Source organism: Leucobacter japonicus (assembly GCF_001273855.1).
GTDB lineage: Bacteria > Actinomycetota > Actinomycetes > Actinomycetales > Microbacteriaceae > Leucobacter > Leucobacter japonicus.
In genome coordinates, this window is the sequence record NZ_JHBX01000076.1 from 114,983 (window position 1) to 172,653 (window position 57,671).

Annotated in this window: 50 protein-coding genes and 1 tRNA gene (2 of these 51 running past the window's edge); 17 read left to right on the top strand and 34 right to left on the bottom strand. The window is 68.6% G+C overall.

Going from position 1 to position 57,671, the window contains the following annotated elements; translation table 11 throughout:
- The 12 genes from AMS67_RS00755 to AMS67_RS00810 all read right to left on the bottom strand — a co-directional run.
- Nucleotides 1-164 carry the 5' portion of a FecCD family ABC transporter permease gene (locus AMS67_RS00755; RefSeq protein WP_206541722.1) on the bottom strand. 979 nt of this gene lie to the left of the window's left edge, so only the first 164 of its 1,143 coding nucleotides appear in the window; the start codon lies at nt 162-164; the stop codon falls past the left edge of the window.
- Nucleotides 161-1,156 (bottom strand): Fe2+-enterobactin ABC transporter substrate-binding protein, encoded by a 996-nt coding sequence (fepB, locus tag AMS67_RS00760; RefSeq protein WP_053385664.1) that lies wholly within the window; start codon nt 1,154-1,156, stop codon nt 161-163. The genes AMS67_RS00755 and fepB overlap by 4 nt, the downstream gene beginning before the upstream one ends.
- Before the next feature lie 36 nt (nt 1,157-1,192).
- Nucleotides 1,193-2,008, bottom strand: coding sequence for a siderophore-interacting protein (locus tag AMS67_RS00765; RefSeq protein ID WP_053385665.1), 816 nt, complete (start codon nt 2,006-2,008; stop codon nt 1,193-1,195).
- A gap of 245 nt (nt 2,009-2,253) precedes the next feature.
- Nucleotides 2,254-3,024 (bottom strand): 4'-phosphopantetheinyl transferase family protein, encoded by a 771-nt coding sequence (locus AMS67_RS00770; RefSeq protein ID WP_053385666.1) that lies wholly within the window; start codon nt 3,022-3,024, stop codon nt 2,254-2,256.
- The gene (locus AMS67_RS00775) at nt 3,021-3,821 is read right to left on the bottom strand and encodes an ABC transporter permease (RefSeq protein ID WP_053385667.1); all 801 of its coding nucleotides are present in this window, start codon (nt 3,819-3,821) and stop codon (nt 3,021-3,023) included. The genes AMS67_RS00770 and AMS67_RS00775 overlap by 4 nt, the downstream gene beginning before the upstream one ends.
- Nucleotides 3,818-4,783 carry an ATP-binding cassette domain-containing protein gene (locus AMS67_RS00780; RefSeq protein WP_241487949.1) on the bottom strand — a complete coding sequence of 322 codons (966 nt, stop codon included), beginning with the start codon at nt 4,781-4,783 and terminating at the stop codon, nt 3,818-3,820. The genes AMS67_RS00775 and AMS67_RS00780 overlap by 4 nt, the downstream gene beginning before the upstream one ends.
- Nucleotides 4,784-4,797: 14 nt before the next feature.
- Nucleotides 4,798-5,007, bottom strand: coding sequence for an MbtH family protein (locus tag AMS67_RS00785; RefSeq protein WP_053351680.1), 210 nt, complete (start codon nt 5,005-5,007; stop codon nt 4,798-4,800).
- A 63-nt stretch (nt 5,008-5,070) separates the two neighbouring features.
- Nucleotides 5,071-15,540 carry a non-ribosomal peptide synthetase gene (locus AMS67_RS00790; protein ID WP_241487950.1) on the bottom strand — a complete coding sequence of 3,490 codons (10,470 nt, stop codon included), beginning with the start codon at nt 15,538-15,540 and terminating at the stop codon, nt 5,071-5,073.
- 87 nt (nt 15,541-15,627) lie between these two features.
- Nucleotides 15,628-15,873, bottom strand: a complete 246-nt coding sequence (locus AMS67_RS00795; RefSeq protein ID WP_053385669.1) for a hypothetical protein — start codon at nt 15,871-15,873, stop codon at nt 15,628-15,630.
- 316 nt (nt 15,874-16,189) lie between these two features.
- Nucleotides 16,190-16,624 (bottom strand): hypothetical protein, encoded by a 435-nt coding sequence (locus AMS67_RS00800; protein ID WP_156316476.1) that lies wholly within the window; start codon nt 16,622-16,624, stop codon nt 16,190-16,192.
- A gap of 49 nt (nt 16,625-16,673) precedes the next feature.
- Nucleotides 16,674-17,879, bottom strand: a complete 1,206-nt coding sequence (locus AMS67_RS00805) for a variant leucine-rich repeat-containing protein (protein WP_156316477.1) — start codon at nt 17,877-17,879, stop codon at nt 16,674-16,676.
- A 100-nt stretch (nt 17,880-17,979) separates the two neighbouring features.
- Nucleotides 17,980-19,536, bottom strand: a complete 1,557-nt coding sequence (locus AMS67_RS00810; protein ID WP_162230799.1) for a helix-turn-helix transcriptional regulator — start codon at nt 19,534-19,536, stop codon at nt 17,980-17,982.
- A gap of 165 nt (nt 19,537-19,701) precedes the next feature.
- Here AMS67_RS00810 and AMS67_RS00815 point away from each other — a divergent pair, with 165 nt between their 5' ends.
- The 8 genes from AMS67_RS00815 to AMS67_RS00850 all read left to right on the top strand — a co-directional run bounded on the left by AMS67_RS00815 (nt 19,702) and on the right by AMS67_RS00850 (nt 28,289).
- On the top strand, nt 19,702-20,772 hold the full coding sequence (locus AMS67_RS00815; RefSeq protein WP_053385673.1) for an ABC transporter substrate-binding protein: 1,071 nt from the start codon (nt 19,702-19,704) through the stop codon (nt 20,770-20,772).
- A gap of 76 nt (nt 20,773-20,848) precedes the next feature.
- Entirely contained in the window at nt 20,849-21,928 is a 1,080-nt protein-coding gene (locus tag AMS67_RS00820; RefSeq protein ID WP_241487951.1) for a FecCD family ABC transporter permease, read from the top strand.
- Nucleotides 21,925-23,022 carry a FecCD family ABC transporter permease gene (locus AMS67_RS00825; RefSeq protein WP_053385674.1) on the top strand — a complete coding sequence of 366 codons (1,098 nt, stop codon included), beginning with the start codon at nt 21,925-21,927 and terminating at the stop codon, nt 23,020-23,022. Before AMS67_RS00820 ends, AMS67_RS00825 begins: the two co-directional genes overlap by 4 nt.
- Nucleotides 23,019-23,879: an ABC transporter ATP-binding protein gene (locus AMS67_RS00830; RefSeq protein WP_053385675.1), complete on the top strand. Its 861-nt coding sequence runs from the start codon at nt 23,019-23,021 to the stop codon at nt 23,877-23,879. Before AMS67_RS00825 ends, AMS67_RS00830 begins: the two co-directional genes overlap by 4 nt.
- Entirely contained in the window at nt 23,866-25,485 is a 1,620-nt protein-coding gene (locus tag AMS67_RS00835; RefSeq protein WP_075201157.1) for an ATP-binding cassette domain-containing protein, read from the top strand. The genes AMS67_RS00830 and AMS67_RS00835 overlap by 14 nt, the downstream gene beginning before the upstream one ends.
- Nucleotides 25,482-27,065, top strand: a complete 1,584-nt coding sequence (locus AMS67_RS00840; RefSeq protein WP_053385676.1) for an ATP-binding cassette domain-containing protein — start codon at nt 25,482-25,484, stop codon at nt 27,063-27,065. The genes AMS67_RS00835 and AMS67_RS00840 overlap by 4 nt, the downstream gene beginning before the upstream one ends.
- An 81-nt stretch (nt 27,066-27,146) precedes the next feature.
- Entirely contained in the window at nt 27,147-27,797 is a 651-nt protein-coding gene (locus AMS67_RS00845) for a hypothetical protein (protein WP_156316478.1), read from the top strand.
- A 33-nt stretch (nt 27,798-27,830) separates the two neighbouring features.
- Nucleotides 27,831-28,289 (top strand): GNAT family N-acetyltransferase, encoded by a 459-nt coding sequence (locus AMS67_RS00850; protein ID WP_053385678.1) that lies wholly within the window; start codon nt 27,831-27,833, stop codon nt 28,287-28,289.
- 19 nt (nt 28,290-28,308) lie between these two features.
- On the opposite strand, the gene AMS67_RS00855 is transcribed toward AMS67_RS00850, so the two are convergent.
- A complete protein-coding gene (locus tag AMS67_RS00855; RefSeq protein ID WP_053385679.1) occupies nt 28,309-28,770 on the bottom strand; it encodes a GNAT family N-acetyltransferase in 462 nt (153 codons plus the stop codon).
- 92 nt (nt 28,771-28,862) lie between these two features.
- Here AMS67_RS00855 and AMS67_RS00860 point away from each other — a divergent pair, with 92 nt between their 5' ends.
- On the top strand, nt 28,863-29,213 hold the full coding sequence (locus AMS67_RS00860; RefSeq protein WP_053385680.1) for an iron chaperone: 351 nt from the start codon (nt 28,863-28,865) through the stop codon (nt 29,211-29,213).
- 15 nt (nt 29,214-29,228) lie between these two features.
- On the opposite strand, the gene AMS67_RS00865 is transcribed toward AMS67_RS00860, so the two are convergent.
- Nucleotides 29,229-29,780, bottom strand: a complete 552-nt coding sequence (locus tag AMS67_RS00865; RefSeq protein ID WP_053385681.1) for a Dps family protein — start codon at nt 29,778-29,780, stop codon at nt 29,229-29,231.
- Between the two features lie 221 nt (nt 29,781-30,001).
- Between AMS67_RS00865 and AMS67_RS00870 the strand changes: the two genes are divergently transcribed.
- Genes AMS67_RS00870 through AMS67_RS00880 form a run of 3 tightly spaced genes read left to right on the top strand, consistent with a single transcriptional unit; the run spans nt 30,002 to nt 32,957 of the window.
- A complete protein-coding gene (locus AMS67_RS00870) occupies nt 30,002-30,952 on the top strand; it encodes an acyl-CoA dehydrogenase family protein (protein ID WP_053385682.1) in 951 nt (316 codons plus the stop codon).
- A complete protein-coding gene (locus AMS67_RS00875) occupies nt 30,949-32,256 on the top strand; it encodes a PIG-L family deacetylase (RefSeq protein WP_156316479.1) in 1,308 nt (435 codons plus the stop codon). Before AMS67_RS00870 ends, AMS67_RS00875 begins: the two co-directional genes overlap by 4 nt.
- Nucleotides 32,253-32,957: a glycosyltransferase family 2 protein gene (locus AMS67_RS00880; RefSeq protein WP_053385684.1), complete on the top strand. Its 705-nt coding sequence runs from the start codon at nt 32,253-32,255 to the stop codon at nt 32,955-32,957. Before AMS67_RS00875 ends, AMS67_RS00880 begins: the two co-directional genes overlap by 4 nt.
- A 40-nt stretch (nt 32,958-32,997) precedes the next feature.
- Here the strand turns inward: AMS67_RS00880 and AMS67_RS17925 are convergent, their stop codons facing one another.
- From AMS67_RS17925 to AMS67_RS00900, 4 genes are read right to left on the bottom strand one after another with little or no spacing between them, the layout of a single operon-like run.
- The gene (locus AMS67_RS17925; protein WP_241487952.1) at nt 32,998-34,173 is read right to left on the bottom strand and encodes an MFS transporter; all 1,176 of its coding nucleotides are present in this window, start codon (nt 34,171-34,173) and stop codon (nt 32,998-33,000) included.
- 20 nt (nt 34,174-34,193) lie between these two features.
- Entirely contained in the window at nt 34,194-35,090 is an 897-nt protein-coding gene (locus AMS67_RS00890) for a dihydrodipicolinate synthase family protein (RefSeq protein WP_053385685.1), read from the bottom strand.
- On the bottom strand, nt 35,087-35,491 hold the full coding sequence (locus AMS67_RS00895; protein WP_075201158.1) for an antibiotic biosynthesis monooxygenase family protein: 405 nt from the start codon (nt 35,489-35,491) through the stop codon (nt 35,087-35,089). The genes AMS67_RS00890 and AMS67_RS00895 overlap by 4 nt, the downstream gene beginning before the upstream one ends.
- Nucleotides 35,488-36,081, bottom strand: coding sequence for a helix-turn-helix domain-containing protein (locus AMS67_RS00900; protein ID WP_053385686.1), 594 nt, complete (start codon nt 36,079-36,081; stop codon nt 35,488-35,490). The genes AMS67_RS00895 and AMS67_RS00900 overlap by 4 nt, the downstream gene beginning before the upstream one ends.
- A 175-nt stretch (nt 36,082-36,256) precedes the next feature.
- Between AMS67_RS00900 and AMS67_RS00905 the strand changes: the two genes are divergently transcribed.
- Nucleotides 36,257-36,994: a GNAT family N-acetyltransferase gene (locus tag AMS67_RS00905; RefSeq protein ID WP_370726575.1), complete on the top strand. Its 738-nt coding sequence runs from the start codon at nt 36,257-36,259 to the stop codon at nt 36,992-36,994.
- A 157-nt stretch (nt 36,995-37,151) separates the two neighbouring features.
- Here the strand turns inward: AMS67_RS00905 and AMS67_RS00910 are convergent, their stop codons facing one another.
- Nucleotides 37,152-38,066: a CPBP family intramembrane glutamic endopeptidase gene (locus AMS67_RS00910; protein WP_156316480.1), complete on the bottom strand. Its 915-nt coding sequence runs from the start codon at nt 38,064-38,066 to the stop codon at nt 37,152-37,154.
- 158 nt (nt 38,067-38,224) lie between these two features.
- Between AMS67_RS00910 and AMS67_RS17790 the strand changes: the two genes are divergently transcribed.
- Nucleotides 38,225-38,449 (top strand): hypothetical protein, encoded by a 225-nt coding sequence (locus tag AMS67_RS17790; protein ID WP_053385688.1) that lies wholly within the window; start codon nt 38,225-38,227, stop codon nt 38,447-38,449.
- Here AMS67_RS17790 and AMS67_RS00920 read toward each other — a convergent pair.
- Nucleotides 38,386-39,213, bottom strand: a complete 828-nt coding sequence (locus AMS67_RS00920) for an isocitrate lyase/PEP mutase family protein (RefSeq protein ID WP_053385689.1) — start codon at nt 39,211-39,213, stop codon at nt 38,386-38,388. The genes AMS67_RS17790 and AMS67_RS00920 overlap by 64 nt on opposite strands.
- A 113-nt stretch (nt 39,214-39,326) precedes the next feature.
- Nucleotides 39,327-40,349 (bottom strand): alpha/beta hydrolase family protein, encoded by a 1,023-nt coding sequence (locus tag AMS67_RS00925; RefSeq protein ID WP_082305197.1) that lies wholly within the window; start codon nt 40,347-40,349, stop codon nt 39,327-39,329.
- 30 nt (nt 40,350-40,379) lie between these two features.
- Here AMS67_RS00925 and AMS67_RS17930 point away from each other — a divergent pair, with 30 nt between their 5' ends.
- Both AMS67_RS17930 and AMS67_RS00935 read left to right on the top strand, forming a co-directional pair.
- Nucleotides 40,380-40,976 carry a GNAT family N-acetyltransferase gene (locus AMS67_RS17930; protein ID WP_053385690.1) on the top strand — a complete coding sequence of 199 codons (597 nt, stop codon included), beginning with the start codon at nt 40,380-40,382 and terminating at the stop codon, nt 40,974-40,976.
- Entirely contained in the window at nt 40,973-41,782 is an 810-nt protein-coding gene (locus AMS67_RS00935) for a PaaX family transcriptional regulator C-terminal domain-containing protein (RefSeq protein WP_206541725.1), read from the top strand. The genes AMS67_RS17930 and AMS67_RS00935 overlap by 4 nt, the downstream gene beginning before the upstream one ends.
- 30 nt (nt 41,783-41,812) lie before the next feature.
- On the opposite strand, the gene AMS67_RS00940 is transcribed toward AMS67_RS00935, so the two are convergent.
- From AMS67_RS00940 to AMS67_RS00960, 5 genes are all read right to left on the bottom strand, one after another.
- The gene (locus tag AMS67_RS00940; RefSeq protein WP_053385691.1) at nt 41,813-43,708 is read right to left on the bottom strand and encodes a hypothetical protein; all 1,896 of its coding nucleotides are present in this window, start codon (nt 43,706-43,708) and stop codon (nt 41,813-41,815) included.
- 220 nt (nt 43,709-43,928) lie between these two features.
- Nucleotides 43,929-45,446: a collagen-like domain-containing protein gene (locus AMS67_RS00945; RefSeq protein ID WP_082305199.1), complete on the bottom strand. Its 1,518-nt coding sequence runs from the start codon at nt 45,444-45,446 to the stop codon at nt 43,929-43,931.
- Between the two features lie 372 nt (nt 45,447-45,818).
- Nucleotides 45,819-45,892, bottom strand: a tRNA-Met gene (locus AMS67_RS00950).
- A gap of 13 nt (nt 45,893-45,905) precedes the next feature.
- Complete coding sequence (locus AMS67_RS00955; RefSeq protein ID WP_075201159.1) at nt 45,906-46,775, bottom strand: CPBP family intramembrane glutamic endopeptidase; 870 nt, start codon at nt 46,773-46,775, stop codon at nt 45,906-45,908.
- 312 nt (nt 46,776-47,087) lie between these two features.
- A complete protein-coding gene (locus AMS67_RS00960) occupies nt 47,088-50,717 on the bottom strand; it encodes an SdrD B-like domain-containing protein (RefSeq protein ID WP_082305200.1) in 3,630 nt (1,209 codons plus the stop codon).
- Nucleotides 50,718-51,027: 310 nt separating this feature from the next.
- Between AMS67_RS00960 and AMS67_RS00965 the strand changes: the two genes are divergently transcribed.
- Complete coding sequence (locus AMS67_RS00965; protein ID WP_053385745.1) at nt 51,028-51,450, top strand: organic hydroperoxide resistance protein; 423 nt, start codon at nt 51,028-51,030, stop codon at nt 51,448-51,450.
- Between the two features lie 39 nt (nt 51,451-51,489).
- Here the strand turns inward: AMS67_RS00965 and AMS67_RS00970 are convergent, their stop codons facing one another.
- From AMS67_RS00970 to AMS67_RS01005, 8 genes are all read right to left on the bottom strand, one after another.
- Nucleotides 51,490-52,248, bottom strand: coding sequence for a PH domain-containing protein (locus AMS67_RS00970; RefSeq protein ID WP_053385694.1), 759 nt, complete (start codon nt 52,246-52,248; stop codon nt 51,490-51,492).
- A 3-nt stretch (nt 52,249-52,251) separates the two neighbouring features.
- Nucleotides 52,252-53,361, bottom strand: a complete 1,110-nt coding sequence (locus tag AMS67_RS00975; RefSeq protein ID WP_053385695.1) for a hypothetical protein — start codon at nt 53,359-53,361, stop codon at nt 52,252-52,254.
- A complete protein-coding gene (locus AMS67_RS00980) occupies nt 53,361-53,654 on the bottom strand; it encodes a hypothetical protein (RefSeq protein WP_053385696.1) in 294 nt (97 codons plus the stop codon). Before AMS67_RS00980 ends, AMS67_RS00975 begins: the two co-directional genes overlap by 1 nt.
- Nucleotides 53,651-53,935, bottom strand: coding sequence for an SAV_915 family protein (locus AMS67_RS00985; protein ID WP_053385697.1), 285 nt, complete (start codon nt 53,933-53,935; stop codon nt 53,651-53,653). Before AMS67_RS00985 ends, AMS67_RS00980 begins: the two co-directional genes overlap by 4 nt.
- Nucleotides 53,936-54,157: 222 nt before the next feature.
- A complete protein-coding gene (locus tag AMS67_RS00990) occupies nt 54,158-55,318 on the bottom strand; it encodes a hydroxymethylglutaryl-CoA synthase (RefSeq protein ID WP_053385698.1) in 1,161 nt (386 codons plus the stop codon).
- Nucleotides 55,315-56,379, bottom strand: a complete 1,065-nt coding sequence (locus AMS67_RS00995; protein WP_053385699.1) for a hydroxymethylglutaryl-coenzyme A reductase family protein — start codon at nt 56,377-56,379, stop codon at nt 55,315-55,317. The genes AMS67_RS00990 and AMS67_RS00995 overlap by 4 nt, the downstream gene beginning before the upstream one ends.
- 58 nt (nt 56,380-56,437) lie before the next feature.
- Complete coding sequence (gene fni, locus AMS67_RS01000; protein ID WP_053385700.1) at nt 56,438-57,622, bottom strand: type 2 isopentenyl-diphosphate Delta-isomerase; 1,185 nt, start codon at nt 57,620-57,622, stop codon at nt 56,438-56,440.
- Nucleotides 57,612-57,671 carry the end of a phosphomevalonate kinase gene (locus AMS67_RS01005; RefSeq protein WP_053385701.1) on the bottom strand. The gene runs 1,035 nt beyond the window's last position, so the window shows 60 of its 1,095 coding nt (coding positions 1,036-1,095); the start codon falls outside the window, past its right edge — the gene reads right to left on this strand; it ends in the stop codon at nt 57,612-57,614. The genes fni and AMS67_RS01005 overlap by 11 nt, the downstream gene beginning before the upstream one ends.

A 57,671-nucleotide genomic window follows, 5' to 3' on the forward strand; every position in this document is an offset into this window, starting at 1 on the left:
GCGAGAATCAACTTGCGGCGTCGAGATCGTCGCGTTGAGGCGGAGGCGGACGGGCCACCCGCGCGGCCTTTGGCCGGCGCGACGGATCCCGCGCCGGAATCAGCCGATTCGCCCGGGGCGCCCCGCCGGCGCAGGGCCGACGGGGCGGTGGTGCTGCTGGTCACGCGAAGTCGGCGGCGACCAGGTCGACGATCTCGGACGCGCTGTAGTAGTCGATGCGGAACGAATCCGGGCCGAGGGGGTAGACCTGCTTGGCGGCGATTGCCGGAGCGGTCGCAAGCACCGGCGTGCTCAGGAGGTCGGCCTCGCTCGAATCGCCTCCCGAGATCAGGAACACGACCTCGCCAGTCAGTGCGCTCGTGACGTTCTCGACTGCCAGGAACGCGAAATCGTCGCGCGCCTGCTCGCTGGTGTCGAGGTCGTCAGACGCCCCCTCGATCGAGAAGCCGAGCGACTCGAGCAGGTCTGCGTGCGAGCTGCCGGGCTTGGCGAATGCCGTGGGGTTCTCGGTGCCGTTCCAGACGATGGCGTTCGCGGTGCCCTCGGGTACGGTGATTTCGTCGGCGACCTCGGCGACGCGATCGTCGAAGCCCTGCACCACGGCAGTCGCGTCGTCTTCGTGGCCGGTGGCCTCGCCGAGTTCGGCCGCGAGGTCTTGCCACGTCTTGTCGCCGTAGTTCAGCACGATCGTCGGCGCGATCGCCGAGAGCGCGTCGTACTGATCGACCGTGGAGTCTGCCCCGCTCGCCGAGACGATGATCAGATCGGGGTCGGCCGCCAACACGGCCTCCTCGTCGAACTCGAGGTTGGGGTAGAGCGATTCGACGCCGCGCTCAGATGCGACATCCGACCACTGGCTGAAGAAGCCATCGGCATCGGTGATCTCGCTCGGCGTCGTGGTGGCGGTCGCCGTGACCGGCGCGTCAATGGCGAGCAGGCTGCCCGTCAGTGTGATCGATGTCGACACGATGTTCTCGGGCATCTCAGGGATGACCGTGCTGCCGGCCTCGTGCTCGATGGTGCGCGGCCATTCGCCCTCTGACGCAGCGGCGGGAGCGTCGGTGTCGGCGTTCGAAGACGCCGAGGTCGAGCAGCCGGTGAGCGTGAGCGCTGCGGCGGTCAGCAGGGCGGCTATGGACAGGGGTGTTCGCTTCATTCGTCGACTTTCTCTGGGGTGTACTGCGGGTGGTGCTCAGTCGTCGTCGTCGACGATGTGGTGGTCGAGATTCGCGGTGCCCTGCCGCCAATAGCCGTCGACCTCGTACTGGTCGCGGTGCAAGCCGCGCGCCTTGAGGGCGCGACGGAGGGGCTTCAGACTGTCGGCCTCACCGGCCGCCCAGACGAACGTGTCGTCGGTGAGTTCGAGGTCGTGGGCGAGTTGCTCGAGCACGGTCGCGCGGGTGCGACCCAGCGGATGCACGTGGTGCGTGACGGTGGTGTGGGCGCGGGGCGGCAGCGGGTATTCGTCGGCGCTCTGCACCAGGGCATGCACGTCGACTCGCGCGGCCCAACCCGGCTCATCGAGCCATCGGGCGACGGCGGGCAGCGCGGTTTCGTCGGCGATCAGCACGTAGTGCGCATAGCCGTCGGGGTAGATGTGCGAACCGCGCGGGCCGAGGATGCCGAGCGGCGATCCCACCGCTGCTTCTGCGGCCCAGCTGCCCGCGGGGCCGTGCTCGTGCAGCACGAAATCGATGACGAGTCCGGCTGGGCTCACGGCGCGCACGGTGTAATCCCGCACGGGCGTCGGGATCTCCTGCAGCCGCACGAGCCGGCCGTCATAGGAGAGGCCGGGCACCGGCACCTCGCCGCTCTGCGGGTCGGGCAGCACGATCTTCACGTGATCGGCGGCGGCGAACGCGGGTGCCGGAAAGCCGGGCTCCAGCTGTTCGCCGTTCAGCGTGATGCGCTGCATCCGCGGCCCGAGGCGCTCGGTCTTCGTGACGAACAGGGTGCGCACGCGGAGTTCGTGCATCTCGACGCGAACGGCACGGGGTGTGGCGGGCATAACAACTCCATCAGAACACTCGGAGTGTTCCTCCGATGAAGGTAAGCCTAGCCTGGCTTAGTCGGGGCGCGTCAAGTCACCCGCCCAGCGCCGTGCCCCGCATGCCGCTACCCGAGCGCACCAGTTTCGTTCGAGTGCACGCCCGAAGTGTGGGTGCACTCGACAGAAAATGGTGCTTTCGAGGTCGAGGTCGAGGTCGAGGTGGAGGTGGAGGTGGAGGTGGAGGTGGAGGTGGAGGTGGGGGTCTAGGTGGAGGTGGAAGAGAAGGAGGGGGTGGGAGGTGCGAGCTGCTCGAGCGTCCAGAGTCTGCAGTGCTGAAAGCCCGAGGTGGCGACGGCGGCGCGCGTGTCATCTCCGAGCATCAGCGTGCGCACGGAGATCGACCGAATGTCCGCAGCTGAGCTTCCCTCGCCCACACCCTGCGCGCGACGCCAGGGGGTGGTCGGTCTCGCGCCGACACGGCTCGCCGCACCGCAGTGCACCGTGGCCGGTGAGACGCGCAGCCCGTCACCAGTCGCTTTCAGCACCGCTTCCTTCTGCGTCCACAGGCGGACACGCGCCGCAATCCCGGCCAGCGAATCGAAGCCGGGCACCCGATCTCGCTCGCTCGGGTGCAGCGCATACTCATCGAACCCTGGCCAGAGCTGGTGCGGGATCACTTCGACATCGACGCCCAAATCGACCGGGTGAGCGGACGCCTCGTCGTCCGCAGCGACCGCAACAAGCACGTGATCGCCGCTCGTCGACGAGCTGAGCGCCAGCCCGCTCATGGTCGGTCGCCCGTGCGGTTCATCGCAGTCGAGGCAGGTGCGGTCGATCGGCAATTCGCCTGCGTTGTCTGTCGAGACGCCCAGGCACCGAGCTGCCAGCAGTCGCAGTGCCGCGCGCCCGGCGAGCGTGCGACGCTGGAGCTCGGGCGTGCGGCGGCGTGCGGCGGCTCGGTGATCCTGCGCGCTTGCGCACGCCTCAGCACCCGCGAGCACGTCGTCGACCCGCGCGCTCAGCAGCTCGATCATCGGCGACTGATGCGCCGATACTGGCCGACGGCGATCGGTGCAAAGATCGCGATGATCGCGATGCTGCACAGAAAGGCGTAGAGCACGGCGTGACCGGCGGGCCATCCCCCGGCGACCGCGAAGCCCTCGGGGGCGCCGTTGCCGAAGAGCTCGCGAATGGCCGTGGCGACGGCGGTGACCGGGTTCCATTCGGCAAAGGCGCGCAGCGGCCCGGGAAGCATGTCGGCTGAGACGAACGCCCCAGAGATGAAGCACACGGGAAACAGCCAGAGCAGCCCGAGACTCTGCGCGACCTCGACGCTGCGGGCGGTGAGGGCAATGGTGGCGCCGATCCATGAAGTGGCGAACGCGAACAGCAGCAGCAGCACGACCCCGGTGAGCACCTGCAGCGCCCCGGTTTCGACACGCCACCCGATCGCCACACCGCACACCAGAATGACGGCGATCGAGATGATGCTCGTGACGAGATCGGAGGTGGTGCGGCCGAGGATCACCCCGACTCGCGACATCGGCAGCGTGCGGAGTCGGTCGATGAGCCCCGATTGGAGGTCTTTCGCGAGGTACACGGCGGTGAACGACGAGTTGAACGTGAGCGTCTGCGCGAGAATGCCGCCGATGAGAAACTGCCGGTAGTCTGCGCCGCCGAGAGCCCCGCCGAAGACGAAGGCGAGAATCAGCACGAAGATGATCGGCTGGGCGATGCCGGTGACGAGGGCGCCGGGAGTGCGTCGCACGTTGACGACGTTGCGGCGCGCGACGATGCCTCCGTCGCGGAAAGCTGCGGTGATGGCGTTCATCGGCTGACCTCCTCGATCTGTCGGTCGGTGTCTGGCACGGATGCGGCCTCCGCCGGCGTGGTGCCGGTGAGCTGCAGGAAGACCTCGTCGAGCGTCGGCTGCCGCAGCGCGGCCTCGACAACTTCGATGTCGGCGCTCGCCAGCGCCTCGAGCACGGCGGCCAGGTCGGTGCTGCCCCGGGGCGCAGACGCGGTCACGCGTGTGCCGCGCTCATCGATTCCGACGCGCAGACCGGCGCGGCTCGCGAGCTCCACCGCGCGTGCACCATCGGTGGCCGAGGCGAGCACGAGATCGATCGCGGCGCCGCCGGCACGCAGCTTGAGTTCGTGGGCGGTGCCCTCGGCGACGATGCGCCCGGCATCGATCACGGAGATGCGATCGGCGAGCTGATCGGCCTCTTCGAGGTACTGCGTGGTGAGCAGCACGGTGGTGCCGGCCTGCGTCAGCGACTGCACCGCATCCCACGTATCGCGTCGTCCGCGCGGGTCGAGGCCGGTGGTGGGCTCATCCAAGATCACCACGGGGGGCCGCGCAACGATGGCGCCCGCGAGGTCGAGCCGACGGCGCATGCCGCCCGAGTACTCGCCCGCTCGTTTCTGGCGCGGCAGATCGTCGAGCCTGAAATCTCGCAGCAGCTCGGCTGCCCGCGCCTGTGCATCGCGTCGGCGCATGCCGTAGAGCTCGCCCACCAGCGTGAGGTTTTCGGCGCCGGTGAGTTTTTCGTCGACCGCGGCGTATTGCCCGGAGACGCCGAGGCTTGACCGCACTCCGTGTGCGTCGCGCCGCACGGAGTGCCCGGCAACCTCCACTTCGCCGGCATCCGGTTCGAGCAGGGTTGTCACGACGCGCACGGTCGTCGTCTTTCCGGCACCGTTCGGCCCGAGCAGCGCGTGCACCGTGCCTGCGGGGACTTCCAGATTGACGTCGTCGAGCGCCGTGAACGCCCCGAACCGCTTGCTCAAGCCGCGAACAGAAATCACGAGACCGCCAAGTCGCGATCGCGAACCGGAGTGATGTCCTCCCAGTTCTCGGTCACGTAATCGAGGCAGGCGGGTTTCGGGGCGGGGCCGAAGACGGACACCCATCCAGCGGGCACATCGGCGAACTCGGGCCAGAGCGAGTGCTGCTGCAGCTCGTTCACGAGCACTCGGAAGTCGGCTGACGTGTCATCGAACGGGTTGGTCATGATGAACTCTTCTCTCTCCGTCGGGTGTGATGCGATGCCGGGCGGGCCGGTACCAAGCGTGAATCAGAGGCTCTCTGGTGCTTCGGAACCCTCCACGGATCGGTTTGTGCGACGCGCCTGAGCATCCGCGATGAGTCGTTCGAGCTGCGGCGCGAATGCGCGCACGGCGTCGTCAGACAGCAGTGCGGAGTGACGGGCAGGCACGTCGCTCGCCGTCACGGAACCGCGGGTGAAGGGTTCCCAGGCTTCCGGGCCCGGCCGGTCGCTGGGCACGTCGACGGTTGCCTCGAACACGTGCAGATCACCGGCGAACATGGGCACTGCCGTCTCATCAAGCAGAGCCCCAAGACGCAGGAATCCATGCACCAGGCGTTCGATCGACTCGTCAGGGATGTCGGCAGCGGGGTTGCCCGCCTCGGCGAGCACTCGCCGCGTCGATGCCGCATCGAGCTCGAACTCGGGCGCGGCCACGTCGTTCGCGTCGAGAAAAGCGCGCCACATGGCGTCACCTCCGTCGACTCCGGCAATCGCCGAATGCTCGGTGGGGTACGCATCGAGGATCGCCAGAAGCTCAACCTCAGCACCCTGCGATTGCAGGTGCGCGGCGAGATGCTGCGCCAGCCGGCCGCCGAATGAGAACCCGATCAGGCGGTAGGGGCCTTCGGGCTGCACGGAGCGCATCGCCGCGACGTACTCGTCGAGCAGTTCAGGCAACGCGTCAAACGACAGCGCCTCAACGTCGGGAGTGATCGCTGGCAACTGCAGCCCGTACAGCGGCTGTGAGGCGTCGAGATGCGCGAGCAGACCCGCGAATTTCCAGGAGACGCCCGATGCCGGGTGCACAGCAAATAGCGGGGTGCGCGATGCGCCGGGTTCGCTCACGGGGCGCAAGGGCAGGATCGGCAGCAGGCTGGCAGCGATATCGCCCTCGCCGCGTTCCGCGAGCGCAGCAAGACCGGCCACAGTCGGGGCCTGGAACACGGCCTGCACCGGAAGCGTCGACCCGAGCGCCGCATTGACCGCACGAATCACGGGCTGCGCGATGAACGAGTGCCCGCCGAGGGCAAAGAACGCGTCGTCGGCACGCACATCTTCGACGCCGAGCGCCTCGGCGAACGCGGCGGCCACGGCGACCTCTGCGGGTGTCTCGGGCGCGCGACCGGCGCCGCCAGAGGCGTGCAGATCGGGGAGGGCCTGGCGATCCAGCTTTCCATTCTGTGTCAGCGGTACGCGGTCGATGAAGGAGAGTGCCGAGGGCACCATGTACTCAGGGACGCGACCCTGCACGGCCTCGCGCAGGGCGCTCTCGAGTGCGGTCAGATCGTCAGAGTGATCAGTCACGACCCATGCGCCGAGCACCGTCTGCTCACCCTGCGGCACCGGCAGCACCACTGCGTGTTCCACTCCCGGCTGCGCCTCAAGCACGAGACGCAGTTCGTCAGGTTCGACGCGGTGGCCACGAATCTTCACCTGCGCATCACTGCGGCCGAGCGAGACCACACGCCCGGTCTCGTCACCCTGCGGGTCGCGCACAGCAACGAGATCGCCCGTGCGGTACATGCGGGAGCCATCACGCGCGAAGGGGTCGGCCACGAACCGATCGGCGGTTGCGGCCGCGCGGCCGAGATACCCGTGGGCGAGCTGCGGGCCTGCGAGCCACAGCTCGCCAATGGTTCCGACTGGCACCGGGCGCAACCCGCGGTCGAGCACGTAGCCCACCGTGTCCGTGGTGGTCGCCCCCAGCGTCGGCTGCGAAGCCGCTGCAACATCGGCGAGCATCGAATCGACGCCCACCTCGGTCGGTCCGTAGAGGTTCCACGCCTGCAGCGCGCGGCGTTCGCGCGCCCACTGCCACATCCCGTCGGTGACAGCCTCGCCGCCGAGCAGCAGCGTGAACGGCTCGTCAGCCTCGCAGGCGTCGAGCCACTCGGCAAGCCTCGTCTGTCGGCTCACCGCCTCGACGTAACTCGGCGTCGTCTCCCACGCTGTGATGCGCTGCGCGGCGAAGTACTGCAACAGCGCCTCAGGGTCACGGCGCGTCTCATCGCCGATCAGGTGAACCTCGTGGCCCTCGGCCAACCAGAGCACCGGATCCATCGCCGCGTCGAAGCCGACACCCGTCGTGTGCGCGAACCGCGCTCGCCGCAGTGCCGAATCGGGGAGCAGGGTCGCCCGATGGCTGCGCAGCAGGCTCGCGAGCGCGCGGTGCGGCACCTGCACGCCCTTGGGCTTGCCAGTCGTACCCGAGGTGAAAATGAGGTATGCCGGGTCGTCGAGAGACACGTCCCGCGGGTGCGCCGGGTCGGTGTGCTCGAGCGCGGTCCGATCCCGCTCGGCAGTGCGCAGTGCCGCGTCGACATCTCCATCGATCACGAGTGCCGGATCGGCCGCGGCGAGCATGGCTTCGACGCGCTCGGGCGGATACTCGGGGTCGATCGGCATCGCGACAGCCCCCGCGCGCCAGATACCGAGGAGCACAGCAATGGTGTCGAACGACCGCGGCAGACGGGTGGCGACCACGGAGCCCGAGCCGACGCCTGCCGCACGAAGCCCTGCGGTGATTTCGGTGGTGCGGTGCGCGAGCTCTGCGAACGTCAGGCTGCCCTCGGCAGTGACCATCGCGGTGTGCGAGCCATCGCGTGTGACGGTGGCGTCGAATGCGTCGAGCACGCTGACCGGTGCGCTGTTCGCGTCAGCGTCGGCCAATGCGGCGCTCCCCAACTCCGCGCGGTTGCTCGACCACGCCGGCAGGCGCGCCGGGGTCCCCGCGATGTCGGTCGCCGCGATCGGTGCGTCGGGTGCATCGAGGGCACTCTCAAGGAAGGCGACGAAGCGCCGCACGAGCCCGTGCGCAGCTGCCTCGCTGAAGAGCGCAGAGTTGAATTCGAGAGTGCCGAGCACTTCTGCCCCGGGCGCGGAGGGGCGCAGTGTGAAGGACAGGTCCGCTTTTGCGGCGCCGGTGCTCGCCGAGACCTCGGGGGTCACCGTGACGCCGGGCAGCTCAAGGGCGAACTCGTGCGGCTGCTCCACCGTCAGCAGCGTCTGAAACAGCGGGTGCCGACCGAGCGCCCGCTCGGGCCCCGCTGCTTCGACGATGCGCTCGAACGGCACGTGCTCGTGGTCGATACCGAACAGGGCTGCGGATCGCGCGGTTGCGACGGCGTCGGCGAGCGACGCCTCGTCTCCGAGCTGCAGGCGCACGGGCAAGGTGTTGACGAAGAACCCGACGAGCGGCGCGAGGTCGGGATCCGACCGCCCGGCTGACGGCGTGCCGATCACGAGATCTGACCCGGCACCGGTGCGCATCAGGAACGCGCTCAGCGCGCCCAACCACCCGTGAAAGTCGGTTGCGCGAATGCCCGCGGCGAACGACGAGAGCGCAGCGGCCGTGCGAGCCGGTACAGCGAAGGTGACCTGCGCCGCCGGCTGCGTCGCGTGATGCTCGCGAGCGCCGTCGGCGGGAAGCACGAGCTCGCCGGGTGCGCCCGACAGGTGCTCGACCCAGGCGTGCAGATCGGCATCTTCGCGGTCGGCATTTCGGGTCGCTGCCAGCTGGCGGGCGTAATCACTGAACTGACCCGGGAGTGGAGCGAGGTCAGCCGACGCGCGATCCGTGCGCGCAGCGTAGACCGCGGCGAGGTCGCGCAGCATCGGATCGAGCGAAGCACCGTCGGTCGCAATGTGGTGCACGACAAGCTGCAGACGCCAGCGCTGCGCCCCGAGGGATTCGATACCGGCGCGCAAGGGAAGCTCGCGCGTCAGTTCGAAACCGGCCGTGGCGTCGATGCGGCCGTGCTGCAAGACTCCGGAGGTCGCCGCATGCACGCGCTGCACGGGCGCACCATCGACCTCGGGGTAGGTGGTGCGCAGGATCTCGTGGCGTGCGACCAGATCGTCCACTGCCCCGGAAAGCGCATCGACATCGAGGTCACCTGCGAGATCGGCGCCCAGCACGACGTTGTAGTCACCCGAAGTCGAGTCGAGACGATTCACGAACCAGAGTCGTGCCTGGCCCGGCGAGACTGGAGCATCGCTGTCGTCGCCGCGCGGGTGGGCCGCGACCCACGCAGACAACGGTTCAACTTGCGGCTTGGGAGCGCTCGCCGCGACAGCGGCCGCGCGATCATCGTTCGACTGCAGCGTGTGGGCGAGCAGGCCCGCGGGAGTGGGGGCGTCGAACACGGCGCGCACCGCGGGGGCCGTGCCGAATCGCTCACGGATCTCTCCGATGAGCGCGACGGCGAGCAGCGAGTGGCCTCCCAGTGCGAAGAAATCATCGTCCATGCCCACGGAATCCGCGCCGGTGATCGTCGCGAACGCGGTGCACATCAGCTGCTCCGCATCGCTCTCAGGGGTGCGGGATTGCGCATGAGATGCAGGGGCGGGGAGTGCCGCGACATCGACCTTGCCGTTCGGCGTCAGCGGAATGCGATCGACCGTGAGCACCGTCGTCGGCACCATGTAGGCGGGCAGCTGCTCGCGCGCGGTCGCGAGGATGCGGTCGCCCGACCCGGTGTTATCGGGTGCGCCAGGACTTGCCACCCAGGCGACGATGCGTGCGCTGTCGGGGCCGGCCGGAGTATCCACGCGCGCCACGGCACCCGTGACCCCATCGGCGCGTTCGAGTGCGCGCTCGACATCCGCGAGTTCGATGCGGTACCCGCGCAGCTTGACCTGATCGTCGTCGCGCCGCAGGTACTCGAGGGAGCCGTCGCGGTGGCGCCGCACGAGGTCTCCGGTGCGATACATCCGCGACCCGGTGCCGCTCGGGTCGGCGATGAACGCGCTCGCCGTCTCGGCAGCGCGACCACGATACCCGTGGGCTTCGGACGCACCGGAGAGGTACAACTCACCGGTGACGCCATCGGGCACCTCGCGGAGGTACTCGTCGAGCACCCGTGCGCGCACATTGGTGATCGGATGGCCGATGCGCACACCCGCGTCGCTCTGCACGCGTGCGACGACGGAGTCGACGGTGAACTCGCTCGGTCCGTACAGGTTCCACGCCTCGATGGCGTCGTCCGCGGCGAGCGATTGCCACAGCTCTGGCGAGATGGCCTCGCCACCGACCGCGATGAGCAGCGGGGTGGCACGCCCCTGCGCCCGGTCGAGCAGGCCGCTGCTCACGAGCTGTCGCACGTACGACGGCGTCGTCTCGAGCACATCGATCGCGTAGGTGTCGAGCGCATCGACGAGGGCCGCGGCGTCGCGTCGGGTGTCGTCGTTCGCCATGACGAGTGTCGACCCGGCAGCCAGCCACAGGATCGGATCCCACGCCGCGTCGAAGCCGAGGCCGGCAACGTGCAGCACACGCGGGGAGCGACCGTCGATCTGTGCGCGGAACGGCTCGATCATTGTGTCGAGGTGCTGCGCGAACACGTTCATCAGCGCCGAGTGCGGCACTTGCACGCCCTTGGGGGTGCCGGTCGTGCCCGAGGTGAAAACAAGGTAAGCGGCGTTTTCGGCCTGCACCTGCGGCAGCTCAGGCCCGGTCTCGCTTCGACCGTCGCGCTCCGACAGCGTCGCGGGATCGATGACGACGGTGCCGGCGGCCTCGGCGAGCGGACCGAAACGGAGCGTGTCGGTCGCTATGAGCAGCTCGGGTGCCGCGGCCTCCAAGATCTGCGTGACGCGCGCATCCGGGTAGTCGATATCGACCGGAACCGCGACCGCACCAGCGCGCTGCGCCGCAAGTACGGTGATGATGGCATCGGCCGAGCGAGGCAGCGCCACGGCAATACGGTCACCCTGGTGCACGCCCGACAGCAGCAGCGCTCGCGCGACGGCATCGATGCGGGCCCGGGCATCGGCAAAGGTCAGCGATCCGGCATCGTCGATGAGGGCGGTCTCATCGGGGTGCGCGCCGACCTGCGCGTCGAGCGCGTCGAGCACGGTGCCCGACACATCTCGGGTCGGGCCGCTCGACTGCCGCGTGATGCGTTCGCGATCGGAAGCGTCGATCGCCTCAATATCGGAGAGCCGACGCTCGGACCGCTCGACCAGCGCTGCAAGCAGGCGATCGACGGAATCGCGCATGCTCGCGATGGTGGGCGCATCGAAGAGGGCGCGGTCGTAGGCCAGCGCAGCATGCAGCGCGCCATCATCGCCGCCGGGCGTCGCGAAGTCGAGCATCAGGTCTGTCTTCACGCCAGCGCTCGTCACCTGGCCGGGCACCGTGATCTCGACCCCGTCGAGATCGAGGCGTGCGGGCGCGGTGTTCTGCAGGGTGAGCAGCACCTGGAACACGGGGTGCCGATCGGCCACTCGCGACGGGCGCAGCGCATCGACGATCGCATCGAACGGCACGTCTTGGTGAGCGTAGGCCTCGGTATTGCTCGTGCGTACGCGCTCAACGAGTTCGTCGAGGGTCGGGTTGCCACTGAGGGAGGTGCGCAGCGGCACCGTGTTCACGAAGAAGCCGATGAGTTCGTTCAGCTGCGGGTCGCTGCGCCCGGCGACCGGGGTGCCGATCACGATGTCGGTGCCGGCGCCGTGCTGGCCGAGGGCGGCCGCGACCGCTGCGTGCAACAGGATGAACAGGCTCGTGCGGTGCTCCTGAGCTGCGGCGCGCAGCTGGGCATGACGCTCGGCGTCGATTTCGAACGCGAGATGCCCGATGTCGCTCAGCGCATGACCGCGCGGGCGATCCCGCGGCAACTCGATCTCTTCAGGAGCTTCGGCGAGGGCGCGACGCCAGTAGTCGAGCTGCGCACTGATCGCGCTCTCCGAGTCTTCGGGTGAGCCGAGCGACGCGCGCTGCCACAGCGTGTAATCGGCGTAACTGACCGGGAGGTCGGGGAGCGCGTCACCGCCGGCCGCGCGCGCCTGGTACGCCTGCGACAGGTCGGCGGCGAACGGCGCGAGCGACCAGCCATCGGCGGCGATGTGGTGCAGGGTGACGACGAGCGTGCGGCGCGTCGGCGACGTGCGCAGCAGCACGGCGCGCAGCGGCACCTCGGTGGTGACGTCGAACGGGCGCAACGTCTCTTCGCGCAGGATCGCATCGAGTCGCTCGGCCGGAACGTCAATGGCGATCAGCGTCGACCCTCCGGCCTCCGTGTCGAGGATGTGCTGCTGCGGTTCGCCATCGACGTACGGAAACACCGTGCGCAGCGGTTCATGACGCGCGACAACGTCGCGGAGTGCAGCGCGGAGGGCACCCTCATCGAGATCGCCCTCAAGGTGCAGCACGATCGGAATGTTGTAGGCGCTCGAGGTCGGATCGAGGGAGTTCAGGAACCAGAGGCGTCGCTGCGTCGGCGACACCGGAAGAAGCGCGCCGTGCGGCATGGGCTGCAACGGGAGCGCGGTCGCCGTCGCTGCGGAAGTCGCGGCGAGATCGGCAAGCTCGGCGGGGGTCGGGCGCTCGAAAACGTCGCGTACCGTGACCTGGCGCTCGAGGCGCTCGGTCAGCAGCGACGCCAGCTGCGTGGCGAGCAGTGAGTGGCCTCCGGCGGCGAAGAAATCTTCACCGATACCGATTGACGGCACCCCGAGAACGTCGGCGAATGCTTTGACGACGATGCGTGCTTCGGGAGTTCGCAGCTGCTGCACTCGATCCGCGGCGACCGCGGACGGCTCGGGCAAGGCGCGTCGATCGAGCTTGCCGTTGGGAGTCATCGGGAGCTCGGCGAGAGCCAGCACGTTTCCCGGCACCATGTAGGCCGGAAGTTCCGCGGTGAGCGCTGTCTTGACGCGCGCCCCCAGACCGCTCAGATCGGCATCGCCGGTGACGTACCCGATGATTCGAGCCGATGCGCCAGAGCCCTGCACCACCGCGGCGGCGCCCGTCACCCCATCGCACCGGCGCAGGGCCGCCTCGACCTCCGAGAGTTCGACGCGGTACCCGCGGATCTTGACTTGCTCATCGATGCGTCCGAGGAAGCGGAGGGAGCCATTGCGGCGGCGTCGCACCACATCACCCGTGCGATACATACGTGTGCCGTCTGCGGTGAACGGATCGGCGAGAAATCGCTCCGCACTCAGCCCCGGCTGCCCGATGTAGCCTGCGGCGACGTTCGCGCCTGCGAGGTAGAGTTCGCCAACGGCGCCGTCGGGAACGGGCGACAGCGCAGCGTCCAGCAGATAGTGGCGCGTGTTGCGCACCGACGTGCCGAGGTGCGGATCGCGACCCTCGGTGATCGGGGCGATCAGGCTGTCGACCGTCGTCTCGGTCGGGCCGTACAGATTGACGGCGTACACGTCGTTGCGCGCGGCGAGCGCGTTCCACAATTCGGGGCCGACGGCCTCGCCGCCGAGTGCGATCTCTGTCGGATACCGGCTCTGGGTGAAGAGGCCCGCCGCGATGAGGGCTTCCGCGAACGACGGGGTGGTCTCGATCGAATCGATCTCGTGCTCCGCCAGGAAGATCGCGAGGCGCTGCGGATCACGACGCACCTCGTCGTCGACGAGGTGCAGTTCGTGGCCGGCGAAGAGCCACAGCAGCGGATCCCACGCCGCATCGAACGACAGCCCGGCGGTGTGCGCGACGCGAGCGGGGCGCCCGAGCCGTGCCTGCGCAGGATCGAACATCTCTGCGCGGTGGTGCTCGAAGAGGTTGCGCAGCGCCAACCGTTCCACGCCGACGCCCTTCGGTCGGCCGGTGCTGCCCGAGGTGAAGACCACGTAGGCGAGATCGGTGGCGGGGGGAATGGGCAGGTGCCCCGCGCCCGCAGGTGCCGATGGCCACTCGGCGGAGGCCGTCTCATCGATGACGAGTGTTGGCACCGTCCAGCTCGCGCCAGAGGCGTGATCGCGTTCGGCCTGGCCGGGGCTGGTGAGCAACAGTTCTGGGGACGCGTCTTCGATCATGTTGCTGACGCGGTCGATCGGGTATTCGGGATCGAGCGGCACGTACACGCCCCCCGACTTCAGAGCGGCGAGCACCAGCACAGGCAGGTACTTGCTGCGCTCGATGCGCACGGCGACGGAGCTGCCCGCGCCGACCCCTCGGGTGACGAGGATGTGCGCGAGACGTGAAGAGAGATCCTGAACCTCGGCGAATGACAGCGAACCGTCGGCGGCGAACACCGCAGGAGCTGCCCCGCGTACCTCGGCGATGTCGGCGAACGCGGTCAGCACAGACTCTTGCCCGATCGGGATCTCGGCACCGGCCCCGCGCGCGAGCAAGCGCGTTGCCTCTGCCTCGCCGACCACGGTGGCGTCGGTGACGGCCGTGGAAGCAGGCGCATCGAGCACCTGGGTGAGGAGCTCAAGCAAGCGGGTGGCGTGCTCGGCGAGCGTGCGCGCGGAGTAGAGCTCCGCATCGCCCTCGAGCTGCAGAGTCGGCTCTGCGGCGTCGCTCGTCAGGCCCGAGATCACCACGGACAGATCACGTACGGGGCCGGTCGACAGGATCGTCACGGTGCCTCGGGCGCGGCCAAACGTCAGATCGTCGATGACCGGGAGCAAGTTGACGGAGGGGCCGGTGGCGCCGTGCCCGGGCGCAAGCTCCCCGATGGGAAACTGCTGGTGGGCGACCGCCCCGCGCACGGCGTCGCCCGCGCTCACGATGACCTCGGCAAGGCTCTGGCTCGCCGAGACATCGACGCGCAGCGGCAGAATACTCGAGAGCATCGACGGCGTCTGCTTCGCGATCGGCCCCCGCCGTGCCGTCACCGGGAGGCCGAGCGAGACTTCCGACTGCCCCGTCATCTTCGAGAGGTAGAGCGCGACGAGCCCCACTGCGGTCTTCGGCATATCGCGTCCGAGTGCGCGCAGGCGCACGGCGTCGGCATCGGGGATCGGAACCGAGGCCCGCTCCACACGACGAGCCACGCGGCTCGCGGTCCCCTCGAGGCCGGTCACCTCCGTGTCGGCAGCGAACTGACCGCGCCAGTACTCCGCATCCGTCGTGAACTGCGCGGAGTTGCGGTACTCCTCAAGGTGGGTCTGGAGCTCGGCGAGGCTCGGCAGCGGAGAAGCGGTGCGCGCCGCGAGATACGAAATCGGGGCCGACAGCACCGCCCCGAGGATGCCGCCCGGCGCGCTCTTGACGAGCCGTGAGTACGCGCCCGCGAGATACCGCAGACCGATGACCGCCGAATAGCCGTCCAAGAGCACGTGGTGCACGCGCTGGAAGAGGAGCCAACGCTCGTCGGCGATCCGGAACAGGACCGTGGCGAAGAGGTCGCCCTCGACAATGTCGCGAGCCGTCGCGAGTTCCGAGTCCATGCGGTCGAGCGCCGCAGCCCGAGCATCGCCCTCGCCGCGGTCACGCAGATCGACGGTCTCGAGTAGATTCGCAGTGGGCGACGGCCGATCGATGACGCCGAACGGGCCCGCACCATCGTCGCGGATGCGGAGACTCATCGCGTCGAGATCAGCGACCGTCTTCGTGAGCGCGATGCGCAGCAGTCGCTCGTCGATTGGTCCCCGCAGATCGAGGTACTGCCCGATCTGGTAGCTGGGGTTCTCGGGATCGAGCTGCTGGGCGTACCAGATGCCGCGCTGAGCGGCGGTGAGCTCGATACTCGAGGATCCGTGCGCGCGAGCGCGAGCATCCGGGGCGAAGGGCGGGCGGTTTTCAGTCACTGGGCGCTCCTGTACTGGCGCCGATATCGAGTTCGGCGCCTCGTCTGCATCTCGGCTTACGGCGTGACGCCGTTCGTCGGTGCAGCGTTACTGGAACTGGCCGATCTGCAGGAAGTTGAGGATGCCGCCGATGTCGATGAGCGGGCCATTGATGAGCGGGCCGTCGATCAGTGCACCTTGGGCGCTCGCCGACGTGGCGGGTGCCACCACGGGGGTTTGCGCGGACTGCGCTGGCTCAACCGCGCTCGCGGGAACGGCTGTGACGGCGAGTGCGCCGATCGAAATCGCTGCTGCGGTGGCGGCGCTGGCAAAGGTGCGGGTCGACTGCTTCATTGTGCTGCTCCTCGTTTCACGGTGATGTGCCGGGTTGGTCACATGCGGGGTTCGGAGCACTGCCGAGATCGGTTTGGAGACATTCCGAGGTCTGCGGGAACGGTCAGGTTCGCCGAGGTTTCGGCGCGCAGACACTGAATTGAGCCTGATGGCTCATCAGCGTTGTGCGTCGCATTCACTCGCATGGCGCGCACCGAGCGCACCGGTTTCGCTCGAGTGCATGCTCGAAGCGCTGGTGCACTCGAAATAGAAGGGTGCGTTCGATGCGCTGCACGAGGTGCGAGGGGCGGGGCGCGAGGGGCGCTGCGAGCTGCGCTCAGCCGGCGCCGCCGCCCACCGCGCTGCGGAGTGACGCTGCGAGCGGCGTGAGGTTGAGCTTCTGCACGCTTCGGGGCCGGTGAGCGTCGTCGAACCCCGCAGAGATCCATTCAGCGAGTGCGGCCGCTTCGCCGCCATCCGCGATGTGCTCGACGGTGGAACGCCCGACCACGATGTTCACCGCCAGACGCGAGTCACGCGAGAAGTACTTCATCGATGAGTGTGTCGGGCTCGATGAGGTGCCGGTGTCAGCAGCCCCCGACGCGTAGTCGGTCAGGCTTCCGCTGATCCAGACCGCGATTTCGCAGGTTTCAACCCCCGACACCTCAAGCGACGCGAGCGCCTCCTTGCCGTGTTGTCGCAACTGCACCAGCGACGCGTGGAACCGACCTGCTTCGGGGCCGCCCATTCGGCCACTGAGTGACATCTCCATGCAACTCAGGCTAGTCCGCGATGTCGTCGCAGCGTCGCAGCACGAAAGCTCAGAGCGGCACGTTCAGGTTGACCGCCCAGTCGCGTATCGCCTGTCGCTCGGCGGCGTCGCAGACGTATCCGTACCCCTGGCTCTCCGACCCGTTGCTCAGCGACCACTGGTCGGAATAGGTCAGCGCGTAGCAGTCGGCCATGACTTCTTTGCTGCCCTGGAACATGCCCTGCGCGAGCAGATCGTTGTAGGCGCCCGAGTAGTCTTCGGCGCCCTGGTCGTCAGCCCGTTGATACACATGCGCGAGTTCGTGGGTGACGAGCATCAGATTCATCCACTCGCTGCCGACCTCGGCCTCGGGCAACAGATGCACCGTGAGCGGTTGGGCCGCGAGCACGCAGCCGATGTTCTCCTTGCCCGGCCTCGGCTCGCTTACGCAGGCCGTTGCGGCGTCGTACTGCACGTCGATGAAGCCGTTGCCCGCTGCATCGACGATGCCCTCCGTCAGTGATCCCGACGCATTTGAGCGGCGTGCCTCGGCAGCGGCCACGCTCTGTTCGAGTTCTGCACGAAACGCAGCGGCCCGCTCCGCGATGGGCTTGGCTTCGTAGATGCCGATCGTCGGGTCGGCGGCGCGCTTCTCGTCGAGTCTGAAGGTGCGCAGGTCGGCGACGAGCGGTGCGACCGGGTTGCCCTCCAGCTGGGCGGCGAGTTCGATGATTCGCGGCCGGTCTGCCTCGAATCGGGAGATCTGCGCGTCGACTTCCGGGTCAGAGGCCGGAGGCGGAGCCTGCGGGGTGTCGGGAGCAGCACTCTGAGACGGGAGGGGCTGCGAAACGTCGCGAGTATCGGGCGCCGATACGGCGGTACCCAAGCCGAGCGCGGCAACGAGCATGATGATCGCGATCACGGCGACGACCAGGCACCCGCAGCCGGCGAACCACCATCCGGCGCCGCTGCGTCGCCGAGGTGCGGGAGGCGACTGAGGCCACGATGGCGCACGCACCGGGATGGGCGCGCCCACCGAATCCACCGCGCCCGCCGCACCTAGCGCACCCACCGGCGAAGCCGGCGGCATCGGCGCGTACGCGAATGCTGCCGGGTTCACGGCGCGCATCCACTGGATCAGTTCGGGGTAGGCGTTGGTGTTCGCGGCGATCTCGGCGTGCAGATCCCAGCGGCGGGCGGCGATATCGGCCAGCACGCGCGGGGGTACGCCGCGTGCGTTCGCCGCATACCGGTCAGCGTCTTGCGGCGAATTCACGATTCGGGTCTCCTGCACATCTCGTCTGCACTCAGTGTCTCAGGTGGCGGCGACGCTGCTCTTGAGCGACGCATCGTATCCATAGGCTTGACGTACCCCACTACCGCACCAGCAGCTCCGTCACCGCTTCGGTCGCCTTCGCCCGGTAGCGCTTCGGAGTGATGTCGTGGTGCGCGGTGAATGCCCGCGAGAACGCGGGTGCGTGCGCGTAGCCGACGCGCTGGCCGGCTTCGCGCACCGTCATCCCCTCTTCGAGATACTGGCGGGCAAGCGTCATGCGCAGCTGCGCGCGCCAGCGCGCAAACGGTTGCCCGTACGCCGCCCGAAACTCGCGCGAGAGCTGGGCGCTCGGCACCGACAGCGCGGTTGCCCACTCGTCCATACTCGTGCCGGCGTCGGGGTGCGTGCGCGTCTCGGCGGCGACGGTCGCGGCGGCGGCTGACGGGCGACCGGCGACTGGCTCGGATTCAGTGGCGATCGCGCTCAAAAACCAGCGGGTCACTCGAAACGCGTCGTGCCCCTGCGGGCGAATCCAGCTGTAGTTGGCGACGGCGTTGTGCAGCAGGAAATCGTCGGCTTCGGCGGGCAGGCGCAGGGCGCGGGGTGATGGCGGCACGGTGCCGGTGCGGCCGGGCACGGACCCGAGGGGCAGCAGGATCGCCCCGGCATCGAGATCCACTCGATTGCGCACGCCCGCCGGAAGCCACAGCGCGTCTCCGCGCTGCAGGTGAATGAGCCGGTCGCCGACGGTCGCGCGGGCGCGCCCGCGATGCACCCAGATCAGCACATGGAAGTCGTTGATGCGCTCCCAGCTCGTGGCGCTCGGGATCGCCGGCGGACTGGCAGGCAGCCCGGTATCGGGCAGCCCAGCTTCGGGCGCTGCGGCGCCGGGGAATGCGGCGCCGGGGCGGGCGTCGTGTAGAGCCTGAGCCGGTGGCTGCGGCAATACCCTCGACCGCGCCCCGAGGCTCTGACGAGCGAACTCGCTCGGCGTGCGGCCGGTGCGCGCGCGAAACGCCCGGGTGAACCCCGAAGCTGTGCGAAAGCCGCTGTGCTCCGCGGCCCAGCCGACGTCGTGGCCCTGTGCCAGCAGCTGCGCAGCCGAAGCGATGCGCACCGCCGTGCGCCAGCGGCCGAAGGGCATGCCGGTCTCCTGCGAGAAGGCGTGCTCGACGCTCCGCACCGACACGGCGTGCGCCGCCGCGATGGCGGGGAGCGCATCGTGGGTTCGCGGATCCCGCAGCACACCGCGCGCAATCTGCAGCGCGATGCTTGATCGCGGCATCGGCGGATGCGATGCGCCCGGAGCGGCCTCGCGCGAGCCGTCGCGCGAGACGCCCACGACGAGGTCGAGGGTGGGGCCTGAGTTGACAGGGGGTGCTAGGAAGCCGAGGCTCTGCGCGAAGCGCCAGAGCAACCAGTCGCCCAGTGCGGCGTCGACGTCGAGCGGCGTGATCGACGCGATCGGCGTTGCGGGGTTGCCGATGACGGGAACGACGACTGATTCGGCTTCGGTGCGCAACTGGTACGAGAGGCCGGCGGGTACCCACGCCGCGGTGCCGGCCACGATTCTGGCGTCGCCCCGCACCGTCTCCAGGTGCGCGACGCCCGAGCGCACCCAGAGCAGTGCGGGCGCGCGCTCGGAGCGGCCGTGCATGAGCGCCGGGGCTACCTGCGGCGCGGGCGCGGGCGCCCGTGAATGCGGCGAGTCGTGACCCATGGCGCCTTTCGCAATTGGGTATGAAATCTGCACTTCAGGACAAATCATCCGTTCTGAGCAAGGCTAACCTAACTTCTCGTTCGCCCAATTTCGAAGGACATCATGCCCGCTTCCTCCGTGCGCGCCGCGCGCCGCACCACCGCGCTCATCGCGCTCTCCATCTCCGCTCTGCTGCTGGTCGGCTGCGCCAATTCCTCCTCGGCGACGAGCGACGCTGGCGCCGAGTCTTCCGACTCGATGCCCGCAGCAGAGGGGCACGCCACATATCCCCTCACGCTCGAAAGCCCCTACGGCGAAACGGTGCTGCAGGAGCGGCCGACCCGCATCGCGGCAATCGTGCCGAACGCGAGCGATACCGAACTGCTGTTCTCGCTGGGCGTGACGCCCGTGCTGAGCTCGAGCCTGGTCACCGAGGGCGGCTACCTCACCGAGTACGGCGCCGAGACCGTCGATACGTACGAGTTCGTCGTGGGCGAGGATATTCCGGTCGAGGCGATCGCCGCCAGCGACCCCGACCTCATCGTCGCTGTCGGGTGGCTCGGCGGTCTCGCCGGCGTCAGCTTGAGCGACTACTACGATCGTCTGTCGACGATCGCTCCTGTGCTCGCGAGCCCCGAAACCTCGCAGGCGCTCGTGTCGCCGTGGCAGGATTCGATCGGGCTCATCGGTGAGGCGCTCGACCTGAGCGACGCCGCCGACGCGGTGATCGACGACTACGAGACGCAGCTCTCCGACCTGCGCGACGCGCACCCGGAGTTCGACGGACTGACCGGCACCTGGACCATTTACTACGGTGCGGGCACGGGGCTGCAGTACCTGTCGCAGCCCGACTCGGCGCCGGCCGAGTTCTTGGAAGAACTGGGCTTCGCGCCGAACCCGGGCGCGGCGGCGTTCTCCGCTGATCCGACCGTCAGTGACGAGCTGCTGTCGAAGATCGACGCCGACGTCATCGTGCTCGGCCAGAGCGCGCACGCTTCGGATGCGGAGTTCGCGGGGGTCGTCGACGGGTCGCTCTTCCAGAACCTGGGCGCGGTCTCCGCAGGCCACCTCGTGACGCTGCCGCCGCGCACCGATGACGGCTGGGATCCGCTCTGGGCCATCACGAGCGGCGGGCCGATCGGCAACGCGAAGGCGGCCCAGTACGTGGCGCCGCTGCTCGCCGACGTGCTCTAACGGCAACTCGCTCACCTGCTCTCAGGGAGGGTGCACCGCTGCGGTGCACCCTCCCGTTTCTCGGGAAAGGCTCGAGGTGACCACCTCACTCTCTCCAAGCCGGGGGCCTCTCGCCAGCGTGCGGCAGGCGCCGGTGCCCACGGGGTCGGCCCGCGATGGCCAGGCGGCGCGACGATCGCTGGGTGCCATCGCGCTGCTCGCGGCACTCGCGCTGGCGATCCTGCTCAGCCTCGGCGTCGGCGCGCAGGCGATTCCGGTCGCCACCGTGTGGCACGCCCTCGTCTCGCCCGACGGCTCCGAGGCGTCGTCGATTCTGTGGTCGCTGCGCGTGCCGCGCACCGCGGTCGGCGTCGTGGCGGGCATCGCGTTCGGTGTGTCGGGGGCGCTGATTCAGGCGCTGACTCGCAATCCGCTCGCCGACCCCGGCATCCTCGGCGTGAACGCCGGCGCCTCGTTCGCGATTACGCTCGCGATTGGCGTCTTCGGCATCGGCACGATTTCGGGCTATGTGTGGTTCGCGCTCGCGGGCGCGGTGCTGAGCACGGTGTGCGTGTACGCCATCGGATCGGTCGGCCGGGGCGCCGCCTCGCCCATCACTCTGGTGCTCGCGGGCGTCGCCTTCGCAGCCGTGCTCACCGCCTGCTCGACCTTCCTCACGCTGATGGACGAGGAGACCTTCCGCGGCTTCCGCAACTGGGGCATCGGCTCGATCGCGCGCACCCCGCTCGCCCAGCTCGGATCGGTGCTGCCGTTCATCGTGGTCGGCCTCGCGCTCGCCGCCGTGATCGCCGGCTCCCTCAACGCGGTCGCCTTGGGCGACGACCTCGCCGCATCGCTGGGTGCCAACATCGCCCGCACCCGCGTGCTCGGCATCATCGTGGTCACCCTGCTCGCCGGTGCAGCGACCGCGCTGACCGGTGGATTGGCGTTTGTCGGGCTCATGGTGCCGCACATCGTGCGGTGGTTCACGGGGCCGGATCAGCGCTGGATCCTGCTCTTCACCGCGCTCGGGGCGCCGACGATGGTGCTCGGCGCCGACGTCATCGGGCGCGTGATCGCCCCGCCCGGCGAGATCGAGGCCGGTGTGCTCACCGCGGTCATCGGTGCGCCCGTGCTCATCGCGCTGGTGCGTCGACGCGAAGCGAGCGGGCTGTGAGCCGGGCGGTCGAGGCGAGTGCAACTGCGCCAGCCGCACCTATCGATTTCGGGTACCGCTCGCGCGACCTGCGTCTGGGCAATCTCGTCGCGCTGCGGGTGCGATCACGCGCGCTCACCCTGAACGCGGTGATCTGCGCGCTCGCGGTGATCCTGAGCGTCATCGGGCTCGGTCTCGGCGACTATCCGCTGCGACCCACGCAGGTGCTGTCGGTACTGGCGGGCAATGGTGAGGCGTTCGAGCGGATCGTCGTGGTCGAGTGGCGCCTGCCGATGGCGGTCGCCGCGCTGGTGCTCGGTGCGCTGCTCGGCATCTCAGGGGCGGTGTTTCAATCGGTGACGCGCAACCCGCTCGGGTCGCCCGACATCATCGGCTTCGACGCGGGGTCGTACACCGGCGTGGTGCTCACCGTGCTCGTGCTCGGTGCGAACGACTTCTGGGCGATCGCGCTCGCGGCGCTGGCTGGCGGGCTGCTCGCTGCATTCGTCGTCGCGCTGCTGGCGAGCAGAGGCGGCGGCATTCAAGGCTTCCGCCTCATCATCGTGGGCATCGGTATTTCTGCGGTGCTCGGCTCGGTGAACGCGTATCTGATCACGCGCGCCAACCCCGAAACTGCCGTCACCATCGGGTTCTGGGGTGCGGGGTCCTTGACGGGGCTCACCTGGTCCGCGCTCGTGCCCGCCGTGATCGGCGGCACAGTGGTCATTTGCGCGATGGTGCTGCTCGCGCCGTCGCTGCGGCAGCTCGAGGCCGGCGACGACTCCGCGCTCGCACAGGGCGTCAACGCGCGCCGCACCCGCCCGCTGCTGCTCATCGTCGGGGTGATGGCGACCGCACTCGTGACCGCGGTCGCCGGGCCTATCGGTTTCGTCGCGCTGGCGGCGCCGCAGCTCGCGAGGCGCGTGTCCGGATCACCCGGCGTTTCGGTCGCTGCAGCCGCATGCATGGGTGCACTGCTGGTCAGCGCCGCCCAGCTGGTGTCGCTGCTGTTCGCCCAGTTCGCACGGGCGGTGCCGGTCGGGCTCATCACCGTCGCGCTCGGGGGCCTGTACCTGATTTGGCTCCTCATCAGAGAAACTCGGAAGGCCGTATGAGCACCATCGAAACCCCTCCAGCGATGACGACCGACGGTGCGTCGCGGCTCGCCGCGCATGCCGCGTCGTTCGGATACGACGCGCGGGTGATCAGCGACGGCATCACCGTCGAGATTCCCGACGACTCGTTCACCGTCATCATCGGGCCGAACGCCTGCGGCAAGTCGACCCTGTTGCGGGGGCTCTCGCGCCTGCTGAAGCCGAACTCGGGCAGTGTGACGCTCGACGGGCGGAGCATTCAGCAGTACCCGGCGAAGGAGGTGGCGCGGCGACTCGGACTGTTGCCACAGAGCTCCGTCGCCCCCGCGGGTATTCGCGTGGCCGACCTCGTTGCGCGCGGACGCTTTCCGCACCAGAAGCTCATCAAGCAGTGGACCGATGCCGACGCCGCAGCCGTCGCCGACGCCATGCACCGCACCGGGGTGACCGAGCTGTCGGGGCGCCTCGTCGATGAACTCTCCGGCGGGCAGCGCCAGCGGGTGTGGGTCGCGATGGCGCTCGCGCAAGAGACGGAGCTGCTGCTGCTCGACGAGCCGACCACCTACCTCGACATCACGCATCAGATCGACCTGCTCGACCTCTGCTCCGAACTGCACGAGTCGGGGCGCACCCTGGTTGCCGTGCTGCACGATCTCAACCAGGCAGCGCGCTACGCCACCCACGTGATCGCCATGCGCGACGGCGCGATCGTCGCCGAGGGGGCACCCCACGACATCTTCACCCCCGAGCTCATGCGCGAGGTGTTCGGGCTGGAGTGCATCGTCGTGCCCGACCCGGTCACGGGTACTCCGCAGGTCGTGCCGCTCGGGCGCAGAGCCGCTCGCACCATCCGGGAGGATCACCATGCCGCACACTGACTCCGCGCCGACCGCACCGCTCCGCGATGCGCTGCGACCAGCCGCACCGCTGCTGATCAGCGCGGTGTTCGCCGCAGCGGCGTCGGGCCTCGTCGGGCTCGCCGGCACCTGGTCGGCAGTGCGGTTCATCGGTGACCCGCGCACCGAGAACGGGCTGCAGACCGTGCTCGGCTGGGCGCTCGCCGCAGTGCTTGCCGGGCTCTCCGCCTGGGCAGCGCACGCGGGCGAGGCCCGCTTCTCGGGTCGGCTGAGGCGCACGCTCAGCGCCCGCCTCGTGCGCCTGCCCGCGAGTTCCGTGGCGCGCATCGGCAGCGAGCGTCTGCGCCGGGCTGTAACCGTTGACATCGCCGCGCTGCACCACGCCGTTGCGCACCTCCCGTCCGAGATCGCGACGCTCGTCGTCGTGCCCATCGCCACCGTGGTGCTGCTCCTCGCAATGGCGGGGCCAGTGGCATTGCTCGCATTGATTCCGGGAGTACTCGCTGCCGTGTACTCCCTCGGTATCGTGCCGCGAATCGCCGCCAAGCACGGCGCCGCGCAGGCAGCGGTGCTCGGCGACATCGAGTCTGCCGTTGGCGAGCACGCGCGCGGCATCCGGGTGAACCGACTCTTCGGCGCCCAGGCCGGAGCCGCCGCCGAGTACCAGCGCGCCACCGAGCGCTTCACCGACGGCATGGTCGCCTGGGTCGCGCGCGTCGCGACCCCCGCCGCCATCTCGGCAGCGTGCCTGCAAGCCGCTGTCACCTACGCGGTGGCGTACCTCGTCGGATACGGCCGTTCACCCGAGGTCATCGCGGCCATGATGCTCTTCGGTCTCGCCATCGTGACTCCCGCGCTGCGTCTGGGGCACGGGCTCGACTACGTGCGTGCCGGCAAGGCCGCCGCGGCTCGGCTGCAGCAGATCTTCGCCGAGCCGGTGGTGGCGGCAGCGCCCACGTGTGCACCGCTGGGCGACGCGGCGATCGAGCTCGACTCCGTTTCGGTGGCGCTCGACGGGCGCCGGGTGATCCACCACCTCGATCACGCCGCTGCCCGCGGTCGCGTCACCGCAATCGTGGGGCAGAGCGGCGCCGGCAAATCGACCCTGCTGCGCGCGATCGCCGGGTGGGAGCCGATCGCCGCGGGCGAGGTGCGCGTCGCGCGGGTCAACGGCGACGCGCCGCTGCTGATTCCCCAGGGCGCCCACGTGCTCGACGCCAGCGTGCGTGACAACCTCACCATCGATGGGCAGGCGCGTGGCGACGACGAGCTCAAGCGTGCCCTGCAGCGAGCACAGCTCGAGGTCGCGCTCGACGCGGGCGCGGCGACGCTCTCGGGTGGCGAGCGCCAGCGGCTCGGGATCGCGCGCGTCTTTCTGGCGCACGCCCCGGTCGTGCTGCTCGACGAACCCACGAGTGCCCTCGACCGCGACACTGCCGACCGCGTGGTGCGCGAACTCATCGCCGACGCCGAAGAGCGGCAGCGGGCGATCGTGCTCGTGACCCACGATCCACTCGTCGCGGCGACCGCTCACGAGCGCCTCGAACTGGCTCCGTCTGAGCCTGTTTCGGCGGCACCCGCTGCCCCAGACCGCGCCACGTACGACCTCGCCCAGGAGACCCGATGACCCAGCACGCCCGCCCTCGTTCCGTCTGGGCCGAGCTGCCGCCGCGCAGCCGCGCACGACTGCTGGCCGTGGCCGGCGGCTGGGTGCTCGTCGCCCTCTGCGAAGCCGGCGCCTACACGCTGCTCGCGGCCTCGATCCATCTCGGCCTCGGCCCGCTCGCGGTGGTGCTGTCGGCCGCGCTCTCCGCGGTCGTCACCGTGCTCGTTGCACGGGCCGGATACCTCTCGGGGGCGCGTCTCGCCGGCGAGCTGTACGCCGTGATCGGCCGCACCTTCGCCGTTGCCAAACTGTCGTGGTTCACTGAGGGCAACCGCGCGCTGGCGGCGGGTGTCGCGAGCCGCGGCATCCCCACGCTCATGGGTGTGCCCGCGCACCAACTGCAGACGTTCATCGTCGCTCCGCTGCTGCCGATCCTGCTCGCGATCGGTGCGGGCGTGGTGTTCGGGTGGGCGACCGGGCTCGTGCTCGGTCTGCTGCTCGTCGGAGCGCTCGCGCTGCAACTCGTCGCCCAGCTTGCGTTGCGTCGCGCCGACGGTGCCCGGCATGCGGCCGAGCACGCAGCCGCCGAAGCCTCGCTCGAGCTGGTGGAGCACCTCGAACTGCTGCGCAGCGGCGCCGGCCCCGACGGGGCGCTTGAGCGATTCGCTGCCGGGTGGGATCAGCAGGAGGCCGCGGCCGCCACCACGAGTCGGGCAGCATCGCTGGCGACCGTCGGTTCCGGGATCGCCGCCGCGCTGCCACTGATCGGCATCGTGCTGCTCATCGTCACCCGCGATGGCTTCGCCGCGGCTTCGGCACTGGGGCTGCTCGTGCTCACGCTCGCCGCCACGGCGCCCATCACCGGGCTCGCTCTGGCGGCACTCGCCTGGGGCGACCTCCGCTCGACCATCGCCGACTTCCACCGCGTCGTCAGCGCCCCCGCCCTCCTCGAGCCGGTCGAGCCAGCAGCGGTGCCCGCGAACGGAGCGCTCACTATCGATGCGGTGCACGCCGGGCCAGTGCTGCACGGTATCTCAGCGGAGATCGCTGAGCGATCGCGCACCGTCATCGTCGGCCCGAGCGGCAGCGGCAAGAGCACACTGCTCGAACTGCTGATGCGCTTCGACGACCCGCAGTCGGGTGCCGTGCGCTTCGGCGGGCGATCGATCGCCGACTTCGCGTCGCCCGAGTACGCTCGCCGCTTCGCCTACGTGTCGCAGGATCCCGTCGTGTTCGCGGGAACCCTCGCGGAGAACATCCGCCTCGGGGCGCCCCACGCCAGCGACGAGCAGGTGAGGATCGCAGCCGAACGCGCCCAACTCGGCGCCGTCATCGCGCGCTCGCCGCAGGGCCTCGACCAGGCGATCGGTCACCAGGGTGCGCTGCTCTCCGGGGGCGAGCGTCAGCGTGTGGCAATCGCCCGCGCGCTGGTGCGCGAGGCGCCGGTGCTGATCCTCGACGAAGCCACCAGTGCCCTCGACGCCGAAACAGAAAGCCGTGTTGCCGCAGCGATCAGCGAGCTCCCGGTGACCGTGGTCGCGGTGACGCACGGCGACCCGTCGATCTGGAGACCGACGGCGAGGATCGAGCTCGGGGTGTGAGGCGGGGTGCGCCAGTGACACACATACCCCGCTGTCGCAGCCGCGTCGCTACCCTGGCGTGAAACGCGGGGTGGGGGCACCATGCTGAATCGAACGAGCAGCTGGCGACACGGTGGGTCGATCCGGATGTGCGCAAGCGCCGCTCTCGTCGGCGCGATGCTGCTGACTTCGGGGTGCACGGTCATTGCGGGGCAGCAGGCCCGAACTGCCGCGGAGGCGAGGCTTGCGCAGACCATCACCGAGACGCAGCGGGCGGTGTGGGATCACCGAGACGCGCTCGCCGCAGACGTCGACGGTGCGGTCGACGCGATGCTTGCAGACGGCGTCTCGCCGATCACCGATGCGCGACGCGTCGCCGCCGGTACCGCGATCGAAGTCGGGCCGGGGGAGGCCGCGCTCCTGAGCGCAGATGCCACGTCCGATGGCTCGGTGCTCACCTTCACTGTCGTTGGTTCCGGCACGGCCGGCGACTACCTGACGTCGACAACTCGCACCGAGGGACTGTGCTTCGCGCTTCGCCTTCCCGTCGATGAGCCGGTCATCAACACAGAAGACGCAGCGTGCCCGGCAGGGCGAGGGCTCCCCGTCGCCGACGACGCCGGCGACGGGCAATCGACGGATCTCGTCCCCCTCGCTCGACTCGATGTGCGCACGTCTGTCTCTGCGTCCGACTTCCGGCCGCCGCCGTGCCAGTGTTACAGCGGGAGTCCCTGCGAGTGCCCGGGAGGTTGAGGGGCGCGGATCGGGCGTGCCAGCATGAGTTCCATGAGTGAACTCCGCGAGGCCCGCGACACCGATGCCGGCCAGATGGCCGAGGTGCAGAACGCGATTTACCGAGCCGGGCTGCGGGCCGCACCGGTGACGGAGGAGCTCATCTTCGAGCGTTACCTCGACCCCGAGCACACCGTGGCGTGCACGGTCGTCGAGCACAGTGGCCGCGTGGTGGGGTTTCAATCACTGAAGCGCGCGTGGCCGGGTAACCCATACGACGTGGCCGAGGGGTGGGGAATCATCGGCACCCACATCAGCCCCGACGCCGGGCGCAGCGGGCTCGGGCGGCGCTTGTTCGCCGTGTCACTGAGCGCCGCGCGAGAAGCCGGGCTGACCGCGATCGACGCGAGCATCGGCTCCAGCAACGCAGCCGGGTTGGCGTACTACCGCGCTCTGGGCTTCGTGCCCTACCGCGAGAGCGGCGACACCTTGCCGCATCGCTTCGATCTCTGAGGCCGTGAGCCGGTCTGAATCACAGTTCCAAGGTCATGAACACGCTGTTTGGATCGGCGACGTACGATCCGAATGCCTCACACGTTTCGAAGCCCGCGGCCGCGTAGAGGTTCCGGGCCGGCGCGAAGAACTCCATGCTGCCCGTTTCGAGCGATAGCCGTTTGACCTCGCGACTGCGAGCATCAGCGATCAGGTGCGCGAGCATCGCCGATGCGATGCCTTCGCCGCGCACGGCAGGATCAGTGCGCATGCTCTTGAGCTCTTCGTGATCCGCTGAAATTGTGCTGAGTGCTCCGGTTGCGACGAGCACCCCGGCACGGTGGCCGACCCATAGTTGCACGCCCGGGGCGTCGAGCGCCGCGAGGTCGAGCGCATGCCGGCTTTCCGGTGGCGCCGTCGGTGCCAGGTCTGCGAGGTGCGCCGTGAGGAACGCGTGCAACTGCGCGTCGGTCAAGTCCGCGTGGGAGATCCGGAGCATCATCGGGCTATCTTCCTCGACACGGATGTCGCGGGTGTAACGCGCCGTCGAGCCCGTCCTTGCGCGACGGCGCCCCGTCGCCGAATACTGACTGCATGACGTACGCCAGCCACGACGAGTACATCGACGACGCTCCCGAGCGGTTTCGCCCCGTGCTAACTGCACTGCGCGAGGTCATTGCGCGTGCGCTGCCCGAGGCGGAGCAGATCATCAAGTACGACATGCCCGGCTTTCGTATCGGAGAGACCATCGTCGCGAGCTACGCCGCATTCAGTAAGCAGTGCGGCCTCTATCTCTCACCCGTCGCGATCAGCGCGCACGCCGACGAACTCGCCGAGATCGGGCTGAAGCCCACCAAGACCGGCATCGCCTTCCCGGTAGGTAAGCCGATCCCTGACGATCTCGTCGCGCGGCTCGTGCACGCCTCCCGGGATGCTGCTCCCTGACGGCGAACAGATTCCTTACTTCTTCTTCGGCGTGCGGTTCTCCGCACTGACCATCCACGACAGCTGCTCGAGGCGCTCGAGCACGGCGTGCAAGATGTCGGCGCTCGTCGGATCCTCATCGTCGACCTCGTCGTGCACCCCGCGGCAGGTGCCGATTGTGGCCTCGAGCCGCTCCGTCATCAGGTCGATGACTTCCTTTGTGGCGATCTCGCCCTGCGGAAACTCGGGGAGGCTCGTGGTTTCGGCGACGCTGTCGCTGCGGCCATCGGGCAGCGCGTGCAGGGCGCGCATGCGCTCGGCAACGGTGTCCGTGAACTCGCGCGCCGCATCGATGATCTCGTCGAGCTGCAAGTGCGTGTCGCGGAAGTTCTGGCCGATAACGTTCCAGTGCGCCTGCTTGCCCTGCAGCGACAGCTCAATCAGGTCGACGAGCACTTTCTGCAGGTTGTCGCTGAGCTGCTGCGACGCCTGGAATCCACTCTCGGCGTTCTGCTCGTCGGTGAGGCCGGCGCCCGATCCTCCACGAGCTGCGCGGCGCTGATTGCGGGGTGCGGTGCTGTTTGCCATAGCAATGTCCTCTCGTTGGTGTACGCCTTCGACGGTACGGTCGCGCCGCCGGTTTGGCAGCGGGGTTGACACGGTGTGAGCGGCGCGAGAGAGAACCGTGCCGAGACGGTTGCTCGGACGCGAGCTCGCTCACGCAATCCCCTTGTCGGTGGTGCGTCCCGGCCTCAGGATGCGAAGCGTGAGGGCACGGAGCTGCCCGCGCATCCAGAGAAGGGAATGGCATGGAGGATCGCCCACCGCAGAGCGTTGCCGAAGCATTCGAGCATGCGCAGCGCATCGCACCCGAGTTTCCCTCGCCGGGCCTGGGGGCGACGCGACGGCTGTGGGATCACCTCGCGGCGCTCGCCGCAGCGGATCTGGCAGTTGCGCGAGCAATAGAGCCGCATCTCGATGCGTGTGCGATCTTCACTCAGGCGGGCCTGCCGCTTCCGAAGGGTGCGTGGGGCGTCTTTGCTTCAGAGGGCGGCCCGTGCCCGGTCGTCGCGGTGAACACTGGTGACGATTGGGCGATCACCGGAGAGAAGCTCTGGTGCTCGCTCGCGACTGAGCTCGACGGTGCGCTGGTCACCGCTGCCACCGATGCGGGGCCGCGTCTCTTTGCGATTGATCTGCGCGATGCGGGGGTGCAGGTGCGCGAGGGGGCGTGGATGGCGCGCGGGCTCGTCGAGATTCCCAGCGGGCCGGTCTCATTTGACACTGTGCGGGCAACACCGGTGGGTGGGCCGGGCTGGTATCTCGAACGCGATGGATTCTGGTGGGGCGGTATCGGCGTCGCGGCCTGTTGGCTCGGCGGAGCGATCGGTCTGATGCGTACGCTCCAGAGCGCTGCTGCCGCAAAGCCTGGTCCATATCGCGCGGCGCATCTCGGTACGCTCGACACCCTGCTTCACGCGTGTCGACTGGCACTGCATAATGCTGCCGACGCGATCGACGAGCGCCGCGAGGTGAACGGCCCGCTGCTGGCGTACCGAGTGCGCTCCCTGGTCGCTCGCACCTGCGAAGAGACGATCTGGCGTGTCGGGCATGCACTCGGTCCGGCACCGCTCGCGATGAATGAGGATCATGCCAAGCGCGTGAGCGACCTGCAACTCTACATCCGCCAGCACCATGCCGAGCGTGATGACGCCGCGCAGGGCACACTGCTTCTGCAAGCGGAGACCCTGCAGTGGTGACCTTTGACGCGGCAGAGCCGGGCACGTCGCGAGCCACCTGGGAGCACGATGCGCGACTCGCTGCACTCCCGGAGTTCGACCCGATGCAGTATCCGGCGGTGCTCGTGTTTGCCGCGCACCCCGATGACGAGACGCTCGGAGCCGGTGGGCTGATCTCCCGCTGTGCCGACGCGGGGATTCCGATGCAGGTGATCTGTGTCACCGACGGCGCGGCTTCGCATGACAACGTGCCCGACCTCGCCGCGACGCGACAGCGGGAGCTGCAGGAGGCGCTGCGGATCCTGCACCCCGATATCGTGCTGAGTTGGCTCGCTTTCTCCGACGGCCGTGCCGAAGCGCAGTCTGCCGAGGTCTCTGCAGCAATCGCCGGCATCCTGGGCGCGGCACCCTCCGGGGCACTCGTGGTGGCGCCCTGGCGTGGCGATGCGCACCCCGATCATCGGGTGGTGGGCGAGCTCGCCGTGCGGCACTCGGGTGGGCGTACCGTGCTCGAATACCCGATCTGGATGTGGCACTGGGCATCGCCCGATCACGATGCGACCCCCTGGCGAGACCTTGTCGCGGTTGAGATCGACGCCGGCATCAAACAGCGGGCAATCGAGGCATTCACCTCGCAGATCCGCGTGCCGGTAGCGGCGCAGGCAGCCCCGTTGCTGCGTGCGGACTTCCTCGAACACTTCCGCCGGCCGGTCGAATATTTCGTTGCGTCGACCGAAGCGTTCGGCGCTGACTACTTCGAATCGTTGTACGCGAACTCCGCCGACCCGTGGAGTTTTCGCACCCGCTGGTACGAGTCACGCAAGCGCGCCATCACTCTGGCGTCGCTGACGCGTCAGCGCTTCACCAGCGCCCTCGAGATCGGGTGCTCGGTCGGGCACCTCACCGAGATGCTCGCCGAGCGATGCGATGATGTGTTCGCCGTCGATATCTCGGAGCGCGCGATCGCCGAGGCGAGCGCGTCTGTGCCAGCGCATGTGCGTTTCGGGGTGCGCGATGTGCTCGCAGATTTTCCTGAGGGCCAGTTCGATCTGATCGTGCTGTCCGAAGTCGGTTACTACTGGGGCGAGCCCGAGTTGCGAGAGATCCGCACGCGGATTCGGGATCACCTCACCGCCGACGGGCTCCTGGTCGCGTGCCACTGGCGGTATCCGGTCGCGGGGCATCGTCTGAGCGGCGACCGTGTGCACGCGATCTTGCGCGAAGAGCGCTGGCATCGGCTCGTCGCGCACACGGAGGAAGACTTCGTGCTCGAGGTCTTCGGGCGCGACGGCCGATCGGTCGCGGCGCGCGAGGGGCTGACGTGATCACACACGTCGCCGTGGTGATCCCGGCGAAGAACGAGGAAGACCGCATCGAGGCATGCCTGTCTGCTGTGCGCGTTGCGGCATCGCGGTGCCCGGTCCCCGTAACGGTCACGCTCGTCGCCGACAGCTGCACCGACAGTACGGTCGAGCGGGCGCTGAAGTTTCGGGGAGTGAGCGTCGTCGAGGTTAACGCGGCGAACGTGGGAGTGGGCCGAGCTACCGGAGTGCGGAGCGCGCTGGAGCGTTGCGGCGCGGACACGGGCCGGGTGTGGATCGCCAATACCGACGCCGACTCGGTCGTGCCAGCGGACTGGATCGTGCAGCAGATCTCGCTCGCTGAGCGGGGGTGCGACCTCGTGCTTGGGGATGTCGTTCCGCATCCCGAGGAATACCCGCGCGCACTGCAGCAAGAGTGGGCGCACGCGCACCCACCGGGCCGCGTGCGCACCGAGATCTACGGGGCGAACCTCGGCGTGCGCGCCACGACCTATCTGCACGTCGGAGGGTTTGCTCCGCTCGTCGAGCACGAGGACGTCGAACTGGTGCGGCGCATCGAACAGCTGCGGGGTGCCCGGGTGCACTTCTCCGAAGCGGCCCCGGTGCAGACGTCGGCGCGACTCGAGGGGCGCACACGGGGCGGCTTCGCGGGGTACCTGCGGGCGGAGCGTGCCGCGATGTCGGTGGGTGCTGCGACGGTGTGATGAGTTGATCCGGCGGTGCGCACGAGCGTTCTCGCGCGGTCTACCCCCGCCCCACTCGGTGTTCCACCACGCACCAGACCCCGACGAGTGCTGTCAGCACCGCGAACGCGGCGACCGGTACGGACGCGCCGAACGTGATGAGCGCTCCCGCGGTCGCGGTGCCGGCCGATCCGGCAGCGATCTTCAGGGCACCGACCCAGATGAACACCTGGCCGCGCGCCTCTGCGGGAGCGAACTCGCTGCGCGCCGCGAGCGTCGCCGCGAAGAACAGCGCGTTGCCGGCGCCGGCGACCGCGAACGCGATGGCGCTCAGCGCGGCCGACTGCGGGGCGAGCATGATGCCCAGCGTGCCGGCGACGACGAGCGCGAGCACACCCGTGAGCACGTCGGCATTGCCGCGCAGGGGGCGGATCATCAGCGCCCCCGAACCCACGAGGTTGCCGATGCCGTACCCGGCGACGAGCAACCCCGCGAGCTCGGCGCCGCCGAAGCCTGGAGCGACGGCGACCGCGTAGATCGGGAGTGCAGCGACCGAGAACGCCACGACGATGGTCAGCATCAAGGTGCGGCGGAGCGCGCCGGAACGGAGGATGATCCGGAGCGTGCGACCCGGCGACGGCACCTCGCCGGCGGCGCTCGGTGGCGCCTGCCGGGGGAGCAGCAGCACCGCACCCGACCCGACGATCGCGGCGATCGCGAGCACCAGGGTTGCGGCGAGCGGCGACCACGAGGTGGCGATCCACGCGACGACCGCGGGGCCGAGCGTTCCGCTGAGGCCGTAGCTCGCGACGTCCCAGCTCTGCGCGCGACGCTGCGAGGTCTGCGACGGGCCGGCGATCGATGGGAGGCGGCTGCTGATGCCGCCCGTGAGCATCGGGCCGAACAGCCCCGACACGATGAGCAGTGCCGCCGGCACGATTGGCCAGGTCGCCCCGAGCAGCAGGCCGGCTGCGCCGAGCAGCAGCCCGTGCGCGGCGGCCGAAAACGCGATGACGCGGCGCCCGTCGGGTGAGGTGTCGAGGCGACGAGAGATGAACGGGCCGAGCAAGTGCGGTGCGGTGATCGATGCCCCCATGAGGCCGGCGAGCAAGGGGGAGAGCCCACTCGCCTGGGCGAGCAGCACGACGGCGACGACCGCGCCACCGTCGGCGCTGCGCACCAGCGTGGCGGCGAAGACATAGCGAACGAGCCCACCGGGCCCCGGGGTGCGCGTCACTGCGGCGAACCCTCCGTCACCTACTTCGTGAGGTCGAGGGTGCCGATGAGCGTCGCCACCTCCGCGCGCTGCGTGCGAGTGAGCCCCTGAATGGGCAGTGGCAGCGAGTTTTGCTGCGCGAGCCCCAAGTGTTCGGCGATCGCGGCGGTGACGCGGTAGCTGCCGCCGAACTCTGCGAACGCATTCCACAGCGGTTCGAGCGCGTCAGATGCGCGTTGGGCCGCCGCGAAGTCGCCGTCGATGGCGGGTCGGGAGATGCTGAGCGCGGCCTCGGGCAGCGTGCCGCCGATCACCGAGTACCAGGCGTCGCACCCGGCTGCGAAGCCTTGCGCGGCGAAGCGGTCGCCCGAGACGCCGATGCTGATGTGCTCCGGAACCTCGGCCCGGATCTGCGCGACCAGCGCGCGGGCATCGTCGGGGTCGGTCGGTACGCCCGGAATCTTGATCGACGCGACCCCGGGCAGTTTCGCGAGGCGCGCGTACAGCTCGTGCGAGAACTGGAAGTGCGTGGTGCCCGGGTTGTCGTAGACGATGACGGGTAGATCGGTGTGCGTGCTCACGGTGCGGAAGAGCTCGTACACGTCGTCTTCGGTGAGCGGCTGATACGACATCGGCGCGAGCAGCAGCCCGCTCGCGCCCGCCGCTTCTGCCCGCTCGATGTGGTCGAGCACGTGCGAGGTGCGCAGTGCGCCGACGCCCACGAACACTGGGATCGATCCCGCATTCTCGACCGCGATGCGCACCGCGATCGCGCGCTCTTCCGCGGTGAGGTACGCGTACGATCCGGTCGAGCCGAGCACCGTGATCGAGTCGACGCGGGCAGCCACGAGGCGGCGAATCAGGTTCGTGAACGCCGGCTTGTCGATGCGGTCGTCATGGAGCGGGGTGATGGGGAAGGCGCTCATTCCGGTAATCATGCGTCGCTGCTTTCGGGGTCGGTGCTGGGTTCGCTGCTGCTGGTGTTGTTTTCTGCGGGGACAGGATCGCCGGCCGGCACGTGCTCGAGCCCGAGCGCGGGGTTGCCGTACACCGACTGCACCTCGGAGATCACCACGCGGTACTCGCCGAGCCACTCGCCGTAGCGGCTCTTCGCGAGGCGGTGAATGTCCATGGTCGCGAGCTCCTTGAGGGCTTCGCGGGTCGACCAGTAGTAGACCTCGGCGTGCAGGCCGGTTTCTTCGTTGTGCCAGGCCTCTTCGCCGAGAAACCCCGGGATCACCCGTGCGCGTCGCGCGATTTCGCTGTCGATGCGGTGAAACTCGTCGGTGAGGGTGCCCACCTCAAAGATGAACGTGGAACTGTACTTCGGTCGCGTCATGCCAGTGCCTTTCGTATGGGGGTCGGCTCGATCACGGTGAGGAGGAATCGGGTGGCGCGCTCGCCGCGGTTGCCGTAGGCGTGCGGAGCGTCGCCGTGGAACATGAGTGAGTCGCCCGCGTCGAGCCGATACTCGGCGCCGTCGTGCTCGAGCCAGAGCGTGCCCGCCTGCACCTGCAGCAGTTCGCGCGTGCCGCCGATGTGCGGGTCGCTCGCGTGGCGCTCGCCGGGTTCGAGCGTCCACTCCCACAGCACCATGACGTCGGGCGGATCGGCCCGCGCCACGATGACGCCGCTGCCCCCGTGCGGGCCCTGCCACAACACGGTGCCGTCGCCGGCGCGGGTCACCTCGGCGGTGACGCTCGGCGGCTCGGGCTCCAGCAGCTCGGGCAACCCGGCACCGAGAGCGTTCGAGAGCTTGAGCAGTACGCCGATGCTGGGATTCGCACTGCCCTGCTCGATCGCCTGCAGCATGGTGCGACTGACACCCGATTCGGTGGCGAGCCGAGTGAGTGGCCAGCCGAGGCGCGCGCGGAGTAGCCGCACGCGATCGCCGATCTCGCGCGAGAGTGCCTCTGGGTCGCGTTCCATGTGATCAATATAGTGCACTCAGTGACCGATATAGGTGCACGATTGGCTGGTACGGTGCAGAGAGACTCTGCTGGCGACCAGCCGGTGCTGCGCTTCTGGAGACGCGCTTCCGGCCGCGGCGAAATTGCGCAGCATGACGAGGTGGATCGCACTCACGGCATGGTGGGCGTACGGTGTGTCCGTGGCAGAATCTCCCGCGCTCATCGCACCCGAACTCCCTGACGAGCTGGCCTATGTGCCCGTGCTCGATAACGCCGCTTGGCACGCCCTGACTGGCCCGCACGCGGGCTTCGCGATCGGCGGCGACCTCGTGCGCCGGTACCCCGAAGAGGTTGCACCGTTCGTCGCGGTGCGCACGTGGGATGACCCCGACGTGTGGCAGGAGCTGCTGCGGCTCATCGGGCCGGGTCAGGAGTTCGGCCTCAGCAATTTCGATGGCGAGCCGCCGGCGGGCTGGCAGACGCTTTTTCGGGGAGTAGGTGTGCAGCTCGTGCAGACCGACGCCCTGCGGCCTCAGCCCGAGCCCGAGGCGATCGAACTGGGCGCAGATGACGCAGCGGAGATGCTCGACATCGTCGCGCGCAATCAGCCGGGCCCGTTTCGGCCACGCACCTATGAGCTCGGCCGCTACATCGGCGTTCGCCGCGACGGGCGGCTGATCGCGATGGCGGGCGAACGGTTGCACCCCGAGGGATGGACGGAGATCAGTGCGGTCGCGGTCGACGCCGATCACCGCCGACAGGGCCTCGCCTCGCGCTTGGTCTCAGACGTTGCCTTCCACATTCAGCAGCGCGGCGACCGGGCGTTCATGCACGCATCCGCCGAGAACACCGGAGCGATCGCGGCGTATCTCAGGCTCGGCTTCTCGCTGCGCCGCGAAGTCGGGTTCGCCTCGGTGCGCACCCCCGAGTAAACCCCCAGTGTCGCGGGCCTTCGAACTCTGCGACACTGGATGAGAGGGGGAGTCATGGCACATAACCGCACGTCGTTTCGCGTCTCGAAGCGAAGGCGTCTCGGCCGGTCAACGCGCCGTTGGATTCATGTTCTGGAACCGGCCGGAGAACGTCGGGTTAGCTCGACTGGTGGGCAAGGTGTTGCCGAGATGTGCGACGGTGCAGCGAGAACGCGATGATCGCGGATGCAAGGATTGTGAGCATCGCTGGCAGTCCGCCCTCGGTCCCGAAGTCTCCGCCCGTGAGCCAGTCGGCCGAGCCATCGACGGGGGCGAGGAAGAGGAGGCTGTTGGTGTGCGCAGGGAGCCCACTGACTGGGATTCCGAAGATGTTGCCCATTGTGAAGTTCCAGCCCGCGTGGATGCCACAGATGAGCCAGAGTGAACGCTGCCACAGCACAACATATGTGGCGAACACGGCGTAGAAGAAGATCATGGCGAGTGGAATGGGGTTCGTTGCAACCCCATGCAGCAGGGCGAAGAGAAGCGCGAGACCAAAAATTGCTACCCACGAAGGGAGCTTCTGTCCCCAGCTTTGAAGCGCGAAGCCTCGAATCAATATCTCTTCGTTCGAGCCTTGAGCAACGACGGTAAGCGCAAGCAGCAGAAGGAGCGGAATAACCCCAGTACCCGTGGACGTGCCAGAACCTCCGTCGACCTGCCCGTACTGCCCGGTCGCCCACAGAAAGAGAATCGGAATCGAGTTCATCACGATGCCGACGACAAAGCCGAGAATCAATAGCAGGATGCCCCGACCCGGCGAGGTGAAGCCCAGCGTGCGAACCTGGCGCCTCTCGAAGAGTTTGACCCAGGCGAAGATGAAGAGGGCTGCGATGAGGGTGCCGATGCCCTCATGGATTTGAGCAAGAGCAGAACCCGCAGGTGGGGCAAACATGATCGTCAAGGCTGCAGTGACTACGGTCTGCACGAGAAAAATCGAAGCGAGGACGATGAGTAGCGCCGCCCACCATGGGGTCACTCTCTTTCCGGAACGTGCTTGCTCAATGTATGGGTGATTGCGCAGAGTGTTCACGGTGACCTTTCGGTTGGCAATGTTCTAAAGATATTGCTTCGCAACTGCGCGACGGAAGAGCTACCCCCCCCAGCCGCATTCGTTTGTTCTGTTGTGAACGCACCTACTGGCACCCGTTCTTGGCCGCCGGCACATCTTGGCAGGGGTGCTCGGACGGGTTGAGGTCGCCAACGTTTCTGATCGGTCTGGTCGCGCTGATCGCCGCGTCGCTCGCGCTGATCCCACTCCGCATCGCCGGAATCGCGCCTGCCGGTTTCGACTTCGTGATGCCGCTCGTGGTGTTGGGTTGGATGCTGCTCGACCCGCGCCCCGTCAACCGTTACCGCTGGGCGAAGAGCCCGTCGATCTCCCCGTACTCGAGCGCGCCGCCGACCGACTCGTAGGTGCCCTGCTCCCAGAGCTCGCGCGCCGCTCGCTGCGCAACGGCATAAGCTGCTTGAATGACGTTCGAGCCGAGGCTGACGCGTGCCACCCCCAGGCTCGCCAGCGTCGCGACCGATGGTGATCCCGCACCGACCATGACGTTGAGCGGTGCGTCGATCGCCGCTACGAGCGCGCTGATCGCGGCGGCGTTGGTAACGCCCGGCACGAAGATGCCATCGGCGCCCGCGCCGACATACCGGGCTGCGCGAGTTGCTGTTTCTGATTCGAGGTGTTCGGGATCGGCCGGGCCGCCCAGAAATACGTCGGTGCGGGCATTGATGAAGATTGACACCCCAGTGCGGTCGGCAGCCGCGCGGGCCGCCGTGAGTCGGTCGGCGAAATCGTCGGGTGACTGCGTGCCGTCTTCGAGGTTGATGCCGACAGCGCCTGCGTCGATCGCGGCCCGTACCGTCTCGCCGACCTCCGTCGGAGTGGTGCCGTAACCGCTTTCGAGGTCGGCAGTCACGGGCACCGACACGGCGCCGGCGATGCGCGCAATGGCCGCCATGCTCTCATCGCGCGTCAACGCATTGCCGTCGGGTCTGCCGAGTGACCAGGCGACGCCGGCGCTGGTGGTGGCGATCGCTGATGCGCCGGCGTTTTCGATGATGCGAGCCGACGCGCTATCCCAGGCATTTGCGAGGAGGAGGGGGCGTTTCGGGTCGGTGTGCAGTGCGCGGAATGTGCGGGCAGCGGCGGCGAAGTCTGTTGTGGTGAAGTGCATGCCACCAGCACACACCAAGTTGTGCGTGGGTGCTGGCGGAATTCGGACGAGGCAGTGAGCTGCCGTGTGCAGCCTCAATGCTTCCGGGCGGCGGCGCAGCGCGTGCGCACCGCCTATCGCGCCCGCAAGAAATCCGCGTACGCGTCCGTGACTCCCGGGGCGAGCAGTGCGCGCGGCCAGAACGCGCCGACAACGATGCCCCACGCCTCCGAACCGTCGACCGCGGGGCGGGCGAGCGAGTGCACGGCGTCGAAGTGCCGCACCGTGACCGCGTCACCGAGCAGGTCTCGGTAGATGCGCGCGGTCTCGTCGACATCGACGTTGCGGTCGTGCGTTCCCGCCATGAGCATCACGGGGATGCGCCTCGGCGCGGCCCGGCTGAGGTCGGCGGTCGCGTCGGCGGCGAAGTTGCGGTGCACGAACCCCCAGCGCTCGGCGCTCATCGGCTCGGTGTCGGTGGTTTCGGCAGCGTAGGTCGCGAACTCGGCATTTGCAGCGAGCAGCTCGCGGTCGCGGTCGCTCGTGGCGATCGCAGCTTCGCGCTCCGTTTCAGTGGCGTTCGCAGCGTCGAGTTCGGCGAGCAGATTGAAGCGCCCCTGGTCGAGCCAGTTGATCGCCGTGCCGACGGCGACGACCCCGTCAATGTCGGTGCGATCCGCCATCACCTTCGGCAGCACCCACCCCGCCTGGCTGGCGCCCCAGAGCACGATGCGATCGGCCTCCGAACCGCCGCGCTGCACCGCCCAATTGATGACGGTCGACACTTCGTCGGCGCGATCCGACATTGTTTGCGCCAGCCAGTTTCCGCTCGAACCATTGATGCCCGCCTTGCTCCACGACACGGTCGCGAACCCGGCGTCGGCCGCGGCCTCGAACCAGGGGTTGTAGAGCCCGTCTTGCGTTGCGGTCACCGGGCCATCGCCGTGCACCATGACCACGAGGCCGCGCGGGTCTCCGTGCTTCGGCTCGGTGAGTACCCCCGCGAGCGAGCCCCCGTCGGGCAGCGGAATCGTGACTGCGCTCTCGGTGTATCGGAAGTCGTTGCCGACCAGGGCGACGGCGCCACCCGTGCTGATCACGAGCGCCGCGACGCCGAGCCAGACCGCGAGGCGACGCCAAAAGTTCTTCTTCTTCACGTTCGTAGCATATGCGATAGAATTGAGAACATGCACGAGATTGCGATTGATCGCGGGTTCGACGAATCCGAACGAGCGGCCGTGGCTGGGCTGTACGCCGAGGCGTTCGCCGGCAAGTTGCGCGCCGCGTTCGCGACACGAGACCGTCTCGATTCGACGGTGGCGCAGGCGCTGCAACCCGATCGGGTGCTGGTCGCTCGCGACCGCGTCACCAGAGAAGTGCTCGGGGTCTGCGGCTGGGTGCACGAGCATCGTGGGGCGCTGCGCATCGACTGGGCGGGGCTGCGCCGTCACCTGCCGCGAGCTGCTGCGCTGCGGGCGTGGGCCGTACTCTCCCCGCTCGCCCGATCGGGCAGTGACCAGCGACTCGTGCTCGACGGCATCTGCGTCGTGCCCCGACATCGCGGTCGCGGGGTGGGGTCGGCCCTGCTCGCCGCAGCGTCGCAGCTCGCCAGTGAACTCGGGCTCACCGCGGTGCAACTCTCGGTCGTCGACGCGAACCCCGGCGCCGAGCGGCTGTATCGTCGCCTCGGGTTCACCCCGACCGATCACGGCTCGATGGGCGTGCTGGCATGGCTCTACGGATTCGAACGCTTCACCACGCTGCGTCGGGCGGTGTCGGTGTGAACGGGCCGGCGGCTGCGATCGCGCCGCGCACCATCATTGAGGCAGTGCTGCGTCCGGGTATCGCGCAGAGCCTGGCCGGGCTCTATGACATCGCGGCGGCCGCCGGCGTCGAAGATCAGCCGGTGCGGTTGGCGATTCGCCGCATGGTCGCCGCGGGCGAGATCGTGCAGCAGGGCCGGGGGCGAGCGGGTGAGATCGCGCTGACCGACACGGGCGCGGCGCGCTTGGCGGCCGAGGCCGCGATCGTGCGATTCGTTGGTGATCAGGATCGCGGGGCGGTTGCCTGGGACGGCCACTGGCGCCTGGTCTCCGTGCACACGACCGAGGGGCAGCGGGGCATTCGCGACGCTCTGCGCCGTGGGCTCACCGAAGCGGGCGCCGTCGCACTCGCGACCGGGTTGTACTGCTCACCGCACGACCTGAGCGGGCTGCTGCCGGCCGATGCGGCGGATCACCTCGTGGTCGCGCTCGCCGCGCAGTTGCAGGTGCGCGGCGAGCGCGACCCGAAGCGCATCGCCGAACGCTGCTGGCCGGCGGAGCCGGTGAACGCGGGGTACGCGCAGCTCGAACGCGAGGTCGCCGAGATCATCGCGCGGCCGCGAACGGAGGCCGAGCGCACGCGCAGCCTGCTGCAGCTCGCCGATGCGCTCGAGCGCGCATTGCGACCCGACCCACTGCTGCCCGCCGAACTGCGTGATGCGAACTGGCGCGCCCCGCATGCCCGGAATGCCTGGCGTGCAGCGTGGCACGAGATCTCGACCGCAACGGATGGGCCGAACCTGTACGGGGGCTGGCTCATCGAGTGAGCCAGCCCCCGCGGTTCGCGCGTCGAAGCGCTACACCTCGGTGCGGCGTCGGCGAGCGAGCGAGACCGCCACGGCGCCGATGAGCAGCAGGCTTGCGCCCGCCCACAGTGCGGCGGCAGGGGCCGATGCGCCGGTGGTCGCGAGCTGGCCGGCGGCTGCGGTCGCTGTCGCGGATGCACCAGCCGTGCCGGCGCCGGTGGAGACGGCGGGTGATCCCGCGCCGCTCTCGGACTCGCCTGCCGCGGTGCCGGTGCCGGTGGCAGTACCGGTGCCTGCGGCGGTCCCTGCGCCGTCGGCGCTGCCGGCTCCGGCGCTGCCCGCTGAGCCCTCGCTTCCGTCGGCGCCAGTGGTGGCGGCCGCGGTGACGGTGAACGGTGCGCTGGCGACGACCTCGCCGTTGACGCTGAACTCGACGGTGTGCTCGCCGGTCGCGAAGCCGGTGGGCACGGTCCAGGCGAACGATACGGCCCCGTCGGCATCGGCGATCTCGGTGCCGATGGTGACGGGCTCGGAGTGCGCCACGGCGGTCACGGCATCGCCCGGCGCGAATCCGGTGGCCGAGAACGTCAGCGTGCCGCCCTGCGCGACCGTGCTCGAAACGGGGAACACGACGGACGGCTCAGTCGGCTCGGTCGGGGTCGTCGGCTGCGCGACGGTCACCTCGGCGAACGCGTCGAGCGATCGGTCGGTGATCGACAGGGCGTGGGCCGCCGAGGTCGCGACGTGATAGCGCTTGGTCGGGTCGAGGGATCCCGCGGGCACCTCAAGCTGCGTGGTGAACGCGCCATTAGTGATCGAACGGGCCGGCACCCAAGCCATCTGCACCCATCCTTCTGAGGGCAGGGCGCCGACGCCCGACCAGACGCTCTGCTCGCCGAAGAGCACGTAGGCGCCGTTCACCGCGCTGTCGCCGGTGTATCCGGTCGCCGAGACGGTGAGCGTGTGCGCGGCTGCGGGGTCGAGGTCGGTGCTCGGGGTGACGGTGATCTTCGGATCCTTGACCGGCTCGGGCTGCGGCTCGGATGCGACTTTCCAGGTGACCGGCACGAAGAGCTCGTTGTCGGGCTGCAGCCCCTGTGTCGCAAGATTGCCGAACGTGAATACGCCGAGCTGGTAGGCGTCGCCCGGGCGCTTGGCGTCGGCGACGGCCTGGCTCACCTCGACGTTCCAGGTGAAGTCGACGGTGCCGTCGGCGTTCTCGGACCACTGCACATTCGCGTCGTTGTCGGGCTTGCTCGACACCGTCGTGAAGACGACCGAGGGGCGCGCGGAGTTCGTCGCGCCGTCCGTGGGCTTCCAGGTCTCGGCGATCCACCCGAATCGCAGCGCGAAGCCTGAGCCGGTCTCGCTCGGGCGATAGTTGTGGCCCTCGACCGTGAGCGTGGCGCCGGCGGGATCGACATCGGTATTCGGGCTGACCGTCAAGGTCGGTGCCGGGAGCGGGCTCTCGCCGCCCTCGCCGTCGCCGGGAAACAGCGCGGACCAGTCGATGTCGACCGCCGCGCGTGCCATGAGGTTCTCGGCCGTGGGGAAGGAGCGCGTCGGCCAAGCGATGACCTCGTACGACTTGGCGCGGTCGAGCGCTGTGGCTGCGACGGTGAGGCTGCCGCTGATCGTGCCCTCGGGTGACACCGTGAGCGAGGCGGCGGGCGTCGTCGTCTGGTCGGCGTCAAAGCTGCCGGCCTCGACGAACCCGACGTAGACGTTGCGGCTCTGTTGGCCCGGGTAGATCGGGGCATCTGCGTAGCCGGCGCCGGTGACGGCGACCGCAACCTCGGTATTTGGCACGACCGTGGCCGTCGGGGTCAGTGATGCGCCGACAGCCGTGGCCGGCGCGGCAAGGCCGAGCACGGCGCCGGCGGCGACGAGGGCGGCGGCGAGCGCCCCCGCGAGCGACCGCGGTGCGGCACGCTTCGTTCTGATCATGCGGGATCTCCTTCAGAGGTCTCGGGCGAATGATGCGCGCACGTCAGAGCGCAACCTTTTCAGCTTAGCCTTGCCTAAGTATCATCTGAAATTCGCGGGTGTGCGGTGCGGTCTCGCGATTCAACGAAGTTCGGATTCGGTTCGACGTCCTTGCGCTGATACAACAGTGCCCCGGAAACGCGTCTCCGGGGCACTGTTGTATCGAGCAGAGTCGGGTGGTCTAGCTCTCTGCTCGCTTCCGCCGGGCGAGCATCGCCAGGCCGATCCCACCGGCCGCCAGAACCACGGCACCCGCACCCGCGAGCGCAAGGACGTTGCTGTCAGCGCCGGTGCGAGCCAGGCCGGTCGACGCACTGGTGTGCTGGCCGCTGGCGAGCGTCTTGCCGGTCACCGATGACGCGGTACCGCTAGTCGTGCCTCCGGTCGTGCTGCCGGCGCTTGTGCCGTTCGCTGCGCCGCTGGCGCCCGTCCCGTTTGCAGCGCCGCTGGAAGTGGCTCCCGATGCGGTGCCGCTGGCGTTGGTTCCCGATGCGGTGCCGAGCCCGGTTGAGCCGCCGGTGCCATCTGCGGTGTTCGCGCCGTCGCTCGAGGTGCTGCCTGCGTCGATTGCTCCCTCGCTTGATGCGCCGTCTGACGCAGCATTGCCCTCGGCGGCGCTCGCATTCGCGTTGCCGTCGGCGTTGATGGCCCCCGCGTCAGCGGTGCCGTCGGTATCGCTCGCGGCGTCGGTATCGCTCCCGGCATCAGCCGAGCCCTCAAGATCGTCCTCGCCAGTGTCGATCGAAGCGAAGCAGCTCGCCGGCAGTGTCACGACGTCACCATTGCTCGCGGTGATCGAAGCCGCCGCAGAGAACACCGTCGATGCTGAGAGCGCGATGACCGCGGGTGGGCCTGCGGGTCCTGCGGGTCCGGTGGGCCCGGTGGGTCCGGCGGGTCCCATGGGTCCGGGATCACCCTTCGCACCTGGGGCTCCAGCTGCTCCGTCGAGTCCGTTCTGACCGGTGTCCCCTTTCTCGCCGGCCATTCCATCGCGTCCGTCAGGGCCAACGACCTCGACGGTGCAGGCCTCGGAGAATCCTGCGCAGTCTCCACCGTTTTGCACGACACCGCGCAGCGCCGTCGTGCTCAGCAGCGGTGCGATCACGCCTGCGGGAATGCCGGGTGTGCCGGGAGGGCCTGCTTCGCCCTCAGCTCCGATCGGGCCGGCTGGGCCTTCCGGGCCAGGATCACCCATCTCGCCGACCGGGCCGACGGGTCCGTCTGCGCCGGGTGCGCCTGTTGCCCCGACGATTCCCTGCTCGCCATCGACTCCATCGGCCCCTGGCGTGAGAATCACGCAGACCTGCGCGAACGAGCCGCAGTCGGGCAGTGCCGAGTCTTCGGCGACAGCGAGGCCTCCGGTGAGCAGGGCGGCGAGCGAGGCGATCGACGCCGGCGTGCCGGGAGGCCCGGGAGGGCCTTGCGGGCCTTCAGGGCCGATGGGTCCCGCTGGTCCTTCGGGTCCCGTCGGGCCTGTGGGGCCCTGCGGGCCGGTGGCTCCGGTGGCGCCTATCGCTCCCTTGAGCCCGTTCGTGCCGTCGACACCGTTGGCGCCAGCAGGTGCATCGGGCACGATGCACGATACGGGTTCACCGGCGGCGTTGGCCGCCGTGCTGGTGAACAGCACGAGCCCGACGCTCGACATCAGCATGGTGGTTGCGGCGACCCCGGCCGCAAGACGCTTCTTCCTTGACTGCATCACTACCTCGTTTCGACTTCGAGAGAGTCCCCCAAGCACTCAAAATGTAAACGGAGTCCAAGTGGTTGCGAAGCAGTCAGTGACGATGACCCCCACGCGGGGGTCGAGTATTCGGGGGAGCCCGATCGCTCAAATCGGGCCAATCCGCCCTGGCGCGCCGCTCCCATCAAGGATTGGTGTCAAAAAGTGCTGCCCCACCCTCGATTCCACGCCAGAAATGTGCACAAAGTGACACCGATTCGTGCTGGTCCGAGCGCGAGAGTTGGCACCGATCGCGGAGCTGCGATCAGTAAGCCCCCACAGCGGAGCCCGATCGCTCAGAGCAAGCGAAAGGCCCCTGATCTGAATCCAGATCAGGGGCCTTTCTCATCGTTGCGGGGGCAGGATTTGAACCTACGACCTCCGGGTTATGAGCCCGGCGAGCTACCGAACTGCTCCACCCCGCGGCACCCCTCCAGGTTAGCGCGCGGAAGTCGGAAGATCGAATCGAGGCGTTTGCTTGGCGCGCCGCCGCTCGCTCACGATGAAGACGACGAGCAGCACGAGCCCGGTCGCAATGACGAGATAGGTGCTCACTGCGGGCAGGAGCGCGAGGGGATTACCCTGCGCAGGGTGCGCCCCGAAGAGGAAGAGCGTCGGGTCGGTTGACGCGTGCAGCAAGATGGGCCAGATCAGCCGACCGGTGAGTCGCAGCGCAAGGTACATGATGATGCCGAAGGCGAAGGTGTAGACGACCTGCAGTGCGGTCGTCGCGAGGCCCTGGTCAGTGGTGAAGAAGTTGCCCGCGTGCAGCGCGGCGAAGACCGCGGCTGAGACGAGTGCCACAGCGATCTCCCCGTGTCCGGCCTTGCGCATGAGGGTCACGACGAAGCCTCGGGTGAGCAGCTCTTCAGCGAACCCGATGAACAACCCGGTGAGTAGCCAGGTCGCGATCAATACCCCACCGGCTGAGGCGTAGTCGACGGCGCCGAGCGCGCTCGCGTTGATCACCAGCACGACGCCGATGCCGATCCACATCCATCCGCGCCCCCGCAAGCGCTGCGTCCCGAAGAGCTCGCGCAGCCACCCGAGCGAACCGGCGAATGCCACGAGCACGATCGAGCCGAGCACGATCGGCAGTGCAGTGTCGATGAGCACATCGGCGGGGCTGCCGGCTGCGCCGCGTAATGCGCCGCCTGCGGGGAAGATCTGCACGACAACGAGCGACAGCAGTTGGTAGACCGCGTAGTAAGCAGCGGCCAGCACGATCGCCCGCCACCAGTCCCCCCGCTCCCAGAAGCGGCGCCAGGCTGAGGGGGTTGCGGTGAGGGCGTGCTCGGCTTCGTGCATGCGGCGACTCCAGTCTCCAGGATCCTGCGGCCAACGATATCGTGCACGGCGCTCCAGTTGTCCCCTTCCCAGGGGACATTCGCACGCGCGACCTTCCGCATGAGGAGGGTGCGGGCCGAGAATGGCACGTGTCGAGGCCGACGTGCCCCCACGTGCACCCCTTGCACTCCTCATCGTCGCCTTGACCCGCGCCCCCTCGGACGACGTTCCGCGGGGGCGCACTCCGTTCTCCGGTGCTCTGCGGCTCCATACGGCACGGGGGCGCGGGCGAGCCGAAGCCCGCCCGCGCCCCCGTCGGCTCCTGCTCCGTGCTTACGAGATGCGGCGACGGCGCAGCAGCAGCGCACCGCCCGCGACGAGCAGCGCGAGCGCTCCGACGATCCAGCCGGTGAGCGCGCCAGCGCCGGTGCGTGCGAGATCGTTCACGCCGGGAGTTCCGGGGTGCGCCGGATCACCCAAGCCCGCAGCGGGGTCGGCAGCTGAGGTCGCTTCCGCACCCGAGGTATTCGCGCTCGCGTTCGACGCTGCACCTGCACTCGACGCATTCGCATTCGCGCTCGCGTCAGATCCTGCGTCAGAGCCGTTCGCGTCGCCTGACGCGTCACTGTCGGCGGCGGCCCCGGTATCTGAGTCGCCCTCGTTGGTCGTCGGGTTCACGACGACACCGGCATCCCAGGTGGGATCGATGCCCTCGGTGGCACGCACGTCGGCCCACTCGTACTCGTGGGTGAGACGCGTGTTGTCGGGGCCGAGCACGATGGTGCCGGTGCGGCCGGTGAGCGGATCGGCGTCCGAATCGATCGCGTCGTCATCCACGGCATCCTGACGGGTGAACGAGTAGATCTTCGCCTGCTCCGGGGTCAGCGTGAACTGCACCTGGTACTCGCCCGCGGGCAACTCGTCGAACAGGTATCGGCCGCGGGCATCGGTGGTGGTCGTCGCAATGACTTCGCCGTCACGGATCAGCTCGACGGTCACACCGGGCAACACCTGCTCGTCGCCGTCCTGCTGCCCATTGCGGTTCGCGTCGATCCAGACGACATCGCCGATGGCGTAGCTGCGCTCGGGTTCGATGACGGGCTCCGGAGTGTTGGGGAGCGCCACCTGTTCGGAGGCGCCGTCGGTACCCACGGTGATCCGGCGCAGCTCGTCACTCAGTACGTAGCCGGCGGGCGCGACGTCTTCGCGCAGCCAGTACGTGCCGGGCTGCTTCACCAGTGGCGAAGTGCCGTCAGCGGCGACGATGCGGCCGTCGACGAGGTGCAGATCGGTCAGCACGACCGTCGTCTCGTCTGCGGCGAGCACCGAGAAACGTGCGTCGGGGTCGGAGAGTACGGCCTCCGCGTCAGTGCTGTCGCGCTTGACGAGGTCGAGCGGGTATCCATCAGACGGAGTGATCGTCGCGCTGGTGGATCCGATGACGTTCGTGATGCCCACGTTCGCAGCGAAGTCGGTCACGTGCACCTTGAAGTACAGGTTCACGGTCTGCCCGCTGGTCAGCTTGCCCTTCTGCAGGGTAACCGAGTCGTTCTCGGCGTTGTAGGTCGCTGTGATGTTCGAATCGGGGATGCGGTAGGTGTCGTTCGCCGCAACGGTTCCGTTCGCCACGTCACCCGGGGCAACGAACCCGACGAACTCGACGCCCTCGGGCAGCACGTCGACGACGTCTTCGATCATCGTCGTGAAGCTACCGTGCGGCATCAGCTCGACGCGGTACACGAAATCGCTCGTGACGAGGTTGCCTTCGGCGTCGGTGTCGACGCGCAGGTTCGTCGTGTAGCTGTCTGTGGCAGCATCGTAGACGCGCTTGCGCACCTCCATCTCGTTGCCGAAGCTGGTGGCCTCGGCGGTCGTGTGTGAGGTGTAAACGATCTCGGATGACGCGCCCTCGTAGCGTGCGTCGTTCGTGATGTCGAGCGTCTGCTTGCCGTCGAGGGCGTGCGTAGGCAGCGTCACCTCGAGGTTCCAAGCTTTGGTGAACGGTGCCTGGGCACCGCCCCAGGCCGCGTCCAGCGGGAAGGCGGCATTGGGCGTGATCACGAGATTGCCGTCGGCGTCGAGCGAGACGTCGAATGCGGTGCCGTCGAGTGGGTAGTTCGAGTCGTAGCGTCCGGTGATCGACTCGCGAATCTGATCGAGCGTGTCAGCAGTGACGTCGAACACCTCGTGATCGACGGCGTCGATGATGCGCGAGTGCGCGGCGTCGCCGACATTGCTGCCCACGGAGAATGTGAACGGGATCTGCGCGACGCCGCCCGGGGTCACCGAGGTGGTCGCGTTCTTCACCCGCTTGCTGAACTGTGCCGGGTCATCGACGCCACCGGTCGTGTCTTTCGGCACGGTAATGGTCGTCGTTGCATCCTTGCCCTCGTACTTCTTCCACGAGGAGTCGGTGCCGAAGATGAAGTAGGCGTTGTTCTGCACCCGGTACTGCGACGCGTATTGGTTCTGCGAACTGATCGAATCGGGCAGGTCGGTGATGGTCGCGCGAGCCGTGACGGTGTACTTCTTCGCGGTGTCCTTCCCGAGGTTCAGGTACAGGGTGTTGCCGTCAATGAAGTACTGGTGCACGTAGGCGTCGTCGGCCATCGCGACCTCGAGGTTGCCGGTGACGTCAGTCGCGCGCGTGAATGCGACGGCGTCGCCGTTCTGGTCGACGACGGCGAGGAAGTTCGCGTCATCGAGGTTCCAGGCGGCCTGAGCGGGCAGCGGATCGCGCACGACCACGTTGCGCGTGAGTGCGAACGTCGGGTCCGAGACGTTCTGGAACACCGTGAGATCGGCGCCCAGGGTGTAGGTCACGTCGATGCCGCCGGTGATCTCGGAGCCGGCAGCCTGCGTCGAATCGAGCTGCTGCGCGGTAGTGTCGACGCCCTTCGAGAATGCGGTGCCGGTGCCCGGCTTGGTGAGACCGGCGCGGCTGCCCGAGAACTTGGTCGTGGCCGAGTGCTGCTGACCGTTCACGTCGACGGTGTTCGTCAGCGATACGGAGTAGCCGCCGCCGTTGACTGGATTGACGGCGTCGTACTTCGCCTGCAGCTCTTCACGAATCGCTTCGAGTGCTGCAGCATCCGTGATCGTGGCGCGGTACTGGAACGTGTAGACCGAGTTGGCCTCAGCCTCGAAGGAGGTCGTGAACGAGGTGCCCGAGATCACCGGAAGCCCGGTGACGCTGCTGCTCTGCGGGTGCAGGCCGTCGGTGTCGCGCACGACTTTTGTGCCGGTCAAAGACCCCGCGACGTAGGTGAGCCCGGTGCCCAAGGTGTCGGTCAGGGAGACCGTGCGCGCATCTGCGCTCGATACCGTCACGGTGTAGGGGATCTCGGTGCCGAGCACGCTCGGGTCGATGACGACGGTGCCGTGCTCGTCGATCGAGTGCGGGAGCGAGCCTCGTGACGTCGACTTGTTTGAGGAGGTGCCCGTCGACTGCGGCTGCTCGCCGGGCTTCGTCACGATGACGCGCTGCGTGGTCGATTCGCCATCGGTCTTCCAGACGAGGTCGCGCGAACCCGAGGTCTGCACCTCGGAGAAGGCGAGCTGCAGGTCCAGATAGCCCTGGCTCACGTCGGTGGGGAACGGATCGGCGAAGGTAATGATGAGCTCGCCCCGGTCGTTGACGGCGAGCGACTGCACCGCCGTGTTGCCCGCCGGCACGGTCAGCGATCCGGCCGGGATCGTCACGCCCTCGGGGAGGGCGACCGTCACCACGGCGCCGTCGTCCATGCTGCCGTAGCCGATTTGGAACGGGTAGCTCTGCCCCTCCACGAGCACCGGAGTGCCGTTGAAGTTGCCGCCGCCCTCGACCGGAAGGATCGTCACCTTGCCGCCCGCTGCGAACGCCGGAGCGCTCAGACCTCCGAGCGCGAGCAGCGCGACGAGCAGCCCCGTCATCAACTGCAACAGTGTGCGTGCGCGACCCATTCTCGCGACTTTTTCAGACATTCTGCGCCTCCCCAGGCATGAAAAAAGAGGGCACGCGAAAACATCGCGCACCCCCCAGTGCCGACGCTGACCGTTCAGCGCCTCCGAAATGTGGATTTAGTCCACGAATCTGAAAACCAGCCTAGCCGATTCATGTTGGTGCATGCACATCGAGGGCGGCGGTGACCCCCGCGACGGGGTCACCGTGCCGTGCGTTGCGCTGGAGTTTCGCGGTCAGCGCACCCGCGAGCGATCCCGGCGTGCCGCTCAGGCTGCGGGCGTACGCTGCGCCGTGGGCGCGCACCGGGCGACGCCCGCGAAAGGGGATCCCATGAGCATCGTCTACACCGCAGAAGCCCTCGCCACCGGCGACGGACGCAACGGCCACGTCAAGACCGTCGACGGCTTCGTCGACACCGACGTGCGCGTACCCGAATCGATGGGCGGCCCGGGCGGCGCCCCCAACCCCGAAGCGCTGTTTGCCGCCGGCTACGCGGCCTGCTTCCACGGTGCCCTGCAGGCGGTCGCTCGGGCGCAGAAGATCGACATCGCCGATTCGAGCGTCGGATCGCGCGTGCACCTCAGCGGCGGCGTCGACGGCGGATTCGAGTTGTCGGTCGAGCTCGAGGTGATCCTGCCCACGCTCGATCACGACCAGGCCCAGCAGCTCGCCGACGCGGCCCACCAGGTGTGCCCGTACTCGAACGCGACCCGCGGCAACATCGACGTGAAGATCACCGCCTCCGACGACTGAGCGCCGAAGACCGGCCGTGTTGCGCGCCGTCGACGCCTGCTAACGGGCGGTATCGATGGCGCGCAGCGCTGCGGCCCCGGTCGCGAGTTCGTCGCGCGCCTCGGGGTGCGCGGCGTACCAGCGGATCGCCTCCGCCACGATCGCCGGGTCGCTGCCGATGTGGTGGGTGTCGATGATGATCGGGCCGCCATCGCGGTTCACGATCGTGAGTTTCGGGCCGTGGGGGCCGAACGCGCCGGCGCTCTCGATCGCATCCCACGGGAGGTCGAAGCGCCGCGCTCCGCGCACACCCCGAATTCCCTCCGCATTGAGCTGCAATCCGAGTGGCGTGCGTAGGCCCCAGAGCTGGCGCAGCAGTGATGCGAGCCCGAGCGCGAGCAACAGCACGGGAAACGCTTGTGTGAGTCGCGTACTGCCGCTCTGGGTTGGCAGACCGAGTGCCGTCACCAGCAGCATCATCGCGCCAGGAGCCAGCGACGCGACCGAGACCAGCGTGAACGCAATCGGGAGTGACCGGGGCGGCACGAAGCGTAACGGCCCGGTGTCGGCGACGCGCACGAGCCCCGCGGTGAGCGAGCGAGTCCAGACCACCATCGCCGTCGCGAGCACGAACGCGAACAGTGCGCCCGACGCCATGAAGAGGCGGAAGCCGGCGCGGTCATCGGCGAGCGCAACGACCGTAGGGATTGCCGGCAGCAAGTACAGCGCCCAGACGAGGGTCGAAGGCTCGCGGCCGTTCGGCAGCACTGAGCGGCGATGCGTCGGCACGTTGGGTGCGTAGAGTCGGGATCGGGTCACGCGTCACCTCGCGAGTTGCGGGCCTTGCCAGGCCGTGGTTCCGTCATAGAGCCGTCCGTCGATGGACTCCCGTACATCGAGGGGTACCCAAGACTCCCACCCCCATTTCGCAGCATTGCCGATGAGGAACCCGCCGCCGACGACACCGGCGATCACCCAACCGACCGGGCCACCGGCCGCGGCAATAATGCCTCCGACAGCGGCGCCGCCACCGATACCGGCGCCGGCCTCGACGATGGCCGAAGAGCCGGATTCGCCGCTCGCGATGTCGTTGGCCACCGAGATGATTTCGATCGCATTGCCCGCGATAGGGATCAGCTTGCTGACGCGCGAGATGCTGTGGATATCGTCGAGGAGGTCGGCGACGCCCTCACGGATCGCGCGTGGGTTGGCTGCTTCGGCCGCTGCCTTGACTCCTGGGTGGCCTGATCGAAGGCCCCGAGTGAAATCGTCGGCGTCTTGTTGCATCTGCTGTGCGACGCCGCGGTAGTCGGCCAGGTCGCGACGAACGCGTTCATCGGCAGCGGTGAGCGCCGTCGAGACGAGGTCTGAGTTGCCGAATTCGAGTTCGGCGAACGTCGCGCCGAGCGACGCGAACCCTTCGACGTCGGCGATGAGCGGGGTCATGTGCTCGGCGATCCATGCTTCGAGGTCGCCCCACCACGTGCCGACTCGTTCTGCGAGGTCGTTGTAGGTGCGCACCCGAGACATATGTGCGTCCCACTCAGGATCCTCGCCGGGTATCGAACACACCTGAGCGGAGGACGTCGGTTGCAGTACCTTCTTGCCGTAGACCACGAGATCGCGCTCGCGGCACTGCTCGAGGTATCCGTCGAAATCGCGCACCCCGCGCTCGAGACGTGTCGCATAAGCGTGGAACACGTCGGCGGCGTCGCCGAGATAGCTCGGCACGGAGTCGCTGTGGTTGCGCACCGCGGTCGTCGTGCGCTGGAACGCGTTGCCGGCCTGACCGACCATGTACATCTGCGCGTCGCTCGCGATGTAGGCCAGCTCGAGGTCGAGGTCGACGAGCCCGTCTTTCATCGCATCGAGCCGCTCCGCGAGCGTATGGATGGCCGCGGGGTCTCCGGGAATGGCGAGATCGATGCTCATCAGTCGGTGAGTTCCGCTTCGAGATCGCGCAGCTCGTCAGCGATCTTTACATCGGTATTGTCCATGTCGTCGATCACGTCGATGGCGATGACGCTGAGCGCCCGCGCAGTGTCGGCGGTGAGGCCCGCGGCTTCGACGCCCGCCGAGGTGATGAACGCGATGAACGTCGAGGCGATGCCACCATCGGGCGCATCAGGCAGCCGGCCAATGGCAGCGTCTGCGGTGTCGACACGGTCGATCACCTCATTGAGACGACGCTCCATGCTGACGCGATCAATCGAGATCTCGGTCATGCGATGCGCTTTCCGCGACGCTGATCGGGTGGCACGACGAGGTCGAACGCGACCACATCGAAGGGCTGGGCCTGCTTGATCCGTTCGAGCTGTTCGATCGGCAATAGCACCCACGGCTGGTCGTCGCCGCAGTTCGTCGCGAGCCGATCGAGGGCCGTATACGCGAGCAGACCGTCTCGCCCATCGGTGAGGCGTCGCACCACGAACTGCTGCTGCGTGGGGTCGGCGCCCGGAACGACCGGGAAGTAGAGAATGGGCGGCACAATCGTGCGGGGACTCAACGCGGTACTCCTCCGAGATTTCGAGCAGGGGCATCGTCACTGTACTGCACGGAACTGAACTGCGCGCCGCCCGCGCGCCGCCGTGGTCGACCGCCGAGTCGCCAAGTCGGGGCCGCCGAAAGGCACTGAAGTCGCCGAGACCCTCCCAACTGCGCGCGCACATGGCAGGGTTTCGGCGACTTCAGGGGCGCTCGGCGCCGTGACGCCTGGGGCGGCAGCCGCCTACCGGCGCTCGTAGCGGCGTGCGCCGCCCTGAATGCCGGCGAAGCGGAACGGCGCCTGCGTCACGCGCGCCGTCTCGACGTCGACGTTGCTCGGCAGAACAGTCGCGTGCAGCTCGCGGTACTCGGCGACGGTGAGCGGCACGCGCGCGTCGAGCACTGAGGTGAAGTGGTCGGATCGCTCGGCGGCTCCCGCCTGCACGACACCGGTCAAGAACTCGCTGACGCTGCCCGACCCGTAGCTGAACAGGCCAATGCGCTTGCCCGGCAGGCCCTGCTCGTGGTCGAGAATCGCGGCGAGGCCTGCGTAGACCGAGGCGGTGTAGGCGTTGCCGATCCGGCGGTTGTAAATCGCGCCCTCGGCGAGACCCGAGTCTCCCAGACCGCCCTCGCCCAGCTCGGCTGAGAGATGGGTGCTGAGCCGAGCCTGCGCCTTGCGCGCCATCTTCGTGTACGGCTGGTGGTAGACGAGGCGGTCGATCTCGGTGATCGCGGGGCCGCCGTGGGCGGCGAGGTCGTCCCACGCGCCGGCCATCGCGTCGAGGTACGCCTTGATCGAGAGGGCGCCGTCGACGATCGCGGTCGACGAATCGTTGGGTCGCCAGAAGTCGTCGACATCGTCGGTGAAGAGACCCGACGCGGGTTCGATCTCGAGCAGCGCGGGGTCGGCGCCGATGATCATCGCGATCGCGCCGGCACCCTGCGTGGGCTCGCCGGGGGAGTCGAGCGCGTAGCGCGCCACGTCGCTCGCGATGACGAGCACGCGCTCGCCGGGGTTGCGCAGCACGATGCCGACGGCGGCCTGAATCGCGGCGGTGCCGCCGTAGCAGGCCTGCTTGATCTCGGCGACGCGTACCTGCGGGGGCAGCCCGAGCAGCTGGTGCACGTAGACGCCGGCGGCCTTCGAGTGGTCGATGCCCGACTCGGTCGCGAAGAGCAGCGTGCGCACGCCCTCGATGCCGGTGCGTTCAAGCACGGCCTGCGCGGCGGTCGCGCCCATGGTCACGATGTCTTCATCGGCCGCGGGCACGCTGAACTCGTCTTGCCCGAGCCCGATGCGGTACTTCGCGGGGTCGACGCCGGCGTACTCGGCGAGCACGCCGAGGTCGAGCACGTGGTGCGCGGTCGCCAGTTCGAGGTCGTGGATTCCGATGGAGGTCATGCGCTGGGCTTCCCCTTCCGCTCGATGCGCAGATGCGCGGCCATGAGTTCGCCCGGGTTGGTCTGCGCCGCGATGAGCGACAGCTCGCCGCAGAGCACGGTCGCCGCGATGAGTTCGGCGAGGCGGCGGGCGTTCTCGCCCGGCTCGCGCTCTTCGCGGCAGCCGATGCGCTCGAGCGCCTCTTCGATGTGGGGCAGGTGCTTGCCGTTGCCGACGGTGCCGACGATGAGGTGCGGCACGGTGCACGAGAAGTACAGGCCGTCTTCGCGGTTCTCGGCGTAGGTGATGCCCTGTGATCCCTCGACGATGTTCGCGGCGTCTTGGCCCGTCGCCAGGTAGAAGCCGAGCAGCATGTTGGCGTAGTGCGCGTTCGCGGAGCGGAGCGCACCGGCGATCGTGCTGCCGACGAAGTTCTTGCGCACGACAAGGTCGGTGATGCGCTGGGCATCGCTGCGCAGCATCTTGCGCACGAGGTCGTGCGGGATCAGGATCTCCGCGACGACGCTGCGCCCGCGGCCCAGCACCCCGTTGACCGCCGTGGCCTTCTTGTCGGAGCAGTAGTTGCCCGAGATCGACCCGTATTCGATGGGCAGACCCCACGAGAGAATGCGCGCCATGAGCGCGTCGGCGGCGTTCGTCACCATGTTGTGCCCCGACGCGTCGCCGGTGGTGAATGCGAACCGCACGAAGAGCAGGTTGCCCACGATTTCGGAGTGCGCCTCGAGCAGCTTGGCGTGGCGGCTGCCCTCGGAGACGACCTCACGGAGTTCGTCGAGGCGATCCTCGATGGCCCGAGCCGCGATCTGCGCGTCGACGGCGCCGGCCGCGGTGAACTGCACGGAACGGGTCATGCGTTCACCCGTGACGATGGTGCGGATGCCGCCCTCGATGGCGCGCGAGACGCGGGCACCGCGGCCGACTGACGGCCACAGCGGGGTCTCGTAGGTCGCGAGGGGCACGGAGATCTCGCCGGAGACGGCGGAGCCGGTGATGCGGATCGGGCCCACCCAGCTGGTGGGGATCTCGGTGACGGTTTCCCGTGCGGACGATGCGGCGCTCATGGCTTCCTTCGTGAGAGTGGGGTAACGGTCGGCGCGAGGCCGAACCGGCGGGAACGTGTCATGCGCGGTGCGCCTCTGAGCGCTGCGCGAGCCCGCTCAGATCAACGCCGCGGTCGGCGCAGAATTCCCGGAGGCGTCCGCGCAGAATGAGGTCAGTGTGCAGCAGTTCGTCGCGGGTGACCGCTCCGAGCAACGCGTAGACGGCGCGAGTGCGCGCCTGCCAGTCGGTGATGAGGGCGATGAGGCGCTCGGCGCCGCCCGGATCGCCATCGTGGCCGATCGCCGCGAGGAACGCGCCGGCGACGCCGACCGCCTGGGCGCCGGCCGCGAGGGCCTTCACCACGTCGAACGGCGAGCGCACGCCGCCCGACGCGAGCAACGTGGGCGCGGAGCGCGGAGCATCGAGCAGGCTGGCGAGCGCCGACTGCCCGAACCCGGCGAGCATCGCGTACTCTCCGGCCGAGCGGCGCGCATTCTCGATCTTCAGGAAGTCGGTGCCGCCGCGGCCGCCGACGTCGGCGATCCCGACCCCGATCTCCGACAGGTGGCGCAGCGCCGAGCGGCTGAGACCGAACCCGACCTCTTTGACAATGACGGGCACCGGTGAGGCTGCGGCGAGCTGTTCGACCGAGGTGAGCCATGACGAGAAGTCGCGCGATCCCTCGGGCATCGCCGTCTCTTGCACCGCGTTGACGTGCACCTGCAGCGCGTTCGCGCCGAGCAGTTCGACGGCGCGCGGGGCGTCTGAGGCGGGTCGACCGACGCCGACGTTTGCCATCACGAACCCGTCGGGGTTCTCGTCGCGAATCACCGCGAATCCGCGAGCGGCAGCCGGATCATCGAGCGCCACCGAGACCGACCCGCAGGCCATGGGCAGCCCCGTTTCGCGCGCCGCGATGGCGAGCTCCCGGTTGATGCGGGTGGTGCGCTCGGTGCCGCCGGTCATGCCGTTGACGTAGAAGGGCGTCTCCCAGTGCCACTCCCCGGCGGCGTACTGCGCGCCCGCGGCGAAGGCGATGCTGACGCCGAGATCGACGCGATCGGTGTCGACGCCGTCGAGCGCCTGGTGCACGAAGTCGAGGTCGTCGAACTCGTTGTGGCCCGAGGCGTCGCGGCGCTGGTCGAGGGCGAGGTCGACGTGCTCGTCTTTGCGGGCGGCGCGGGTGCTGTCGCCGGCGAAGACGGGTGCCGCGCCGGGTCCGGCCGGGGCAGTCGAGGCGGTCGAGGCGTCGTTAGAAGTCACTGACGCCTCCTGACGCGGGGTGCGGCGCGAGGCTGAGGCGACGAATGTC

Bases quoted from the DNA above. Each gene is read 5' to 3' on its own strand.
- AMS67_RS00980 (WP_053385696.1), bottom strand. From the start codon at position 53,654: ATGACCGAGATCTCGATTGATCGCGTCAGCATGGAGCGTCGTCTCAAT.
- AMS67_RS00855 (WP_053385679.1), bottom strand. From the start codon at position 28,770: ATGATGCTCCGGATCTCCCACGCGGACTTGACCGACGCGCAGTTGCAC.
- AMS67_RS00960 (WP_082305200.1), bottom strand. From the start codon at position 50,717: ATGTCTGAAAAAGTCGCGAGAATGGGTCGCGCACGCACACTGTTGCAG.
- AMS67_RS00810 (WP_162230799.1), bottom strand. From the start codon at position 19,536: ATGCACGGCCGCTCCGAGCGCGCGCCCGCACTGCTCTGGGTGCGCTCG.
- AMS67_RS00945 (WP_082305199.1), bottom strand. From the start codon at position 45,446: ATGCAGTCAAGGAAGAAGCGTCTTGCGGCCGGGGTCGCCGCAACCACC.
- AMS67_RS00865 (WP_053385681.1), bottom strand. From the start codon at position 29,780: ATGGCAAACAGCACCGCACCCCGCAATCAGCGCCGCGCAGCTCGTGGA.
- AMS67_RS00850 (WP_053385678.1), top strand. From the start codon at position 27,831: ATGAGTGAACTCCGCGAGGCCCGCGACACCGATGCCGGCCAGATGGCC.
- AMS67_RS00860 (WP_053385680.1), top strand. From the start codon at position 28,863: ATGACGTACGCCAGCCACGACGAGTACATCGACGACGCTCCCGAGCGG.
- AMS67_RS00765 (WP_053385665.1), bottom strand. From the start codon at position 2,008: ATGCCCGCCACACCCCGTGCCGTTCGCGTCGAGATGCACGAACTCCGC.
- AMS67_RS00830 (WP_053385675.1), top strand. From the start codon at position 23,019: ATGAGCACCATCGAAACCCCTCCAGCGATGACGACCGACGGTGCGTCG.
- AMS67_RS00995 (WP_053385699.1), bottom strand. From the start codon at position 56,379: ATGAGCGCCGCATCGTCCGCACGGGAAACCGTCACCGAGATCCCCACC.
- AMS67_RS00870 (WP_053385682.1), top strand. From the start codon at position 30,002: ATGGAGGATCGCCCACCGCAGAGCGTTGCCGAAGCATTCGAGCATGCG.
- AMS67_RS00920 (WP_053385689.1), bottom strand. From the start codon at position 39,213: ATGCACTTCACCACAACAGACTTCGCCGCCGCTGCCCGCACATTCCGC.
- AMS67_RS00800 (WP_156316476.1), bottom strand. From the start codon at position 16,624: ATGGAGATGTCACTCAGTGGCCGAATGGGCGGCCCCGAAGCAGGTCGG.
- AMS67_RS00890 (WP_053385685.1), bottom strand. From the start codon at position 35,090: ATGATTACCGGAATGAGCGCCTTCCCCATCACCCCGCTCCATGACGAC.
- AMS67_RS00770 (WP_053385666.1), bottom strand. From the start codon at position 3,024: ATGATCGAGCTGCTGAGCGCGCGGGTCGACGACGTGCTCGCGGGTGCT.
- AMS67_RS00940 (WP_053385691.1), bottom strand. From the start codon at position 43,708: ATGATCAGAACGAAGCGTGCCGCACCGCGGTCGCTCGCGGGGGCGCTC.
- AMS67_RS00845 (WP_156316478.1), top strand. From the start codon at position 27,147: ATGCTGAATCGAACGAGCAGCTGGCGACACGGTGGGTCGATCCGGATG.
- AMS67_RS00975 (WP_053385695.1), bottom strand. From the start codon at position 53,361: ATGAGCATCGATCTCGCCATTCCCGGAGACCCCGCGGCCATCCATACG.
- AMS67_RS00775 (WP_053385667.1), bottom strand. From the start codon at position 3,821: ATGAACGCCATCACCGCAGCTTTCCGCGACGGAGGCATCGTCGCGCGC.
- AMS67_RS00840 (WP_053385676.1), top strand. From the start codon at position 25,482: ATGACCCAGCACGCCCGCCCTCGTTCCGTCTGGGCCGAGCTGCCGCCG.
- AMS67_RS00815 (WP_053385673.1), top strand. From the start codon at position 19,702: ATGCCCGCTTCCTCCGTGCGCGCCGCGCGCCGCACCACCGCGCTCATC.
- AMS67_RS00900 (WP_053385686.1), bottom strand. From the start codon at position 36,081: ATGGAACGCGACCCAGAGGCACTCTCGCGCGAGATCGGCGATCGCGTG.
- AMS67_RS00990 (WP_053385698.1), bottom strand. From the start codon at position 55,318: ATGACCTCCATCGGAATCCACGACCTCGAACTGGCGACCGCGCACCAC.
- AMS67_RS00835 (WP_075201157.1), top strand. From the start codon at position 23,866: ATGCCGCACACTGACTCCGCGCCGACCGCACCGCTCCGCGATGCGCTG.
- AMS67_RS00795 (WP_053385669.1), bottom strand. From the start codon at position 15,873: ATGAAGCAGTCGACCCGCACCTTTGCCAGCGCCGCCACCGCAGCAGCG.
- fepB (WP_053385664.1), bottom strand. From the start codon at position 1,156: ATGAAGCGAACACCCCTGTCCATAGCCGCCCTGCTGACCGCCGCAGCG.
- AMS67_RS00965 (WP_053385745.1), top strand. From the start codon at position 51,028: ATGAGCATCGTCTACACCGCAGAAGCCCTCGCCACCGGCGACGGACGC.
- AMS67_RS00955 (WP_075201159.1), bottom strand. From the start codon at position 46,775: ATGCACGAAGCCGAGCACGCCCTCACCGCAACCCCCTCAGCCTGGCGC.
- AMS67_RS00895 (WP_075201158.1), bottom strand. From the start codon at position 35,491: ATGACGCGACCGAAGTACAGTTCCACGTTCATCTTTGAGGTGGGCACC.
- AMS67_RS00785 (WP_053351680.1), bottom strand. From the start codon at position 5,007: ATGACCAACCCGTTCGATGACACGTCAGCCGACTTCCGAGTGCTCGTG.
- AMS67_RS17930 (WP_053385690.1), top strand. From the start codon at position 40,380: ATGCACGAGATTGCGATTGATCGCGGGTTCGACGAATCCGAACGAGCG.